This is a genomic window from Leptospira yasudae, from assembly GCF_003545925.1.
Classification (GTDB): Bacteria; Spirochaetota; Leptospiria; order Leptospirales; family Leptospiraceae; genus Leptospira; species Leptospira yasudae.
The window spans coordinates 346,030-403,700 of record NZ_QHCU01000001.1; the positions used below are offsets into that span (position 1 = coordinate 346,030).

Annotated in this window: 51 protein-coding genes, 2 tRNA genes, 2 pseudogenes and 1 riboswitch (2 of these 56 only partly in view); of the genes and pseudogenes, 33 read left to right on the top strand and 22 right to left on the bottom strand. The window is 46.2% G+C overall.

Translation table 11 applies throughout. The features are described from left to right. The 6 genes from DLM76_RS01630 to DLM76_RS21515 form a co-directional block, all read left to right on the top strand. Positions 1-135, top strand: the 3' portion of a protein-coding gene (locus tag DLM76_RS01630) for an LruC domain-containing protein (protein ID WP_118964199.1). 1,152 nt of this gene lie to the left of the window's left edge; only the last 135 of its 1,287 coding nucleotides appear in the window; its start codon lies beyond the left edge, outside the window; the stop codon is at positions 133-135. An 82-nt stretch (positions 136-217) separates the two neighbouring features. Beyond that, positions 218-1,279, top strand: coding sequence for a sensor histidine kinase (locus tag DLM76_RS01635; RefSeq protein ID WP_118964200.1), 1,062 nt, complete (start codon positions 218-220; stop codon positions 1,277-1,279). Beyond that, positions 1,276-1,947, top strand: a complete 672-nt coding sequence (locus DLM76_RS01640; RefSeq protein WP_118956183.1) for a response regulator — start codon at positions 1,276-1,278, stop codon at positions 1,945-1,947. The genes DLM76_RS01635 and DLM76_RS01640 overlap by 4 nt, the downstream gene beginning before the upstream one ends. Before the next feature lie 403 nt (positions 1,948-2,350). After that, a complete protein-coding gene (locus DLM76_RS01645) occupies positions 2,351-5,002 on the top strand; it encodes an XrtN-dependent VIT domain-containing protein (protein WP_118964201.1) in 2,652 nt (883 codons plus the stop codon). Between the two features lie 10 nt (positions 5,003-5,012). Further along, the gene (gene xrtN / locus DLM76_RS01650; RefSeq protein ID WP_118964202.1) at positions 5,013-6,437 is read left to right on the top strand and encodes an exosortase N; all 1,425 of its coding nucleotides are present in this window, start codon (positions 5,013-5,015) and stop codon (positions 6,435-6,437) included. 42 nt (positions 6,438-6,479) lie between these two features. Next, a complete protein-coding gene (locus DLM76_RS21515) occupies positions 6,480-6,803 on the top strand; it encodes a hypothetical protein (protein ID WP_135779479.1) in 324 nt (107 codons plus the stop codon). Between the two features lie 231 nt (positions 6,804-7,034). Here the strand turns inward: DLM76_RS21515 and DLM76_RS01655 are convergent, their stop codons facing one another. From DLM76_RS01655 to DLM76_RS01670, 4 genes are all read right to left on the bottom strand, one after another. Further along, a complete protein-coding gene (locus DLM76_RS01655; RefSeq protein WP_241548161.1) occupies positions 7,035-7,634 on the bottom strand; it encodes a DUF1554 domain-containing protein in 600 nt (199 codons plus the stop codon). 98 nt (positions 7,635-7,732) lie between these two features. Beyond that, positions 7,733-8,533 (bottom strand): fibronectin type III domain-containing protein, encoded by an 801-nt coding sequence (locus tag DLM76_RS01660; RefSeq protein ID WP_425528914.1) that lies wholly within the window; start codon positions 8,531-8,533, stop codon positions 7,733-7,735. 19 nt (positions 8,534-8,552) lie between these two features. After that, positions 8,553-10,166, bottom strand: a complete 1,614-nt coding sequence (locus DLM76_RS01665; RefSeq protein WP_118964204.1) for a hypothetical protein — start codon at positions 10,164-10,166, stop codon at positions 8,553-8,555. After that, entirely contained in the window at positions 10,163-12,445 is a 2,283-nt protein-coding gene (locus DLM76_RS01670) for an adenylate/guanylate cyclase domain-containing protein (protein ID WP_118964205.1), read from the bottom strand. Before DLM76_RS01670 ends, DLM76_RS01665 begins: the two co-directional genes overlap by 4 nt. Positions 12,446-12,592: 147 nt before the next feature. Between DLM76_RS01670 and DLM76_RS01675 the strand changes: the two genes are divergently transcribed. Together DLM76_RS01675 and DLM76_RS01680 are read left to right on the top strand one after the other, a co-directional pair. Beyond that, entirely contained in the window at positions 12,593-13,633 is a 1,041-nt protein-coding gene (locus DLM76_RS01675; protein ID WP_118956468.1) for a mechanosensitive ion channel family protein, read from the top strand. Positions 13,634-13,739: 106 nt separating this feature from the next. Then, positions 13,740-14,594: an LA_0991 family prenyltransferase-like protein gene (locus DLM76_RS01680; RefSeq protein ID WP_118964206.1), complete on the top strand. Its 855-nt coding sequence runs from the start codon at positions 13,740-13,742 to the stop codon at positions 14,592-14,594. On the opposite strand, the gene DLM76_RS01685 is transcribed toward DLM76_RS01680, so the two are convergent. Then, positions 14,584-15,285 (bottom strand): fatty acid desaturase CarF family protein, encoded by a 702-nt coding sequence (locus DLM76_RS01685; protein WP_118964207.1) that lies wholly within the window; start codon positions 15,283-15,285, stop codon positions 14,584-14,586. The genes DLM76_RS01680 and DLM76_RS01685 overlap by 11 nt on opposite strands. Before the next feature lie 45 nt (positions 15,286-15,330). Between DLM76_RS01685 and DLM76_RS01690 the strand changes: the two are divergent. The 3 genes and pseudogenes from DLM76_RS01690 (at position 15,331) to DLM76_RS01700 (ending at position 17,878) form a co-directional block, all read left to right on the top strand. Continuing rightward, positions 15,331-15,838: pseudogene (locus tag DLM76_RS01690) on the top strand (DUF2721 domain-containing protein). Between the two features lie 92 nt (positions 15,839-15,930). Next, the gene (locus DLM76_RS01695; protein ID WP_118964208.1) at positions 15,931-16,737 is read left to right on the top strand and encodes an SDR family oxidoreductase; all 807 of its coding nucleotides are present in this window, start codon (positions 15,931-15,933) and stop codon (positions 16,735-16,737) included. A 193-nt stretch (positions 16,738-16,930) separates the two neighbouring features. Then, positions 16,931-17,878, top strand: coding sequence for a fumarylacetoacetate hydrolase family protein (locus tag DLM76_RS01700; RefSeq protein WP_118964209.1), 948 nt, complete (start codon positions 16,931-16,933; stop codon positions 17,876-17,878). A gap of 357 nt (positions 17,879-18,235) precedes the next feature. Here the strand turns inward: DLM76_RS01700 and thiC are convergent, their stop codons facing one another. Continuing rightward, positions 18,236-19,804 carry a phosphomethylpyrimidine synthase ThiC gene (gene thiC / locus DLM76_RS01705; RefSeq protein ID WP_118964210.1) on the bottom strand — a complete coding sequence of 523 codons (1,569 nt, stop codon included), beginning with the start codon at positions 19,802-19,804 and terminating at the stop codon, positions 18,236-18,238. Positions 19,805-19,930: 126 nt separating this feature from the next. Beyond that, positions 19,931-20,029: riboswitch (TPP riboswitch) on the bottom strand. Between the two features lie 466 nt (positions 20,030-20,495). Between thiC and DLM76_RS01715 the strand changes: the two genes are divergently transcribed. Both DLM76_RS01715 and DLM76_RS01720 read left to right on the top strand, forming a co-directional pair. Continuing rightward, entirely contained in the window at positions 20,496-21,455 is a 960-nt protein-coding gene (locus DLM76_RS01715) for a porin OmpL1 (RefSeq protein WP_118956171.1), read from the top strand. A 149-nt stretch (positions 21,456-21,604) separates the two neighbouring features. Next, positions 21,605-22,576 (top strand): porin OmpL1, encoded by a 972-nt coding sequence (locus DLM76_RS01720; RefSeq protein ID WP_118964211.1) that lies wholly within the window; start codon positions 21,605-21,607, stop codon positions 22,574-22,576. A 204-nt stretch (positions 22,577-22,780) separates the two neighbouring features. Here the strand turns inward: DLM76_RS01720 and DLM76_RS01725 are convergent, their stop codons facing one another. After that, positions 22,781-24,481 (bottom strand): acyl-CoA dehydrogenase family protein, encoded by a 1,701-nt coding sequence (locus DLM76_RS01725; protein ID WP_118964212.1) that lies wholly within the window; start codon positions 24,479-24,481, stop codon positions 22,781-22,783. Positions 24,482-25,356: 875 nt separating this feature from the next. On the opposite strand from DLM76_RS01725, the gene DLM76_RS01740 reads away from it, so the two are divergent. Next, complete coding sequence (locus DLM76_RS01740) at positions 25,357-25,701, top strand: LIC10421/LIC12816 family protein (protein WP_118964215.1); 345 nt, start codon at positions 25,357-25,359, stop codon at positions 25,699-25,701. 317 nt (positions 25,702-26,018) lie between these two features. Here the strand turns inward: DLM76_RS01740 and DLM76_RS01745 are convergent, their stop codons facing one another. Beyond that, entirely contained in the window at positions 26,019-26,684 is a 666-nt protein-coding gene (locus DLM76_RS01745) for a protein-L-isoaspartate O-methyltransferase family protein (protein WP_118956166.1), read from the bottom strand. A gap of 94 nt (positions 26,685-26,778) precedes the next feature. On the opposite strand from DLM76_RS01745, the gene DLM76_RS01750 reads away from it, so the two are divergent. Then, positions 26,779-26,851 (top strand) — tRNA-Phe (locus DLM76_RS01750). 16 nt (positions 26,852-26,867) lie between these two features. On the opposite strand, the gene DLM76_RS01755 is transcribed toward DLM76_RS01750, so the two are convergent. Continuing rightward, positions 26,868-27,110 carry a hypothetical protein gene (locus tag DLM76_RS01755; RefSeq protein WP_000876121.1) on the bottom strand — a complete coding sequence of 81 codons (243 nt, stop codon included), beginning with the start codon at positions 27,108-27,110 and terminating at the stop codon, positions 26,868-26,870. Between the two features lie 109 nt (positions 27,111-27,219). Here DLM76_RS01755 and DLM76_RS01760 point away from each other — a divergent pair, with 109 nt between their 5' ends. Beyond that, positions 27,220-27,645 (top strand): AAA family ATPase, encoded by a 426-nt coding sequence (locus tag DLM76_RS01760; RefSeq protein ID WP_118964216.1) that lies wholly within the window; start codon positions 27,220-27,222, stop codon positions 27,643-27,645. Positions 27,646-27,893: 248 nt separating this feature from the next. Further along, positions 27,894-29,063, top strand: coding sequence for a DUF1577 domain-containing protein (locus DLM76_RS01765; protein ID WP_118956164.1), 1,170 nt, complete (start codon positions 27,894-27,896; stop codon positions 29,061-29,063). A gap of 31 nt (positions 29,064-29,094) precedes the next feature. Here the strand turns inward: DLM76_RS01765 and DLM76_RS01770 are convergent, their stop codons facing one another. The 5 genes from DLM76_RS01770 to DLM76_RS01790 form a co-directional block, all read right to left on the bottom strand. Then, on the bottom strand, positions 29,095-30,360 hold the full coding sequence (locus DLM76_RS01770) for an NHL repeat-containing protein (protein WP_118964217.1): 1,266 nt from the start codon (positions 30,358-30,360) through the stop codon (positions 29,095-29,097). Between the two features lie 9 nt (positions 30,361-30,369). After that, the gene (locus tag DLM76_RS01775) at positions 30,370-31,464 is read right to left on the bottom strand and encodes a helix-turn-helix transcriptional regulator (RefSeq protein WP_167450725.1); all 1,095 of its coding nucleotides are present in this window, start codon (positions 31,462-31,464) and stop codon (positions 30,370-30,372) included. A gap of 242 nt (positions 31,465-31,706) precedes the next feature. After that, a complete protein-coding gene (locus DLM76_RS01780; RefSeq protein WP_118956161.1) occupies positions 31,707-32,144 on the bottom strand; it encodes a hypothetical protein in 438 nt (145 codons plus the stop codon). A 42-nt stretch (positions 32,145-32,186) separates the two neighbouring features. After that, positions 32,187-33,671, bottom strand: coding sequence for a methyl-accepting chemotaxis protein (locus tag DLM76_RS01785; RefSeq protein WP_118956160.1), 1,485 nt, complete (start codon positions 33,669-33,671; stop codon positions 32,187-32,189). A 60-nt stretch (positions 33,672-33,731) separates the two neighbouring features. Then, positions 33,732-34,145 (bottom strand): globin family protein, encoded by a 414-nt coding sequence (locus tag DLM76_RS01790; protein WP_241548162.1) that lies wholly within the window; start codon positions 34,143-34,145, stop codon positions 33,732-33,734. A gap of 322 nt (positions 34,146-34,467) precedes the next feature. Here DLM76_RS01790 and DLM76_RS01795 point away from each other — a divergent pair, with 322 nt between their 5' ends. The 7 genes from DLM76_RS01795 to DLM76_RS01825 all read left to right on the top strand — a co-directional run bounded on the left by DLM76_RS01795 (position 34,468) and on the right by DLM76_RS01825 (position 41,584). Further along, positions 34,468-34,872, top strand: a complete 405-nt coding sequence (locus tag DLM76_RS01795; RefSeq protein ID WP_118964220.1) for an STAS domain-containing protein — start codon at positions 34,468-34,470, stop codon at positions 34,870-34,872. Between the two features lie 248 nt (positions 34,873-35,120). Further along, on the top strand, positions 35,121-36,791 hold the full coding sequence (locus tag DLM76_RS01800; protein WP_429946399.1) for an EAL domain-containing protein: 1,671 nt from the start codon (positions 35,121-35,123) through the stop codon (positions 36,789-36,791). Positions 36,792-36,793: 2 nt separating this feature from the next. Beyond that, positions 36,794-37,252: a hemerythrin domain-containing protein gene (locus DLM76_RS01805; protein ID WP_158586360.1), complete on the top strand. Its 459-nt coding sequence runs from the start codon at positions 36,794-36,796 to the stop codon at positions 37,250-37,252. Between the two features lie 422 nt (positions 37,253-37,674). After that, positions 37,675-39,429, top strand: coding sequence for an NHL repeat-containing protein (locus tag DLM76_RS01810; RefSeq protein ID WP_118964223.1), 1,755 nt, complete (start codon positions 37,675-37,677; stop codon positions 39,427-39,429). Between the two features lie 94 nt (positions 39,430-39,523). Further along, a complete protein-coding gene (gene coaE, locus DLM76_RS01815) occupies positions 39,524-40,147 on the top strand; it encodes a dephospho-CoA kinase (protein ID WP_118964224.1) in 624 nt (207 codons plus the stop codon). Next, the gene (locus DLM76_RS01820) at positions 40,144-40,884 is read left to right on the top strand and encodes an SPOR domain-containing protein (RefSeq protein WP_118956153.1); all 741 of its coding nucleotides are present in this window, start codon (positions 40,144-40,146) and stop codon (positions 40,882-40,884) included. The genes coaE and DLM76_RS01820 overlap by 4 nt, the downstream gene beginning before the upstream one ends. A 52-nt stretch (positions 40,885-40,936) precedes the next feature. Then, positions 40,937-41,584 carry an FFLEELY motif protein gene (locus DLM76_RS01825; protein WP_118956152.1) on the top strand — a complete coding sequence of 216 codons (648 nt, stop codon included), beginning with the start codon at positions 40,937-40,939 and terminating at the stop codon, positions 41,582-41,584. 322 nt (positions 41,585-41,906) lie between these two features. Here the strand turns inward: DLM76_RS01825 and DLM76_RS01830 are convergent, their stop codons facing one another. The 5 genes from DLM76_RS01830 to DLM76_RS01850 form a co-directional block, all read right to left on the bottom strand. After that, a complete protein-coding gene (locus DLM76_RS01830; protein ID WP_118964225.1) occupies positions 41,907-42,935 on the bottom strand; it encodes a hypothetical protein in 1,029 nt (342 codons plus the stop codon). Beyond that, positions 42,904-44,316 (bottom strand): MBOAT family O-acyltransferase, encoded by a 1,413-nt coding sequence (locus DLM76_RS01835; protein ID WP_118964226.1) that lies wholly within the window; start codon positions 44,314-44,316, stop codon positions 42,904-42,906. The genes DLM76_RS01830 and DLM76_RS01835 overlap by 32 nt, the downstream gene beginning before the upstream one ends. A gap of 230 nt (positions 44,317-44,546) precedes the next feature. Continuing rightward, positions 44,547-44,628, bottom strand: a tRNA-Leu gene (locus tag DLM76_RS01840). Between the two features lie 96 nt (positions 44,629-44,724). Further along, complete coding sequence (gene cueR / locus DLM76_RS01845; RefSeq protein WP_118964227.1) at positions 44,725-45,126, bottom strand: Cu(I)-responsive transcriptional regulator; 402 nt, start codon at positions 45,124-45,126, stop codon at positions 44,725-44,727. Positions 45,127-45,151: 25 nt separating this feature from the next. Beyond that, entirely contained in the window at positions 45,152-45,439 is a 288-nt protein-coding gene (locus DLM76_RS01850; protein WP_118956148.1) for a 2Fe-2S iron-sulfur cluster-binding protein, read from the bottom strand. 164 nt (positions 45,440-45,603) lie between these two features. Here DLM76_RS01850 and DLM76_RS01855 point away from each other — a divergent pair, with 164 nt between their 5' ends. Together DLM76_RS01855 and DLM76_RS01860 are read left to right on the top strand one after the other, a co-directional pair. Further along, complete coding sequence (locus tag DLM76_RS01855) at positions 45,604-45,813, top strand: heavy-metal-associated domain-containing protein (RefSeq protein WP_118956147.1); 210 nt, start codon at positions 45,604-45,606, stop codon at positions 45,811-45,813. A 17-nt stretch (positions 45,814-45,830) separates the two neighbouring features. Further along, positions 45,831-46,280, top strand: a complete 450-nt coding sequence (locus DLM76_RS01860) for a hypothetical protein (RefSeq protein WP_118956146.1) — start codon at positions 45,831-45,833, stop codon at positions 46,278-46,280. A 194-nt stretch (positions 46,281-46,474) separates the two neighbouring features. Here the strand turns inward: DLM76_RS01860 and DLM76_RS01865 are convergent, their stop codons facing one another. Both DLM76_RS01865 and DLM76_RS01870 read right to left on the bottom strand, forming a co-directional pair. Next, a complete protein-coding gene (locus tag DLM76_RS01865; RefSeq protein WP_118956145.1) occupies positions 46,475-47,194 on the bottom strand; it encodes an IspD/TarI family cytidylyltransferase in 720 nt (239 codons plus the stop codon). Beyond that, positions 47,172-48,443, bottom strand: a complete 1,272-nt coding sequence (locus tag DLM76_RS01870; protein WP_118964229.1) for a diaminopimelate decarboxylase — start codon at positions 48,441-48,443, stop codon at positions 47,172-47,174. The genes DLM76_RS01865 and DLM76_RS01870 overlap by 23 nt, the downstream gene beginning before the upstream one ends. Before the next feature lie 75 nt (positions 48,444-48,518). On the opposite strand from DLM76_RS01870, the gene DLM76_RS01875 reads away from it, so the two are divergent. The 6 genes from DLM76_RS01875 (at position 48,519) to DLM76_RS01900 (ending at position 57,045) form a co-directional block, all read left to right on the top strand. After that, a complete protein-coding gene (locus DLM76_RS01875; protein WP_118964230.1) occupies positions 48,519-49,595 on the top strand; it encodes a zinc dependent phospholipase C family protein in 1,077 nt (358 codons plus the stop codon). A 6-nt stretch (positions 49,596-49,601) separates the two neighbouring features. Continuing rightward, the gene (locus DLM76_RS01880) at positions 49,602-52,094 is read left to right on the top strand and encodes a penicillin-binding protein 1A (RefSeq protein WP_118964231.1); all 2,493 of its coding nucleotides are present in this window, start codon (positions 49,602-49,604) and stop codon (positions 52,092-52,094) included. Between the two features lie 104 nt (positions 52,095-52,198). Then, positions 52,199-52,609, top strand: coding sequence for a bactofilin family protein (locus DLM76_RS01885; RefSeq protein WP_118956141.1), 411 nt, complete (start codon positions 52,199-52,201; stop codon positions 52,607-52,609). A gap of 53 nt (positions 52,610-52,662) precedes the next feature. After that, complete coding sequence (locus tag DLM76_RS01890) at positions 52,663-53,781, top strand: peptidoglycan DD-metalloendopeptidase family protein (protein WP_118956140.1); 1,119 nt, start codon at positions 52,663-52,665, stop codon at positions 53,779-53,781. A gap of 417 nt (positions 53,782-54,198) precedes the next feature. Continuing rightward, positions 54,199-55,257: an alpha/beta hydrolase gene (locus tag DLM76_RS01895; RefSeq protein WP_425528912.1), complete on the top strand. Its 1,059-nt coding sequence runs from the start codon at positions 54,199-54,201 to the stop codon at positions 55,255-55,257. 408 nt (positions 55,258-55,665) lie between these two features. Continuing rightward, positions 55,666-57,045, top strand: a complete 1,380-nt coding sequence (locus DLM76_RS01900; RefSeq protein ID WP_118956136.1) for a histidine kinase dimerization/phosphoacceptor domain -containing protein — start codon at positions 55,666-55,668, stop codon at positions 57,043-57,045. A gap of 15 nt (positions 57,046-57,060) precedes the next feature. Here DLM76_RS01900 and DLM76_RS22125 read toward each other — a convergent pair. Next, positions 57,061-57,159, bottom strand: a pseudogene (locus tag DLM76_RS22125) (LIC12628 family protein); the annotation flags it as partial. A 114-nt stretch (positions 57,160-57,273) separates the two neighbouring features. On the opposite strand from DLM76_RS22125, the gene DLM76_RS01910 reads away from it, so the two are divergent. Next, a protein-coding gene (locus tag DLM76_RS01910) for a crotonase/enoyl-CoA hydratase family protein (protein ID WP_118964233.1) crosses the window boundary here: on the top strand, positions 57,274-57,671 show its 5' end (the start). The gene runs 430 nt beyond the window's last position; the window shows 398 of its 828 coding nt (coding positions 1-398); its start codon is at positions 57,274-57,276; the stop codon falls past the right edge of the window.

The window sequence follows — 57,671 nt, forward strand, 5'->3', positions numbered from 1 at the left end:
CTCTGGCCGTATGAAAGCACGGATATCCGCAAATCCTATCCTTCTTTCAAACCTTGGTATGAATCCTCAGGAAACACGAACCAAGACTGGTATCTCAGTCCGGTATCTTCCGAGGTTTTCCCCGCTACGAATTGAACTCATTTCCCCGGGATTTTCTTCCCGGGGCCTCTTTTTTTCTTTTCTTTCTCGCGGCGTCATGAGATTGTTTTAAGCTCTTATGCGGGACTTGAAACTGAAGAATCGAAAACTTCCTTCCTCGACTGCAATCTTAGAATCCGGCCTTTCTCCTAAATTCTTCCTCAACCTTTTGAAAGAAATCTCTCCGATCGTCGCGATCGACGACCGTAGAACGATTCTTTTTGCAAACGAATCCTTTCGAAAAGAATTCGCGGGGAGTTCCCGCAACCTAATGGGAAAGAATCTGTTTCGGATCTTCGGTTTAAATCCTGTGGATCAGGAAGAGATGGAAGCCAACATCAATCTTTCCAAACGAGGAAAGGTTCAAAACCAAGAGTTTCGAAAACAAAAAATCTATTACGGTTATTCCGTGTTTCGATTCGGCGAAAGCATCGGGATCATCCTCAAGAACATTACGGAAAACAAACGGTTGGAAAGAAAAATCGCCAACCTTCACACCAAACTTCTTCAGTCGCAGGAAGAAGAAAGGATCCGACTTTCCAGAGAATTGCACGACGGAGTCGGACAAACGATTCTCGCGGCCAAACTCAACTTTCAAGCCTACGGCAGAAATCCGAAGATCTACGAAGCTCAATTCGATACGGGACTTCTTCTGATCGACAAAGCGAGTCAGGAACTCAGGGACATTTATACGAACCTGCATCCTTCCACTCTGCGCGAAATCGGATTGGAAGCGGCGATCCGCTCGCTCAGTTCCGATCTCTTTCCGCCTATGGACGTTCAGGCGGACCTGGATCTGAGTCTAAAACCCGATCTTCAACAAACCGTCGCCAATCAGGTGTTTCGAATCGTGCAGGAAATTTTTCAGAATACGATCAAACATTCGCAAGCGAGAAATATTTATTTAAAGATTCACGTCAAAGGAAGGCAGTTGTTTCTCGATACGAAGGACGACGGAATCGGTTTTCAAGAAAGAAAGGTTAGAGCCAGGTCTTCCGGTTTTGGACTTGAAAATATAAGAAGAAGAGTGGAAGATTTAAACGGTAAATTTAAGATTGATTCTTCGGCCGGAAAAGGAACTAAGTTTATCATTCGGATTCCCTTAGAAAAAAATAAAAATACGAACGCTAAAAAATTATGAAACCTGCAATTACAAAAGTATTCTTAGTCGACGATCACGCCATTCTCCGCGAAGGGCTGAAGATGATTCTGTCCGGACAAACCGGTTTTGAAATTTGCGGCGAGTCCGGAGACGCCGAAAAGGCCTTGGATCAAATCGGCAAGTTGAATCCCGACTTGGTCATCACCGATATTTCGATGCCCGGCTTAAGCGGAATAGATCTCGTAAAGAATCTCCGCAAATATTATCCGAACATACGCACCATCATTCTTTCCCGTCACGACAACAAAGAATACGTTCAAAAATTATTGGAACTCGGAATCAACGGTTACGTTCTCAAAGACGACGCGGGCAACGATCTTCTCAGAGCGATCGAAGCCGTTCACAAAGGCGAAACGTATTTAAGTCCGGGGATCACCGCCCACTTTCTTTCCGGCTTTGTCGGTTCGGGAAAACCGGGAGAAGAAAACCAGGACGCGAAGAAGGCATTCTCCGTTCTTTCGGATCGCGAACGTGAAATTCTGAAACTCGTAGCGGAAGGAAATTCCAACGAATCGATCGGCAAGATCCTGAGAATTTCTCCGGCGACGGTCAAAGTTCACCGCGCAAACATCATGAAAAAACTAGACCTTCACAAGGTTGCGGATTTGGTCATGTATGCGATCCGCGCGGGTTTGATCGAATCGTAACCGCGAAAACGAAACCGTTTCTCATACATTCAAACATTATAATTTTCTCATTCTCCTTTTGAACGGGAGAACGACGAACATTTTCCCTGGATCGGAATTCGCCCGCGCCCAAAACGAAATTTTTCGCGAGAGGTAGTTTTCGGTTCGCAATTCTTGTCGTTTGGGAAACGATCCGAAAACGAAATTCCGCAAAGGAACGCAAGATTCACCTTATAAATCCGATCGTTTCTCGGTAAAAAAAGCGTTCCCAGGCTGACCTTGTTTGTTATAGGAAGGAATAGTTTTCAGAGAGGAAGCTTCGCGACGTCAAGCACCTGAGTGCTTGGAAACGAACACTCAAGCGGGCGAATCTTTCCTATTTTTCGGTATATTCTGAATCCTACTTAGGAAGGAAACAATCGTTATGGCGATCGGCAAAAAAATTCAAGACTACTTTTTGGGCGAATTGAATCTTTTAGGATTCAAAATACACAACAGGATATTGGCGATCTTCGGATTGATCGCTACCATCGTGATTCTGATCGGAATCGCGTACGGAATTATGGAACTCAGCTGGAGAATTCAATACCACCCTTCGGAGTTCGCGAACTTTCTCTTTTTCGGATCTCTTGCGATCGTATTCTTTTCTTTGTTTTCCCTTCTTCTCTACGCATTGTTTCCGGGTTACAAACCGTTTTTGATTTTCACACTGATTCTTTCGGCGATCTGCTTTACCGCCAATTCGTACATCCTCAATCACGAAGTCTTCCCTCCGTTTACGGAAAGAACCGTGTGGGCTCTTTGGATTTCATTTTCTTTGCTGGCCGCTTCGTTGATCCACGAGCGGATTCCTTCGATTGCGTTGTTGTTCTTTCAACCCTTCTTGATCATGGGTGCGTTTATCTCGCTCTCGTTCGCGCTCGTATTGGCGCCCGTGATGGTCTTCAGCTGGGCCTTGGTTTGGATGGCGGGCTTGGGTTTTCTTCCTTACGGACCTTTGTTCGCGATGACTGCATTCGGAAAAGCGGTTCATAAGATTCATTCTTCCTTTCCGAGCGGGAATCAAAAACGAATTTCGGCCGCCTTGATGATCGGTACGACGGTTCTTCTTTTGAGTTACAGCGGTTATTATTTTTTTCAGTGGAAACACGCGGAATATATTCTTACCAAACCCGAAACGATCCAAGGCAATAACCGCATCGACGCGGATTTACCCGAGTGGATCCAAAAAGCGGCGCATCTCCGAGTCAATCACGTGACCGAAATGGTGCTGCAGCCGGATCGAAGATCCGCGATGGGGCTGTTCGCGGCCCAGAGTCAATTCGATCCGCTCGCGTATTTCGCTTCGCAAGGGTTTCTTTCCCTCTTTCGTTCCAACGCAGAACAGAGAATCACCGCCGAAGACGCGGGAAAAATTCTCCATCTTCTATTCGGAAAATCGCATGCGTTTTTGGATCGTCTTTGGCGCGGGACTTCGTTGATTACCACGGACATGGATTCGCACGTTCAGATTCATCCCGAACTCAGAGTGTCTTATACGGAAACGACTCTTTCCATCTATAACGAGAATTCTTCCTCTCATACCTGGATCGGTTTGGGCACTTGGAATTCCTCCCCCGAAGAAGCGATCTATACGATCACCGTTCCTCCGGGAAGCATCTGCACGAAACTTTCCCTTTGGATCGACGGCGAGGAAAGACCGGCGAGGCTGACTTTCAAATCGACGGCGCATAACGCGTATCAGACGATCGTGGGCGCGGAAAGAAGAGATCCTTCCTATGTCGAATGGCTGGACGGAAATCGTCTGCGCCTGCGCGTGTTTCCGGTGACTCCGGAAAATTATAGAATGGTCCGCATCGGAATCGTATCCCCTCTCAAGGCGGACCTCGCTTCCGACGGAAAAGAAATTCTTTCCTATGAAAGAATCAAAATCGAAGGTCCGGTTGCCGATTTTGCGGATCAAAAGGTGAACGTGGATTTGTTTTCAAGCGCGCCGATCGAACTCGACCCGAACGGAATTTCTCTCAAGGAAAAAGTCGTATCGGATTCGCAAGTGCGTCAATGGACCGGAAACTCCGGTTTTCGCGGCTGGTCGTTTTCCTTTCCGGCGACAAAACCGGGTGGAACGATTTCCGCCGGAGGTGTGACATACAACGTTCTTCCTGAACAAACTGCGATCAAAGACTTTCAACCCGATCGGGTTCTTGTCGTATTAAATTCTTCCCTTTCCCGTTCGACTTGGAAGGAAGTCGTTCAAAAAATTTACGACTCCGGAATTCCGGTTACGATCCTTACCAACGAATGGTTTTATACGAAAGACGCGGATAAGGCGATGCGGTATTTGGACGAATGCGAAATTCCCGCCTTCAATCTGTTTCCGCTGCACTTGAACGAAATACCGGAAACTTCTAAGGTTGCCGGAAAAAATCCTCTTTGGGTCGTATCGGGAGAGAATCAATCGATTCCTTTGGGAGAACTCAGAGGCTCTTCCCGATTTGAGGGGATTCAAACCGCCGCAGGCAAACGGAACGAGCCGTATAAGATCGCGATCCTCAACGGAAAACGTTCCGAATACGTCGCGAGCCTAATCGATCTGAATCAAGTCGTGTCGGTCGCGGAAAACGAAGACGAACTCTTTGCGGTTCTCAAGAAGAAACAAATCCGTTTGCCGATCGAAAAAGAAGGAATCGTATCCCTTCCTCACGCAAAACTAACTTTGGAAACGACGAACGGCTCGAACGTAAAACGTCCCGGAAGCGATTTGTTAATCCGAATGGCGATTCAAAGAAGAATTCTAAAACAACTCGGCAAACGATTCTTTGACCGAGACTTGGAAAACGGGGATCTTGTCGATTTAGCAAGGGACGCAATGGTCGTATCTCCCGTTTCCACACTGATCGTATTGGAAACGGAAAACGATTACAATCGTTTCGGAATCAAAGCGGGCAAGTCGGCTCTTGGACAAAGCAAACTCGAAGCGCCCGGCGCCGTTCCCGAACCGGGAGAATGGCTGTTGCTGATCTGCGTCGTCTTCGGTTTGATCGTCTATTTCAAAACGAGAAGACAATTCGCTTAACAAAAACGATATGACCGCGACTTCCGCATTCATCGGTTCAACCGGTCGGCCCGCCTTTTACGTCGGACTTCTCGCTTTCGTATGCGTGATTCCGATGTTCAAGGTCGGTTTCGATTCTCTCGGCGCCCGTTCGATCGCTGAATTGTACCCTGTTTTGTTTCTTCCTTTATTCGTTCGTTTAACGAACGACGAAGAGAACGGTATCGTCTCGCTTGCAATTCGCAGAATATTCAAAAGATGGAAACTGTTTTCGATCGTATCGGAGAAGGTTCTCTGGTTCGTTCCGGGTTCTTCGTTTTTGATCTGCGGAATCCTTTTCCAAAGATCGAGTTTGATTTGGATCGGTTCTTTTTGGAACGCATTGGCCGTTTTGCATACGAGCGGAATCCGTTTCTCTTGGCCCGCACCCTTTTTAATCTTGGCGATTCCTCCGATCACCGGATTCGGTTCCCTTTTTCTGGGATATAAACTTCGATTGATCGTTACAGAGATCTGCGTTCAAGGGATGCGTTGGATCGACGCGGGATCGATCGCGGTGGGAAATCAGATTTTCTTTCACGGAGAATGGTTCGTAGTCGATCGTGTTTGTGAAGGTATGAAGATGGGACTCGCTTCCCTTCTCATCGCCGCCGCGCTCTCGCTCCGTTCCAACCGAATCGGCTTTGTTTTGATCCTTCTGTCCGTTTTCCCGCTTTGGTTTTTTTCCAACTTATTCCGCGTATTCACGCTGGTTTTATTTCAGATTCCCGCTTCTTCTTGGAGGCACGAGTTTATCGGAATCGTTTTGTTTGTCTGCGGAGTATTTATCCCGCTTTCGATCGTATCTTTCGTTTTTCCGAATATTCAAAAATCCGAATCAACTCCCGGCAGCGCCGCCCTTGCCATACGATTCCCTTCCCGAGCGGCGTGGCTGATTCTTCCCTTACTCGCGACGGCCTCGCTGTTCGGAAACCGGATCGCGCCCGTTCCAAAACGCAACTGGCCTTCGCAAATTTCCTCCTTTCGACTCGAATCCGATTCCACTGCCAAAGATCCGAGAATCGCCGTTTATCGGTCGGGAGAGAAGTATCTGATTTTAAAGAGGGATTTGTTCGCGATCGGAACCGGCCACGATCCGAGAATCTGTTTTGAAGCGGTCGGTTTTGCCTTTACGGAACAAACCGGAGACAAGGGTTTGAACCGAGGGCAACTCAAAAGTCCTTCGGGGGCGGCTCCGATTCTTTTTTGGTGGTATTCGGTTACGAAAAACGAAACCTTGGAAGGAGACCGACTCTCGAACATTCGTTCGTTTGCACCGTTTCGATCGGCATCCGATTTTCACTGGAGATGGGAACGGCTTCGGGGAGCCGACGCGATTCAATGGAACTTATACGGACCGGACGAGAAGGAACTCCGCGCGGTCATCGGAGAAATTTCCAAAGAGCCGATAGAATAGCGCACGAACGAAAAATCGTTTTCCTCGGCAAAGAAAACCCGCATGAATCATCGAAACGCATTAGAACATCATTCTTTTCTAAATCAACTTTCGGAACGGATTCTTGAGGAACTGGACCTGAACGTGCTTTTGATTCCGGATGAAACGCAGAAAAACCGGATTCTCCTTTTAGAAAAGGAAACGGGAGCTTACGTCGTTCTCTACAAAAAAGACGTCGAACCGCAAGGCAGACATCTTTGCAAAACGATCCGTTCCGCCGTTCTCAACGAGGATCAAATCCGATCCGTTATGGAATTTGAACGAGAACTGAGGCAAACCCAAGATCTGATCGTTGTCGCTTATCAAAAACCGATCTCTTATTTTTGAGGATGTTTCGATTTGAGGTTGGGATCTCGACGGTCCCAACCGAAACATGCAGGAGTTCCTACAAGTTGGACATTCTAAAAGTGATTGCAAAAAGTATGATTTTCTGATATGGAAAAGTCTCCCGATTCTTCCCGCCACCTCACCCCTCCACCCAAGATCAGGGTGGGGCGCGATTGTTTTACGAAAGAATCGTAGGAGTTCCTACAAGTTTTCAAATTCCAGACAAATCCCTTACTGCCGAACGCACACGAGTCTTCTCGGCGTATTGCATGCGTCTCCGAAAAGGGAACCGATCGAATTTTCATTCGTTACGTTTCCGGCGCCATACATTCCCGTAAAAACACCGGTTCCATTCGACCAGTTATTGCAAATATCACCTCCGCTGGTCGTCCAGTCTTGCGCAAGCCCGGTCCACCATTCCACGGCGCCGCCCGGATCGATATTTGCCGATAAACCCGGCGTTGGAAAAACAACGATCCCCGCCGCGTTCGTGGTAAACACTTTCACCGGCGAACTTGTCGATCCTTTGTAATAGTCCTGATTCGGCAAAAGCACCCAACCGATATTTTGAGCCGGGTTCGTACAATAGGCGGCCGTACACGCCTGGCGCACCGGAGCCACGTTCGACACAATCAAAGCCTTGTAATCGCTCCCCGTTCCCGGCAAAGAAGAAAAATTTGAGTTCTTTTCATTTGCGCACATAGTGTCGGCACCGGTCACGGTTCCGAGCGAACCACCCGAAGGAGTTGTGGTGACGAAAAGAAATTTATAGGAAAGGACCGGATCGGTCGTTCCACCGCCGCTATTCGAATTCAAAAGTGCAAGCAGCAAAACGCCGGAAGTATCTCCTGGGAACGGGACCGAACAACTCATTGTGAAAAAGCAAAGTAGAAAAAAAGAATATACAAATTTCAGAATATTCTTTCGAATCATTCGAACTCCTTTCGGAAGCTGATCTCGATTCTCCCCAAGGAAAGAAACGAATTCGGTTGCAGGTTCGGAGAATTCCATCGTGTAACGCCTTCCGACTTCGATTCTATCAAAACGGTCGTCGATTGAAAAGAACGTTTTTCCAACCACACATTCAGACCGTATGTCAAAAGGGCTAACGCGCCTATGCCGACTTGATTATTTTGATGCGTTTTGTATTCTTTTTTATCCTCGTCCCTTTGCTGAAGAAGATAGAACGTCACCGGAAGAGGAGTCGTCAACGCGGCTAACGCCAAAAAGCCGGGATCGTTTGCGGAGGATTGAGCGAGGGAATTTCCCGCAGTTCTTTCCGCGTTACCCGCAACCGCTAAGGCGCCGAACCATAAAAATATCAAAGAAGCCTTCGTGTATTCTTTTCGTTCCAAAGGAAGAAGTCCCGGAACCCAGACCTTCCACGATGCCACGCCGACGGCGGCCTGTTTTTTTTCGGCCTCATACACGCTCTTAGGACGATCATGTTCGACAAGAAACGCGGACCATTGACTCCAAGAGGACGGCTTTCCGAAACGGTTGAGCGCGGAGATTCTAAACTCGTATTCCCCAGCGGGAATCAAGAATTCCAAGCTGTTCGTAACGACTTTCTCTTCCGCGACTAAGGTATTCGGATCGGAAGGTTTTCGAATCTCCACCTTGTATCCGTTGTTTCCCTTGACCTCGTTCCATTCTATGTAAAACGTATACTTTCTTTCTTCCGAATATGCAGAAACGCTTATAAACAAGCAGATCAGCGCCGGAATCATTCTTGCGATCGATCTCAATCTATTCCCCTTTTTTGCCCGTTGTTTTTGTTTCCGGGGCGGCCAAGTCTTCTCTCAGTACGATTTTAAATTCCGCCTTAGCCTGATTGGATTCGTTGCCTTCCTGAATCAAGGCCCAGGAGAATTTTCCAACGTCCAGAACGCTTAGGTCCGTCAAGCGGAAGGATTCTCCGTTTACGGATCGTTTGAGTATGGATTCTCCGTTTCCTCCGTAAAGATTTAGACTCCATTTTTGTTCTTTGGAATTCGCGTTGTGTTTCCAGCGGAATACGATCGAGTTTTGTCCGGTCATATCCACGGTCCTTCCTTTAATCGGAAATACCAAGGCCGGAAGTACGGATGTTTCCTTTTCGGCTTTCGGTTCGTTTCCGTTTTCCGTTTGTTTGGAAGGAATCGTTTCGTTGGTCGCGGCCGTCGTCGGCGCGGCAGTTTGTATTTCCGGAACTTCCGTCTTTTGAACGGTTTCCGTTTTTTCAACCTGGAACGATCTCGCTTCGGATACGGCTTCGGTTCCCGGTAAGTTCGAGAAGGACTTCACTCTCCAATGATATTTTCCTCCCGATAACGGAATGGAGATCGAAGTTTTAAAAACCGTGAGTTGCCTGAGCCCCGATTTGAAATCGGGCGACTCCGAAATTTCCAAAATATAACCGGTCGCTAAACGGGAAGGTTTCCATCGAAACGATTGCAGCTCGCCGCCTTCCAAGCTCGTGTTCTTCAACGGAAACAACAACGTTACGGGAGGGTTGGGGAGAATGCGAAATTTCCTGACTTCGGAAAGTTTCGTTTTGTCCGCGGAGATGAGCCTCCAATAATAGATTCCTTCGGGAAGATTGGCGTCCGCAAAATCCCCTTTGGATTCCTTTTTGAAAATCAAAGGATGAAAACTTCGGTTTAACGAAACTTCTAATACGACATTGGGAATGGAAGGGACCGGTTTCCATCGGAATAGGATCCTGGCCTCTCCGGTTTCCGGAAAAATCCGATGATTGTCCACGGGTTCGAACAAGGTCCATTCTTCCCGGATCGGCTGCAGCGATTCGTTTCCGACTCTCGCCTTTTCACCTTCTTTGATTTCCTTGGTTTCCTGATTGGAGTCGATCCATTTCAAGGTTCCTTTGGTGAGTTCTACGAGATTGTCACCGCTCGTTCCGTCCCGCGTTACGCGAAACAGACTGGATTTGTCCGTCGACTTCAGAACCGTTTTGCCGGACGTAAGGCTTACCGATCGGGTAGATTGCACTCGAACCGAACCTTCCTCCAATTCCAGAAGTTCCTCTTCTTCCTTAAGATTGATTACGATCATCGATCTCGGATCCAATTCGAATTTGGTTCCCGAGGTCAGAGTGACGACGGCTTCGGACAATTCGTCGGTTCGAACGGAATCGTGATTGAAGATCGGAAAGTTCTGCTCCACATCCTGCCAGATCATACGATCCGAAAATTTTCTCTGCGCGGTTTTGTATTTGAACGTGATGTTTCCTACGGTTTCCTTTCTGCCTTCCCCGAAATCGGCCGCGCCTTCTCTCCAAAAAAGAAAAAGGGAAACGCAAAGCGCGAGAAGGGACAGAACGCCCACTTGGATTTCCTTTCGAAATTTCGAATATAGGTTCATGCCAAGGACCGGGAAGGCGATTCAGGGTCGGGAATTCCGCATAACACGCGTAATTCTTCGAGAGATTTAGGGCAATCCTGATCCTCTTTCCAACCTAACACCGCGTAGATGGACTGCGGTTTTTCCTTTCCGCGGATCCATACGGGAGGAAGTTCCACGAAGTTGAAATGATCCTTTGCCTGTTGATACGTGCTTTCCGAGATGAGAATGTCGGTTCCGAATTCCTTGTTCAAGTATTCTATTCTGGACGCGAGATTGACCGTATCGCCGATCACCGTGAATTCAAGCTTCTTCTCCGAACCGATCTGTCCCACGATCACCGGACCGGAATTGATTCCGCAACCGAAACGGGTAAACGGACGACCTATCTCGTGACCCTTGCTGTTGAACTCGATCAACGCTCTTCGCATTAACAAGGCCGCGTTGATCGCGTTCTTCGGTTCGTGACCGTCGTGAACGAGCGCGCCCCAGTGAGCCATCACCGCGTCTCCGATGAACTTATCCACGATTCCCTGAGTGAGATAAATACATTCCACCATCTCGGTGAAGTATTGATTCAGAAATTCTACGACTTCTTCCGGCTTCATCTTTTCGGACATTCCCGTAAAGTTTCGTAGATCGGAAAAGAAGACCGTAACGTCTCGGTTTTCGCCGCCTAGCTTGAGATCGGAAGATAACGCGCGTTCGGCGATTTCCTTGTTTACGAATTTACCGAAGGTGCTTTTGATCTTTTCGCGTTCCTCGAGTCCGCGCGCCATTCGCAAGAACGAGTTGGTAAGAACCCCCACTTCGTCGTGCGTTGTGGGACGGATATCAACGTGATAATTCCCTTGTTCCACTTTACGCGTCGCACTGAGAAGCTGAATGATCGGAATCGTCAGAGTTCTTGAAAACACGAACACGACGAAGAATGCCACGGATAAAACCGAAATCATGATGAGAAGATTCTGTCTTCTAATCTTGTAAACCGCCTCGAAAGCGAGATCGGCGTCCAACGTGGAAAGAATTCCGAGCCCTCCTACTTCGAGCTGTTGATACGAACCGAGCATTTCCCTTCCTTCAAAATCGAAACGCTGCGAACCGTTATCCGAAGGACTGCGAAGCATATTCTCCACAAGAGGATGTTTTTTATAATCCCGACCGGAGATCGCTTCCTTGTCGTTCGAGTGCGCGATCAGATTTCCGGAAGAATCCACGACGAGCATTTGGAAGAAGTCCGTTTGTCGAACCGCCAAAAAAGAATCCAAAAATTCCGTGGCGGAAAAAACCAAACCCGAAATCTCCGCGCCTTCGGATACGGGAAGAAGAACCGCAACGGCGGGGAAGCCGAACTCGGAAGAAACATTCAATACTTCTAATGTTCCGGACAAACGGGAAGAAGCCTTTTCCAAAGCGCCTTTCAGCGTCTCCGGATCGGGAACTCCCGAAACCGAATTCGTCTTTAAAAATTTCAGATTCCAAAAAAGCGAACTGATTTCGCGGACGGAATCCCCCGGTTTGGATCGAAAGCGAACATACGCGACCGCGTTCGGATTGGCGCGGAAGAATTTTTCCGATTCGGCCGGACGAAAGTCCTGAATCTTACGAGTGGTTTCCTTCAGTTGTCCGCTCAGCTGCAGACCGGTCATTCTTGCGAGAGAAAGATTGTATTCCTGAATGAGAATCTCGCTGTATTTTCTGAAAAAGTACGTCGCCATCGTAATCATCAAACTCATGCTGATCATGATGATCGCGGAAACGATGGAGAGAAGTTTTACCCGGATCGTAAACCGGGAAGGACGGAACGGCTCGTCGTAACCGTGCGGGTGTTGAGGATGCTTTAGAAAATCATAATATTTTGATTCGATCGAGGACGCAAGTCCGTGACCCGTCCAAATCAGACAAGGAGTGTTGTGCGAACGGTTTTTCAGGAATTGAAAGAATTTTTCCGAGGATTCTCCGCTGCCGGAAAGAATCTTATCGCTGTCCGCGGAAGAGATCGTAAAACCTCCGTGTTTCAAATCGCGTACGAGTCTTAAAAAATCGTGGGACTTTTTGAGAGTTTCCGCTTCCTTTCCCGGAAGACAAAAAACGACTTCTCTGATTCCAAGCGCGAGCTTTTCGCCAATCAGACTTCGGATTAATAAATCGGGATCGTCTCCGTCGGAGTGAAGATTCGGTAGTTCTTCCCAACGGATCGTTTTATCCCGTTTCCGTATGAATCGATCAAGCAGCCTGGACATCCGTTCCCTGTTCTCCTTAATTCTGGAGAAGAATGAAGATGTTTTTTCTCCTGTCATCCTAAAATCGAAAATTTAAACAGAAGACATAGTTAAGGCCAAACGATTTGAACGAAAATCGACACAGATCGGACAAAGAAAGCGGTTCTAGATCGCCGAAAGACGATTTGGCCTTGCCGGATGGGGATTTATTCGAAAACTGTTCCCATGGATTGGAACGGAATTCAAACCTGGTTTTCGAAGGAATTCTTTTTGGAATTCGGAAACGCTTTCGGAATTTTTCTCTTCGTATTATTTTTCGGTTATATACTCGGAGACAGAATCGTTCCGAGACTTTCCGCCGTTCTTTTTCAGAATAGAATTCCCAGCTCTCATCCTCTTTTTAAAGCGGGAAGAAGAATCATCCGTTTGCTTTTCTTCCTTCTGGCGACGTTTTTATTCCTAAAGTTTCTCAAACTTCCCACTGGTTCGGGAGAATTCGTCTTTTTAGGATACAAAATTCTTTCGATCGTTCTTTTAACCTTTTCGCTCGTTCGTCTTTTTTCGGCGGTGTTCGAAACGTATTCCGAAAAAACCGACGGTTTGATTTCTTCGGCGTCGATCATCAGCAACGTAGTTCGAATCACGTTATTCGCCATCGGTGTTTTGTTGATCCTGCAATCGCTCGGCATTTCGGTCGCACCGATTCTCGGAGCCCTCGGAGTGGGAGGTCTTGCGGTCGCGCTCGGTTTGCAGCCGACCCTTTCCAATTTATTTTCGGGTCTCAGCATTCTTCTAGGAAAGCAGCTCAAAAAAGGGGATTACGTTCGTCTATCGGGAGAAGGACTCGAAGGTTACGTGCAGGACATCACATGGAGAAGCACGACGATCCGCAGATTCAACAACAGCACGATCGTGGTCCCGAATTCCGTCATGGCCTCATCCGTGTTTACTAACTTCGATCTGCCCACGAAAGAATTTTCGATTCAGATCGAAGCCGGTGTCGCTTATCAATCCGATCTCGAACGAGTGGAAACTCTCGCGGTGGAAATCGGAAACGAAGTATTGAAGAAGTTCTATCAGTCGCCTTCGACCAAGGACGTTTCCTTCGCTTATCAAAAGTTCTCCGAAAGTTCCATCGATTTCAAAGTCGTTCTTCCTTCTCAGGAATTCACGGATCAGTTTCAGATCAAACACGAATACATCAAACTTCTCCATTCCCGTTTTCAAAAAGAAGGAATCGAATTGAGGCTGCAAAACAAGAAATGAAACGAGCGAACGGGAAACGGATAACTTTCTATTCTGTTGTCAACCCGTTTAAAGACCGGTCACTTGGACCGACAAACAATCGAACGCCTTAAAGATACTTGCAAACATGAAAGATTCTTTTTTTAAAGACGCGTTTTATTACTGGAACGTATTGAGCGTCGATATCGTATGCGGAGCGGTCGCTTCGGCTTGGTTTGCATCCTCCCTTCTCCATACGCAAATGAGAACGGCGTTTTGGATTTTATTGCCCGCGTCCGTTTGGGTCATCTACAGCGCGGATCATCTGATCGACGGCTGGAAATTGGGAGAAAACAGCGCGAACGAACGGCACGCATTCCATTACAAAAACAGAATTTTCTTAAGTTGGATCACGATGATCGCGGCTGTTCTGTGTTTTGTCTGCGGGATACTGTTTCTGCGGGAATGGGTCGTAAACGTCGCTTTGATTTTGGGAATCTTCGTGTTTTTGCACGTCGTCTTTTCGTATCTTCAAATTCCCTTCTTTTGGAAAGAATGTTCCGTTTCCGTTCTTTATACCGCCGGAGTTTGGTTCGGTCCGATCCTGCTGACGCAAAAATCCGCGTTTGAAACCTGGACACCCTGCGCCCTTTTCTTTTTAACGGCGCTTTGCAATTCTTTCGTAAATTCTTATATGGAAAAAGAAATCGATCGCAAAGAAAACGTGGAATCGATTCTCAAACAAATTTCTCCCGTCGCTTTAAAAAAGACCGTTTATACGTTAGCCGCAATCGGGGCGACAGGAATTCTTTTCTGGTTTCGGGAAAGTTCGGAGCCGATTCTCCCCGAATGTCTGTATTTGGGTTTGGGGTACGCGATTCCCGCGGGAATTCTGCGGTTTGAGACTTCGTTTCAGAAAAACCGGTTTTACAGACTTTTCGGAGAAGGTTATTTCATCCTGGCCTGTATTCCGGTTTTGATTCGACGGTGGGTTACGGTTTGACCGCGGGAGGAATTCTTAAAATCCAACGAAGAGCTTCGTAAAACTTCGTGGCTTTTAAAATCGGATTCAACCATCCGGTCGTGATGCAGAAATACGTGTCGTGAGGGGCCGTGTGATGAACCTTGTGATGCTCCGGTCCTAAAATCAGTTTATATTTTTGTAATGTCTTGATCAGGGGCAAAGGAGAATCCTGATGCGCCCATTTATGAATCTGATTGGTCGCGAAAATTCCCCACAAAAGAAAAAACCAGAACAGCGCGAGAAGCGAACTGAAAACGCCCGCAGAGTCCCAAAAGAAAACATAATATACTAATATAGGCAGCGAAACGAGACAATTGTTTCCGTTCGTCTCGATAAAATCGTGTCTCGTAATTCCTTTCGGGTCCACGTGATGATCGCGGAACGGAAAGATGAACGCGGGTCCGAGCACGGGAGTATTTTCCGAACCGATGCTGTCCCCCAAAAAGTGGACCAAACCGGAGATAAAATCGGCTCCGAGCCAGGAAAGGAAAATCACGGAAGGCACGGCCCAGATCAAATACGAATGAGCCGCGAAGTTGTTTTGAAAAAGGTTCGCGAGTTTATAGCCTAGATAAACGGAAAGAAAAACGAAAGCGATTACGCTGAGTGTCTCGAAGATTCGATGAACGGTTAAGTCCGGTTTCGGAACGGGAGTAAGTTCGGTATTCATACGATTGCCTGGTGTATTCTTAACACAAATAAGAATTCAGGCGATATTTTTTTCCGCAAAGAAACTCTTGGACCGCAAAAAAAAAATGAAACTTTACAGAGGAACTCGCGATCGGATCTTTCTTGATATGAGCCCCCTTTCCTTCAATACGCCCGGCCTTTTGTTCCCCGCGATTTCTCTTCTGATGCTTGCTTATACGAATCGTTTTTTAGGTCTTGCGAGTCTCGCAAGGCAGCTCATCGGAAAATACCAGGAGAAGCAGAATCCGGATCTTCTTTCCCAAATCCGCAATCTCCGTTTCCGTCTTTCGTTAATCCGTCATACGCAGAGCATGGGAATCCTCAGCTTGCTCGCCTGCACTTCTTGTCTGACCGTCTTGGCGTTCGATCTGCAACAAACCGCTTGGATTCTTTTTGCGTTCGCGCTCCTCTTTCTCGTGGTTTCGCTTTGTATCTGTTTGCTGGAAATCCATCTTTCCGTTCACGCTCTCGATATCGAAATGCACGCTCTGGATGCGATGGATCGCGAACGAACAAATTCCGGCTCGCACTAAAGAATTCTTGAAGCAGGAGAGTTTCTCCGTAATTCTCGCTTTTTAAAAAGAAATCGAAATCCGGAAATCGGTTTCGAAAGCGGGAGTTCAATATGAGCGCAGCGTTTTACAGAGACAAGGTGGTGTGGATCACGGGAGCCTCTTCGGGAATCGGAGAAGAACTCGTAAAGGAAGCGGCCAAACGAGGAGCGAAGATCGTTCTTTCCGCGAGAAGAACCAAGGAATTGGAAAGGGTCAAAAAAGAATGCGGTCTCACCAAAACGAACAGCCTGATTCTTCCTTTAGATTTAGAAGATTATAAAAAACTAAAGAACGTTCCGAAAAAGGCGATCGATCAATTCGGAAGAATCGACGTTCTCATCAACAACGGGGGAATCAGCCAGCGTTCCTTTACGTATGAAACCACGGTGGATACGTATGAAAAACTGATGGACGTGAACTATTTCGGAAACATCGCGTTGTCCCTCGCCGTTCTTCCGATCTTACGCAAACAAAAGAGCGGAGTCATCGCTTCGATTTCGAGCGTCGCCGGACTATTCGGGGTTCCTCTCCGCAGCGGTTACAGCGCGACGAAGGCGGCCCTCACCGGTTTTTACGAGGCCCTCCGCGCGGAAAATGTTCAGGAGAATATTCAAGTTTCCTTAATTTATCCGGGCTTTATCAAGACTCAAATCTCCAACAACGCACTCAAAGGCGACGGAAGCAAACAAGGTAAAATGGATTCCGTGATCGAACAAGGCATTTCTGCGGACGAATGCGCCCGCAAAATTTTGGATGGAATCGCCGCTTCCGAAAAGCGGATCATCATTGCCGGTCCGAGAGAAAAGTTCGCGATCTTTGTTTATCGATTCTTTCCGAATCTTTTTGCAAAGATGATCGCAAAAGCGAAAGTGACATGAATTGCGACCCATAGGGAGCAATTCGCTGAGTTATTGCGACCCATAGGGAGCAATTCGCTGAGTTATTGCGACCCATAGGGAGCAATTCGCTGAGTTATTGCGACCCATAGGGAGCAATTCGCTGAGTTATTGCGACTTATACAAAGACATCCGCTAAGCGATTGGCGATCAAGAGAAGTAAGTTGAGGCTGTTATGGCAAAAAATTATATCCGGTTTCAGAAAAAGAAGAACGTCGATTGGGCTTTGCTCGAGAACGGGAGAATTCTCCCGTTGGGCTGCGGAGACCTATCGACAAAAGACTTTCTCGAATTCTTACGGAAGAAAAAGAAATCGACCAAACTTAAATCGATTTCTTCGGAAGGAATTTCGATTTTATCTCCGATCACGGCTCCTTGTCAGATCCTTTGTCAAGGCGCGAACTATAGGCAGCATCTGATCGAATCGGGGTTGAATCCGGACGACAAGAATTACAACCTCTTCTTTACGAAATCGGACGCTTCTTTGTTTCCACCGATCGGAGACGTTGTGCGCCCTTTGCACGTAAAACTTCTGGATTACGAGATCGAACTCGGTCTTGTTTTTGGAAAAGGATTCGATTCCGATTTGGATCCGAATCCGCAAAACGTAGCCTCGCACGTCGCCGCGTTCTTTATGGCAAACGACGTTTCTGCGAGGGACGTTCAGCTTCCTCAATTGCAATGGTATAAGGGAAAATCCTATCGCACATTTTGTCCGTCCGGTCCGCATCTTACGGTTTTGGAACCGGGCGATTTCGAACGTTTGGATTCTTTGGAACTGACGTTGACCGTAAACGGAGAAGTCCGTCAAAAGGACAGCGCTTCCAATCTCGTTTTCAAACCGATCGAAAGCATCGTAGAACTATCACGTTTTTGTAATATTGCCGCGGGTGACGTTTTGCTAACGGGAACTCCTTCCGGTTGTGCGCTCCGCGCGCCGGGGAAACTCGTGCAGGCTCTGGGCGGGTTTCTTTCCGAAAAAACGAAATGGAAGTTGTTTGTCAAAGGCCAAAGCAAACGAAGCCAATACTTACAACCGGGAGACGTCGTCCGTTCTACGATCCGCACCGTCGACGGCAAGATCGACCTCGGTGAACAGATTTTGAACGTGATCGCCGAGTAAATCGGTGGATCGGGTTCGGCACGTTAGACGAAATGGATCGTTTCCGCTGGAAGCAGCGACCCGTTCCGTCAATCCAATTTCGTTCGACTTTGTTTGTCGGACCAATTGTGACGTTCGGAACGAGTCCTTGTATTTTCTCTAAAACGAAGGAGTTCCTACATTCTCATGGGTAAACGGAGAAATTTCCCGAGCATCAACCCGCAAGCGACACGCACGGCTTGGTCTGAAAGACCGAGCGGGACTCCGCGAGCCGGAAGTGGCGCGGTCCGCGTGTAGGAACTCACACAAAATTCAAACGAAATTCGTTCCGATTCTAACGCGGATGCGGCCAAAACTTTTCCGCAGGAGTTCCCACACTCAAGGAGCGCTGTAGATTTCCGCTCCTTGATCCAAAAACTCTTTGGATTTTTCTTCCAGTCCCACTTGAAGGGCTTCCTTCTCGCCGATTCCTTTTTCCTCCGCGAATTTGCGGAGTTCCTGCGTTAAATTCATCGAACAAAAATGAGGACCGCACATGGAACAAAAGTGCGCCGTTTTCATACGATCCTGCGGAAGGGTTTCATCGTGAAACGACTTTGCCGTTTCCGGATCGAGGGAAAGAGCAAACTGATCTTCCCAGCGAAATTCGAAACGGGCCTTGCTCAAAAGATTATCGCGTTCGATCGCGCCCGGATGTCCCTTTGCCAAATCGGCCGCATGAGCCGCGATCTTATACGCGATCACTCCTTGTTTTACGTCTTCCTTATCGGGAAGTCCGAGATGTTCTTTCGGCGTCACATAACAGAGCATAGCCGTTCCGAACCATCCGATCATCGCGGCTCCTATCGCGGAAGTAATATGATCGTAACCCGGAGCGATGTCCGTGACAAGAGGGCCTAACGTATAAAACGGTGCTTCTTGACAGAGTTTCATCTGAAGATCGACGTTCTCTTTGATGAGATGCATCGGAACGTGACCCGGCCCTTCGATCATTACTTGAACGTCCTCTTCCCAAGCGCGTTTGGTCAATTCACCGAGCGTTTCCAATTCTCCGAATTGCGCTTTGTCGTTTGCGTCCGCGATCGAACCGGGACGCAATCCGTCTCCGAGAGAAAACGAAACTCCGTATTTTTTCATCACCTTGAGAATCTCGTCGAAATGCGTATAAAGAAAATTCTCCTTATGATGTGCGAGACACCATTTTGCGAGAATCGATCCTCCCCTTGATACGATCCCGGTCACGCGGTTGGCGGTAAACGGTATATAACGCAGCAGAACTCCCGCGTGAATCGTAAAGTAGTCCACTCCCTGTTCGGCTTGTTCCTCCAAAGTCTCTAAGAAAACTTGAATATTCAAATTCTCCGCTTTTCCTTTCACCTTTTCCAGAGCCTGATAAATCGGAACCGTTCCGATCGGTACGGGGGAATTTCTCAAGATCCATTCTCTCGTTTCGTGAATGTTCTTTCCCGTGGAAAGATCCATCACCGTGTCCGCTCCCCACTTGACCGCCCAATGAAGTTTTTCGACTTCTTCTTCGATGGAGGAACCGAGCGCGGAATTTCCGATGTTCGCATTAATTTTTACGAGAAAATCCTTTCCGATGATCATCGGCTCGAGTTCGGGATGATTTCGATTGGAAGGAAGAATCGCGCGACCGCTCGCGATCGCAGAACGAACGAACTCGGGATTCATATTCTCCCGAAGCGCCACATAACGCATCTCTTCGGTGACGATCCCTTGTTTCGCATAATACATCTGCGAATGATTCGTATCTCCTCGATCCAAACGTTTTCGAATCCACTCTTGTCTGAGTTTCGCGATTCCGTTTTTATAATCGGAAGGCTGCTTATCGGAAAGCGCGCCTTCCGTATGATACGATTGATATTCGGTCCCGTCGGTTAGACGAATCGTTTTGAGCGGGACTTGAAATGATTGAGCGGGTTCCATACTTTCTCCTGACCGCGGGTTTGGAGATGGAACTGAGGAAGGACGTTAAAAAAACAAGAACCGATTCGCGATTCTTCCTTTGAAATTTCCGAGACGACTCGAAATGAATTGGAACAAAGATAGAATCGTTTGTATGATCCGTTTTCCTACGCAGGCCTTATCCTGATCAGGTTCCGGGGACTCTCTCAGAGGCTATTTTGTTTAGCCCCACCCCCAACGGTTTCAAAAGTAGAATCGCATGACAAGAGTTCGATGACAAGAATAAAAAGAAGCCCTTGTACTAAAATCAAACCCGTTTCTCTTTGAGAAATTCCGACCTATATAGAACGCTAAGAACGGAAGAATTCGAAACTTCCCGATTAGAATCCAGTGAGTGAGAATCACCAAACGACTTTTCCAATGTGAAAATCGGTGTGTTTTTTGTTCCGCGTCTTAAGGGATGTTTTAAAAATTTTCGTCGCTCCAAGAGTGAAAGATTTCATACAAACTCATAACAAATGTTATAAATACGTTAAAATTTTTTTCATTCTACTCCGGAATTTTGGGAACTTTTCAGCCTTTTCTCTAAATCCTGTTTGACACTAATCCATGAACTTCTAAAGTTTCACCCTGTGTCCGGGATTCAGGAAAAGAGAAATAACCTCCGGAAACACAATCAAATCAAAATTGAATCGTGAGTAAGGAGTTATCAATGGTTCGTAACATGAGTAAGGTGTTGCTTGTCCTTGCCGTACTGTTCGCGTCGGCTGCAAGCTTAAGTGCAAAATCATACGCAATTGTAGGATTCGGGTTACAATTAGACCTGGGTCAATTAGGTGGAACAATCACTAAGGACGGTCTCGATGCGGCTACGTATTACGGTCCTGTAAGATCTTCCAACACTTGTACCGTTGGAACGGATGCAGGCTGTGTACAAAATCCATCAAGACCTACCGGAGAAGGTAACTTTGTTGGAGTTGCTCCAAGAAGAGCAATCCCTGCTGAAAACAGATTGATCACTCTCGAAAGAACTACCGGCGGTCTTATCAACGCTACAAGCACTAAGGGAGCTATGGTGGGTGGTAACTTAATGGTAGGTTACGAATCCGATTTCGCGAAATATTTCTTCTGGAGAGTTGCAGCCGAGTACACTCAAAAGATCTCCGGCGGGGTTACCAAAGCGGATATCGCTGGTTACAACATCGTAGACATCACTTGGGGATTCAGCGCAATCGTGATTCCTGCGACTGTGGGTATCAAATTGAACGTAACCGAAGATGCGGCTGTTTATATGGGAGCCGGTTTGAACTACTTCAACGGTGGTTGGTCTTTGAACGGGATGAACAACATCAAAGGCGGATACGACCTCATGACAGCTGCAGGTCTTACTTCTGTAGCAAATCTTTTGAGCGACGGAACCGATCCGGTTACGACTCGCGAACATACAAGATTTAGAGCTTCCGGAATCGCTCCGAACTTCTTAATCGGAACTCAGGCACGCGTTTCCGATAAAGGACACGTATTCTTAGAACTCGAAACGATCATGTCTGCAGCCTACTCCGTAGGTAAGACTCAGTCCGTAGGGGGAGCTTCTAACCTTTCTCCTTACCCTGCTTACCCGATCGTTGTCGGTGGACAGATCTACAGATTCGGATACAAACACGAACTCTAAGATTCTTTCCTAAGAATCGAATTTCCAAAAAGGCTCTCCTTCGAGAGCCTTTTTTTATACCATTCGCTCAAAAAAAGTCCGAAGAACCTTGACAGCAGTCGATTCGAATTTAGCGTCCTAATTCAACCATCCGCTGTAAGGAAGCGTAAATGATCTTGGTTCCACGTCGATTCTTCGTAACGAAGTCATATTGGTTGACTGTCTGCCTGTTCTTCTCCTTCTCCCTTTGCGATCACCTTTCGGCAAAATCTTATTTCGTAACCGGATTGGGTCTTCAATTCGATTTGGGAAATATGGGAGAAGTCATCACCAAAGACGGAATCAATTCGGGACAATACCACACGGTTCAATCTTCCAATGCCTGCGACCCGAACGTTGCGATCTGCAGTCAAAACGGATTCGTAAACGGGGTCGCGCTTCGTAGACTGGTCGTTCCCGAAAACAGATTGATCACGATCGAACGAACCACAGGCGGAGTGTTTCAGGCGGAGAGCGCGCAAGGCGCGATGGTAGGCGGCAATATCATGGCCGGTTTCGAAAAGGACTTCGGAAAATATTTTTTCTGGAGAATTTCCGCAAACTATACGCAAAAGATCGCAGGCGGCGTAACAAAGGCGAGTTTTATCGGATATCGCTTCATCGATGCGAATTGGAACTTTCAATCCGTTGTCGTTCCGGCAACGATCGGAATCAAATTAAACGTCAGCGAAGATGCGGCCGTTTATATGGGAATGGGTTTGAATTATTATACGGGAGGCTGGGGACTTCGAGGAAGAAACGATTCGAAAACCGTCGCAGACACGTTAGACGCTCTTATTGTCAGCGTTCCTCAGCTCGCATTGGTTCGGGATCTTTTGAAGGACGGTCCCGATCCGGCTTCGGTTCGGGAAAACACTCAGTTTCGAATTTCGGGATTTTCCCCGAATTGGCTGATCGGAATCCAAGCCCGAATCACGGACAAGGGTTACGTTTTTTTAGAATTGGAAACGGTCTTCGCGTCCAAGATGGACTCGACTACAAGTCAATCTTTGGGAACCATCCTCAACCTTTCCCCTACTCCGGCCTTTCCGATTCAAGTCGGAGGCCAGACATATCGGGCAGGTTACAAACACGAGCTTTGATAATCGTTTCAAAAAGCAATCTACCGAAGTTCATCGCTTTTTATTGAACCGGCGGATTGCTTTCTGAATTCAAATCTCACTTCATAACTCAGCAACTTCTCTCTACTGACGGAGTTTAGGTCGTTCGATGAGTCGCAATAACTCAGCGAATTGCTCCCTAAACTCAATGCCTCACTCCCTATGGGTCGTTCGACAGGTCGCGTTTCAAGGAGCCATTTCATACGCGTCTTTGTAAGAATAAACCTTTTCGCAAACGCGGTTGAAAAGAGCTTCATCCTCTTCCGGTTTATAGATCATCGCCAAACATTTTTCCATCTGTGCTTTCGTGCTGCTTCTCTTTGAATAAAGTTGAAGCGCAAATTTGGAAAAATCGCGGACCATAAAATCGAAAATCTGACTCAACAGATCGTCTTCCACCTTCTCGATCGCCGCGTTTTCGATCAAAAGCTGACCATAAGCGACTAACGTGAAAAGTTCCCCAAGGATGAGCATAAAATCCAAATCCTTGGATTGTTTGGAATCGGGCGGAGTGTTTTTCAGGAAGTCCTTCAAAACCTCGATCTGTTTTCTGAAAATCTTCACGTTCGGAAGATTCACGCTCGCATACACTTCGTTGTAATCCGGAAAGGTGATCTTTTCAAAACCTTTGGAAGTCGTTCCCTGATTGAAAAGGAAGTCGTCGTTTTGAAAGCCGTCCATCTTAGGAATCTTCGGCAGGGAAGAATTCGGTTCAAAGAAGTAATTGTTCATGAACTTGATGATCAAGGCCATGTTTACGTGCGCCGTTCCTTCCAGCTTAGGAAGACCGCGGATATCTTTCGCCGCCATTTCGAAATACATGTTCTTCTCGAAACCTTTCGCTGCGATCACGTCCCAAAGAAGATTGATGACTTCTTCTCCCTGCATCGTCACCTTCATCTTCACCATCGGATTGAAGAGAAGATAACGTCTATCGGTCGCAGACGCGGATCTCATGTAATCCTTCGCTCTTGCTGCAAACAGTTTCATGGAGAAGAGTCTGCAATACGCGTCCACGAACATCTGTTTGATTTGGGAGAATTCCGTTACGCGACGGTTGAATAATTTTCTCTTAGAAGCGTGATTGAGAGCCTCGTAAAAGGAATGCGTGCAGATTCCGATGGAAGCCCAACCGAGATTGTATTTACAAACCGCGATGGTGCTGAGCGACGCGTCCCAAGCCTCTCTGTCCTTGGACAGAATATCCTTTTCTTCAATCGGATAATCCTTGAGCGCATACTCTCCCACATAACTTTGCGAGTTGACCACGTTCTGAATCAGTTCGTAGTTCTTGTGTCCAGAGTTAACGGCAAAGAAAACGTAATTCCCCGTATCCTTCATCTTACCGAAGGTGGAAACGATCGCGGCCTTGTTCGAATTTCCGATATAGTATTTTCTTCCGTTAGCTACGTAGTTCCCGTTGCCTTTGTTTTCCAAGGACATATCGCTGGAGATCAAATCGGCTCCGTGTTCTTTTTCGGAAAGACCGAACGCGAAAATTTCACCGTCTTGCAGAAGTTTGGCGGTCTTGTGTTTGATCTCTTCGTTCTTGCTGTTCCAGATCGGACCGAGACCCAACATGGAAACCTGCCAAGTATACCAATAACAAAGACCATAAAAGCCCGCGATTTCATTGAAGTCGCAAATCCGAGTCGTATCCCATCTGGAATCGCTCGGTCCGTAACCCGCTGGCGTCATCAAGGTTGCAAAAACCTTTTCCTGTTTTTGAAACTCTAGAAAATCCGCATACCAAGTTTGATTCCGGTCGTCTTCTTTTAACTTGTTCTTCCCTTTCTTTTCGAAAAAGGCGATCGTACGTTTCATAATGTTTCTGGATTTTTCATCCAGATGTTTGTATTCCGTTTTGTTGGGGTTTAATAGATCCATTGATTTATCTCTTCATGATTTTCATTTCGACAAAAAGCGTTTCCGAAAAGAAATACGATGGCCGGAAAGGCTCTAAAGGAGAATCGAATCGGTGGAGGAGAAGTAAATCAGAAATTTCCGTTCGGATTTGATTTCGATAAAGAATTTAAAGAGAAATCGCCGATTTAAGGCAAAATAGAAAAACGCTTTTTTACCGAATCCTGTTTGTTAACGGAAGAAAGGATTGATTCGAAGCACCACGTCGGAAAACGGCAAATTCTTTCTTAAAAACTCGAAAACACAGTCGGCCATCAGCTCTCCGAAACACAAGCGAACGTCGCACAAAATACATGCTTCGTTTCTATCGATCATAATGCCCGGATCCGCAAAAATACGATTCGATTCAAACACATTCCAGTATATTCATATATACTTTTATTCTAATTTTATACATTACGAACCAGTTGCAATCGAATAAGTCGTTCCCCTTTCGCTTCGTGAAACAAAACCAAGCTTCCGCAAATTTTGCGTCGTTTACAGGATCAGATCGCTAAAGCATTCTTACATTCGAATCTCTCAGCAAGGCCAGGATGGAGAAAGAACTTCATTGGAAACACTCGGAAATTCGTCCCCTTCTTTGCATGAACGAAAGAATTCCTCTCAGAAATCGTTTCAAACCGACTTGTACAACGAATCAACGGAAAATTCAAAACCAAGTAGACCTCAAATCTCTACCGCCTTCGGCTTACTCTTCGCATGCAAAGAAACTAAATCAAAGATAAGTAATTCAGGAAAACTACGGTTTTACGGAAAAAACCAGAATCTCTAGCAAAACATATAATTCTTGGATTCGAAAATAACTCTTCACTCAGTCTAAGTTATAGAAAGGTTTTCTTATGTTTGCAAATGCGTTCCGCGTTTTATCATTCTTCTTCTTAGTTTCCCTATTTGTCGTTTCCACTCAAAGTTTTGCCGTTTCGGAAGAAACGGAACAGAGACTGATGGAAAAAGCTTTGATCGAAAGCGCGGTCACTTCGGAGCAAAAAACCGCAGTTGCCAGCTATCTAAGGGCAATGGCTGCACAAAAGGCGACTCGAGCGGAAGAATTGCGGGAACTCTCCAGACGTTCTACCGGTGGAAAGTTTCTTGCGAACAAGGCGCAATCGGATCGTTATCGCAAACAAGCCGAAGTTTTGGAAAGAGAAGCGGAACGGTATCAATTCCTACTTAACAATTTGTAATTCGAATTTCCTCTTTGAACAAAATCTTCAAAGTCCCGACAAGAGAGCGGGATCTCGCTTGACTTCATGCAATTTTTCTGATATAAGACATTCTCCGAAATTCTTTCCCACCTACCCGCATTCCATAGGCAGGCATTGTTTGAAGGGGCGAAATCGAGAAACTCTTGAGCGAACCCGGACAAGCGCTTCACTTCCTACGGTCGCTTTCAACGCTCCATCGCCCCGGATAGACTATATTTCGCTTCGCAACAAACTCTGGGCCCCGCTTCCTATGGGTCGCTCCGCAGAGCCGACAACCGAATCTACGAGACGACCAATCACAACAAAGGAACGAACTTCACTCCGCCCTTCGTTTCGAACGACCAGCGATGTAAATCCCTTCTCGCGAGCATCAAAAACTGTTCTTCGTTTCCCAAAGGAAAAATAAAAATTCCTCCTGGAACCAACGACTGAAAGTAACAACTGTCGACTCCGGGAAGATCGGGAAGAGCGGCGCAAGAGATCATCTTATCAAACTGCAGCCCGGGAGTAAGAATTTTCGGCGCACTTCCGACCAGAAAACGATTCGATTCCGTGCAACGCGGCTTCCAACGTTCCAAATTTTGAATCGCATTTCGATGCAAAGCATCAAAGTATTCCACAGAAAAGAGTTGAGCCCCGAGAAAAATCAGAACCGCGCTTTGATAACCGGAACCCGTGCCGATTTCAAAAATGCGATCCCCTTTCTTCACATCCAAAAGCAAAGTCATCCAAGCCACCATAAAGGGCTGCGAAATCGTTTGATGACAACCGATCTGCAAGGGCTTATCCTCATAAGCCTGTGCAGATTGAGAATTCGGAATAAAACATTCTCGCGGAATCGAACGCATCGCGGAAAGAATCCGTTCGTCTCGGATTCCTCGAGCTGCGATTTGAGAATCGACCATCTTCTTCCTTTCTTCGATTCGAAGAGAAGGGTCGCAGATTTTAAGGGGAGAAGACATTGGAACTCTCCCGGAAACAAATCGATGAGAGCGAGGAGTTTACGATCTTTTTCGTTGACAGTGAGGACTGTTTTTCTATGCTGTCCATGAGTTCGGCCTTGTAGCTCAGTCGGTAGAGCAGAGGACTGAAAATCCTTGTGTCGGGAGTTCGATTCTCTCCGAGGCCAGAACTCACTTCCTTTTCTACTTTGCCGCCTTTCTTTCTTCCCCTAATTTCCAGAGTTCCGAGAAAACGACCTCGTCGATCACCTTACAAAGTTCCGGTTTATACAATTTCTTGACCGGCGGTTTCGGATAGATATGAATTTCGTCCGTGTTGGGAATATAAGTCATCATCTTTTGAATCTGATCTTCGCCTTCCACTTCGTACATCGTGTAAGACATTCCTTTTGAAGGAATAATCTGTTCCGTTTCTAAATATTTCATTCTACTTCGATTCCTCTTTTGCTTCCCCGCTCTTCGACGAGCGAAAGAATTTCCTGCTGGATGTTTCCTATAGGCTAATCAGATTCAACGTATTTGTAAAGTAAAAGAAATGAACGCAGACAAGTCTCTCATTCTGCTCAGAGGACTTCCGGGAGCCGGAAAAAGCGCGCTTGCCCAAGTCTTATCCGAAAACGGCAAATACCCCGTCTTGAGCGTGGACGACTATTTTACCGATCCACAAACGCGGGAATACCGTTTCGATTATAAGGAGAATCACCTCGCTTATAAGAGCTGCGAGGAACGTACGCGAAACGAAGCAAAGAAGGGAACGCCCAAGATTTTTTTGGACAATACGTTTACTCTCGAATGGGAACTGAAACCCTACTTTCAAATCGCCTCCGAATTCGGTTATACGATTTTCGTGGCAACCGTGGAAAACTATCACAATGGAAAGAACATTCATTCCATCGACGACGAATCCTTACGAAAGATGGCATCGAAATACAAGGTTCGTTTACTTCCCGAAAACTCTTAAACAAACGGGACGTTCCGGTCGATTCGGATTCAGGAAAGAATCCGAGTCCGGACGATCTCGGAAATGTTCCGAAGTTTGCGGGAACTCTCTCACTTAAGTAGAAAGATCCTATAACATTGTCCTATCATATTATCAAATCTATAATTTGAAAAGTCCGTTAGGAAATTTTATATTTACCAAATTAGCATTCCATTCTATTCTTTGTTGCTCATATTGTATGAGGAAACGAGGTTCTTGGGGTAAGTTCAATGAATGGAATCAAGTTGAAAAATCGAGAATTAGATGTCATAAGTTCTGCAGAACAAAGGAAGCATATTATAGAAAAACATCTCCTTAAGCAAAGCTTAATTATAAAAGGCGACATCGATAAGGAAACGGTTCTCATACAAAAATACATCGATGATGGAGAAAAAATCATCGTCGAATCCGACAGTGAAAAAGATTTTCCCGAAGTCGGAGAAATTATTCTTTATAGAATTCTCGCGAAGTACGTGCAGATCGAATGTACTTTCTTGAAACGAATCAACCCGAAAATTATCGAACTCAGCATCAATCAAATATCGATCGCGAAATCCAATCGCGCGTTTCCCCGTTACCCCGTCGCGGAAGACTCGGCGCACGTTACCAATATCAATTCTTCCAAAACCGTGATCGACGCGTCGCTCTTCAATATCCCGACTCTTGTGAAAGTCAGCTTTGAAGACTACAAAGCAAAACTTAAGACCGATCAGCTCGGTTTGATCGAGATCGACGTTTTTAAATCCGATCAGGAAGAAAAATTCGGACTCGTTAAAAGATCCAAAAAATACATTCACATTGAAAATACTTCTTTGGAAAAATCATACAACTCAACGAACGAAAATCAAATCGACGTAGAGGATCAGATTCAGGAAGAAATTCCTTCGCTGATGAGAAAGTATAAGGACGAGAAGATCGTTTCGGAAATCATTTATCCGATCATCTATATCAATCATTCAAGACAATCGATTCCGCTCGGCTATATCTGGGTCAGAAGCAAAGACCAACCTCTCGGCAAAGATACGATCGACAAACTCTCCGAGTTCTCCAAAGAGATGGTGGCGCGCATCAAAGAATCCAACACGGTTTTAACCACGGAAAAATTTCCGATCGTGGATATTTCGAACAACGGAATCTGCATCCGCATTACGGATCAACACCTGATCCAAACTTTGCCCAAACATACGGGATTCGTCTTTGACATTTATATCCGCATGCAGGGTTATTTCAAGGTCTTCGGAGCCATTCGCTGGTATTCGTACGACGAAATCGGAAATCTCATCTTAGGAATGGAATTGGTCGGGAAGTCCGCGTTTCCGGGTGAACGGGAAAAATTTCATCGAAACGTGGAGCTTTTGGGTCAGGGAAAATTCACGGGATTAAAAACGCACGCGATCTAAAGTTAGTATAGTATAATATACGAATTCGGTTTTAGAACTTGTTCAAATACGCGGATTGTAAGATCACGTCGCAGATCTTCCCGTTCGCTTTCGGATCGATTTCCACAAACGTATTCGCGTTGTAAGGCATTCCGTAAATTTTTCCGTTCGGAGCCAAAACTCCTCCCGACCAAGCCCCGCCTCCGGGCGCCGTTCCGAAATAGTTTACGGCCAGCGTGTCCGGATCAATCTCCACGAAAGAAGTCGCATTAAACGGAATCCCGTAGATCTTTCCGTTGGGAGCAAGAACGGCGCCGGAATAGGCGTTCGCCGTTCCGGGCGCGGCTCCAAAGAGAAAAAAACCGGGAGCGCTCGGATCGATCTCCGCAAACATGGAATAGTCGTCGACCATCGTATAAATTTTTCCGTTCGGAGCCAAGGCTCCCCCGGCCCATTTGCCGCTGAAAGAAATGAGGAATGATCCGAAAAACGTAGCCGTATTGACATCCGGATCAATTTCGACAAACTGACTCGACCTTGCGGGAATTCCATAGATCTTCCCGTTGGGTCCGAGAACTCCTCCCGCAAACGACGGGCTCGTCGGAACCAAACCGAAAATCGTGCCGGTTCTCGCAACAGGATCGACCACTTTGTAATTAACCGCCGAAGCGGGCATCGGATACAATTTACCGTTAGGCGCCATCGTACCCCCCACATAGGAGTTAAAACCCGGCGCCGTTGTATAATCCGTCATCAGATACGTGGAAGGATTCATGAATGCAAAACTGGATCGAAACGAAGGAATGAATTCCACGTTCCCATCGAAGCCCAATACGGCTCCGGACCAATCATATAAACCACCGGGAGTTCCGACAACGGTCGTAGATAGAGTATCGGGATCCAACTCGATCTTATTGGCTGCCCCATAAGGAATCGCGAGAATCTTTCCGTTCTTCATAAGAATGGCTCCTCGATACGCGTCCGTAATCGCAGCGATTGCTCCGAATGTGTTCGCAACGGGCGGGCCGCTGCTTCCCAGAGCGGCCTGGGCCTGCAGTTCTGCTTGCACCTTCGGCCAGTGGCTCGGTTGAATCACTTCTTCCAAAGAAATCGATGCGCATGCACCCGGAGAGGCGGGGGGTAAATCGTCGCCCGGGGTTTTCGGGGATTCATCGGAACCGTTACATCCAACGTTAATTCCGGATCTACAGGTATAGATCCATAAATTGAGTATGGAGTTGTTGGTCGGGTCCAAAGGCGCTATGCGACAAGCGCCCAGGAAACAGATCCCGAAGAATAAAGGAAGGAATCGATACATTCAATAACTCTAATTGAGTGTATATGAAGGAGAATGTTTTTTGAAGAGATGAGCCTCTCTGAATTTTTTCGGAGACATTCCGGTCTCCCTGAGAAACGCCCTATGAAAAACGGAGTTCGAATTGAATCCCACCGCGTTTCCCACCGAGATCACGGAACGGGTCGGATCGTTGATCAGAATCATCTTCGCTTCCTCAACCCTGAACTGATTGATGTAGTTGTTGAAGTTGATTCCCTTATGATCGTTCAGATAAGAAGACAACTGATGCACCGAGACTCCGAGTTCTTCCGCGACGTTCGGAAGGCGAATGTCCTCGTCGAGGTAGATTCTTTCCTCGTGAATCAGATAGTTCAGCTGTTTGTCGAGCGCATCCATATCTATGTCGCCGAGGATGGACTTTTTCTGGGTGTTCTTCTGCGCTTCTGAAGCGGTGTCGTCGCTTAACAAATCCTGAAAGTAGACGCTTATAAAGTAAAAGTAGATAACGTCGATCGTAGTCACCACTCCGGAAAGAAGTACGAGTGTCTTATTATCCAGAATGATTCCCACGATTTCCAAAAACGCGCACAGGGAAACGGAGACGACCAAACCCGCCAACAGCTTGGACTTTAAACGTTTGAATTCGAAAACGTGATTGGCGACCATGTGATAAACGGCCATGCCGACGTAAACTATTACGAACATATCCGTAAGATAGAGAAACATTCCGAATTCTAATCTGCTCTGCTGATCGTATAAACTCGCGATCGGAATCGACAAAACGATCGGAGGAATCAGGTTCCAATAGTATTTGGAAGGAAGATGACTGTGTTTGGAAAAGACCATGACGGAACAAAGATATACGAGAATTCCCGCGGTTGACAACGCGATCAGATCGACCTGAAACAGGAATCTCTTCATCCAATTGTATGAAATCGCGTTGATCGAATATTCGTCGAAATACTGAAAGATCGCAGTCAGTATCAAAAGCGCGGAAAGAAAATAATCGATCTGCCCTTTCGCTTTTATCAAACGTCCGATTCCGACGATCAATGCAAAGAATGCGCCGAACCGCGCGATCTCAATCAATAAGTCTTCCCTAAGGAACCAATCTATCACATTCAACATAATCTCAACTTCCACACCTGAGTTTCTTCTTTTATAATTCGATTTTCATTTCATGAAGAATTTCTAAATCATATCAATCGTTTTAATCAATATAATATTTCCCTTCACTCCCTTGTTCGATTCAATTGACCAACAAAATATTGCCGGTTTTTTTTCACTTCAAAGATGCCTGACGTATAGAGTGAGGAACCATCGACATATATTCGAGAACGAACTCCAAACTTTACTCCACGATCGCTTTATCCGATCTTCTCGCTAATTGCGTATGAGCCGTTTAAAAGCGGTATAAAAAGCTCTATTTCATTTTGAATCCTTATATACAACAGATCCGTAAGTTCGTTCGAATCCTTGATAAAGTGCAAAGGTCTTTCTAAAATCAAGGAAGGAAGAGACCACATCGTGACGTAAGTGCGTACGCGGTTCTTTAATTCGTTTCGGGCTGGCTTCGTGCAAAACTCGAACTGTTCTTCGCTTAATATTTCCTCCGGAATCTGTTCCATCAGAATCAGATTCGATTCCGTCATCATATGTTCGCTTAGCTTCGCGTTCAATGTCGCCAAAATATCCAAAACCTCGTTCACACGATCCGCGATCGAATCGCTTCTTAAGATCCTTATCAACTCGATGACGAGCCTCTTCAGAGAATCGTTCTGTTTTTTATACGCTTCGGTTGGCATGCTTCTCTCTCACCTTTAATCTTCTTTATATTTGAACCTGTTTTATCTTTGTTTGAATGTTCGATCCTTAGGACCGTTTTCTCTTTGTGTAAGCTTTGCTCGTAGTTCGTCCGTATAACCTTTTAAGGATTTTGAAATCCTAAGACTTTCCTGAACGATTCGAAAAACCTCCGAAACCCCGGATTCCATTTCGATGTTCGTATTTTTGTGCCGTTTGATCGAATGATAGATCTCGTCCGATTTCCGATCAATCTGATCGGTATTGTATTTGATTCTTTCGCGCTTTCGAGTTTGAAGCCCGACGAGATCCACGATTTCTTCGCCCGAAGATTTTAGCTTATTAAGATCGCCGACTATAACTTCGTACAGAGCAAGAGAACGTTCCACGAGAGAATGTCCCGTATTCGCCTCCTGAAAACTTTTTTGAATCAGAGCTTCGATTGTCTTTGCGCTTTTATCCGTTTCCTCCGCCAAAGAACCGATCTCCTTTGCGACCACCGAAAATCCCCTTCCGTAAACGCCCGCCCTCGCAGATTCGATCGCGGCGTTTAATGCGAGTAAGTTGACTCTCTCCGAAATCTGCTTGATAAGCGAAGTGATGAGCTTCATCTCTTTGGAATTGTTTTCGATCTTTGTGACGCTATCGGCAAGTCGACCGATCGTATCCGAACCGCTTTCTATATTCGTCTGCATGGCCGAAACGCCCGTTAGGGAATTTTCGACTGCAGCGCCGACTCGATCGATCATCTCGTCGAGTTGTTTGATTTCCACGTTCAAAGAAGAAACCAAAACGTAATACGAATCGGAACTGCGATCGATCTGGTTGGCCTCATCGCGGATCGAAGTTACGAGGGATCGAACTTTGTCGATCCGATCGTGTTCGCTGTCGACATTCAAATCGAGAAGGGTTGAAGTCCGCGAGATCCAATCCGCGAGATCGGCAACTTCCAACAGTTTTTTTTCGCACGATTCCGTTTTCATTTTCAGATCGATTCCGTGGGTTTGAATCGTTTCCGCCAACGAGAGCAAAACGGGAGTATCTACGAGCCTTTCTTCCGCAAACGGAGAAAGCCGAAAGGAATCCGATTCGATTTGGCGGTTTAGAATTCCGATCTTTCTTGAAAACGCTTTCGAGTCGTAATAGAAAAAGCCGTTCAAAAAAACGAAGAAAAACAGAGTAACCGATCCGAAAAGAAATACCGTCCGCGCCGCGCGCGGCGAAGATGAATCTTCTGAAACCGTCTGACTTCTTATTAAGAATGGAGAGAAATCGAATTCTTCCGGTAGGGAACGAAAGCCGTCGATTTCGATCAGAAATCCTCGGTTTGCGGAATATGCCAATTTTTGAATCCGTTCGACTCGTTTGAATCGTGTGCTTTCAACGGAGGTGTTTCCCGTTTTGAATTGATACAATGTATAACAAAATACAACCGCATAAAGAAAGGTCGCCGCGGCCAAAACGGCGCGCGGGTTCCCCGCAAATCTTCGCATTCTTATGAGAATTTTACCTTTGAATTTCGTTTTCATAGATCAGGACCGGGCGGCTTTTATCGGAAGAATTTCTATCGAAATATTGCTAAACCGACATCAATGTTTGGCGCCTTCTATTGCCGTTTTTGCCACGATCTGATACACCGCGGCCCACAAACCCTTCAACTTCGGCGTGAATTCTTCTCCCAATCCTTGCTGCAACGTAGCCAGAAGCGCCGTCCCTACCACGTTATAATCTTCCGCTTTTACGCCGTATTTAAGATGTCTTTTGCCCATGTCTTCAATGACCGGCACTAAGCTGGAGAGATCGCCCAAACCGGAAACCAAAGTTCTAAGCATCAACATCAGCTTTCTTCCCTGCTCGCCCATATCCCCTTTAAACATCGCTTTATAAGTTGGTTCTAATTCAAAAAGTTTTTTATAAAACAAAGTAGCGACTTCTTCTTTGTTAACGTATACTTTTTCAAAGCTCGACCTTACCATTTCTACTTCATCATTTCCTAATATCATTCTGCTCTCCATTTTCCCGGATTCTATACGAAAAGATGAATATTACCAAGCGGATTTTGGAGTTTTCTCGGTTACGAAACTTTCAACTTAATTCAATCAGAACTGTAAAATAGAAATAATATTGATTTATAATTTGTTATCATATTTGTTTTATTTATCACAGCCCGGAATCATTTTGCTTTTTCTTGTCCGTAATTGAATACGAAAGGATATTTCTTTATAGATCGCCTATAAACACGGTCAAAAACTTGTTTTTCATTTTTTATTGTATTTGTAGATCGCGATAAATAACGTGAACAAAGACGCCTTCCGGAGATAGTTTATGGATACAAAAACCGATACGATCAGTTACAAAACGAATGATATAAAAATCACTGTCGAGAATATTTCTTCCGGAGGAACGTTACCCGGCCCAGCAGCAATGATTCAGCTCCAAGGAGACATCAACATTTTCTCGGCTAAGAAGTTGAAAGACACTTTCAACGAAGCGATCGAAAAGGAAATTTACATTCTTCTAATAGATGTATCCGGGGTCAAAGGAATGGATTCTTCCGGGATAGCGACTTTTATCGGAGCGCAGACGCGTTTGAATAAGATTCCGAACGCAGGACTCGTGCTCCATTCTCTTACTCCTCAGATCGAGAAAATGCTGGAGCTAACAAGGCTCAAAGCTTTGTTTCGCACGGCTCAGGATTTATCCGCGGCAATTCGTTTGTTTTCCGCTTAATAAAATTCCGCCGAATCCTCGAGCCTATGCGGGGATTCGAAACTCTTTTCTATCGTTTTTTCGAGCCGCGAGCCGTTCCCGTCTTAAATCATTCGATTTCGTTTCGCGGCTTCATTATAAAAACGCAATTTACACGGTTCCTAAGGATTTATAAAACCGATCCGCAAATTCTATAATTCCGTTTTTCATCGTTTCATCGCTTTGATACACTCTAGCGGTATAGGCTGGGTAGCAAAGTGACAAACAACGTGCAAGTATCTCCTCTCATTTTAAGAAGAGCCATTAAATTCTGCTCGGACAATTCGAAAGAAGGAATCATTCTATTCTCAAAAAACTGGGAACTACTGTATTCCAATTCGACCTTCGAACATCTGATCCAATCTCCTAACTTCCAAACCATATATGAGGCGCTTATGGCTTATTTTAAAACGACAAAGGCGATCGTATACGAAAAGGAAACGGGTCTGTCCAGTCTCCTTTTGGAATCGGGCGTCATCGATGTAGCCTATTTCAACGATATGACGCTGATGTTGAACTTCATCGTCCATGACTTGGAGGAAATCAATGCGGTGCGGTTTCTTACGGTAAGACAAAATCTTTCCGTGGATACGAAAGAATCCTTTTATCAGGACCGTTTCACGGGGCTTCCTAATAAGAATTATTTTCTTTCCATCTACAGCAACAACCGGATCTACAACAGCAACTCCAAGAAGGAATACTTTCTTTTTCTGATCTCGCTTTCCAATCCGGATTCGATTCTGAACAAAGAGGATAATTTTTATTACGAGTCGATCGCTCTTAAAATCGCGGATCGTCTCAAAAAATACATCTCCAAAGGAGATCAGATCTTCCGGTTAGGTTCGGAACGGTTTCTGATCGCGACTTCGAACATTGAATCCGAATTAGAAGCGGAATGGTTCGCCGAATGCATCATACTCTTGTTTTCGTTCCCATTCACGTATCGAGAACGCGAATTTCATTTAAACGCGAACGTCGGTTACGCCCAGTTCGACCAACAGGTTAATACTGACTTAAATTCTCTCCGAATTTTGGAAGAGGCAGTTCAACAATCCGCGCTTATCGGCCCGAATTCCTTTTATCATTACGACCGCAACACGATCGAACAAAACGCGACACGAGCGAAGATAGAACTCGATCTGAGAAAGGTATTAAACCGAAACGAACTCGAACTTGCCTATCAACCGATCCTGGATCTAAGACAGGATTCGATTCTTTCCATGGAAGTTCTTCTGCGCTGGAATCATCCGGAAAAAGGAAAGCTGCTGCCCGCGAGCTTTATATCGATCGCGGAAAGTTCCAGCTTTATCAAAACGATCGGAGAATGGCTGATCTGGGATACTCTTAAATCCTACAGCACTTCCATCCTGAAGGACAATCAGATCTGTATTTCGCTTAACATTTCCGCTAAACAACTGAACGACAAACAGATCTTCAACGTCCTCAAGGAATCCACCGATTTTTACGGTATTTCTCCCGATTCCATCATTCTGGAAATCATCGAGGATTCGTTCGATTCGAACCTCGTCAAAGTCAACAAGGTCATCACGCTTCTAAAGGATTTCGGTTATCGTTTTGCGATCGACGATTTCGGCAAAGGTTATTCGTCCCTTGGAAGGCTCCAAACCCTTCCCGTGGATTACATCAAGTTGGACAAAGTCTTTCTCTTCAATTACTTCAAATCGTCGAGCAAGACGATCATTTCCTCTCTGATCAGCCTGATTCAAGCGATGGACAAAGCGATCATCGTGGAAGGAGTGGAGAATCCGAGTCAACACGAACTGTTAAAGGAACTGAACTGCAACTACGCACAAGGATATTTTTATTCTTATCCTTTGGAGTCTTCCAAAGTGGACGAATACGTTAAATCGAAATTCAACCAAAAAACAGCGAGGAGTTGAACGTGGAACTAATCGGAAAACTCAAAAAACAACACTTAATCGTGAACGAATACGCGCACCAGATCGAATCGGAAATCGATAAGGCAAACCCGAATATAGGTCATCTCGTCGAATTGCTTTCCATCTTTTCGGCCTCCCTTCTCTTTCATCTGAACGTGGAAGACATGGAACTCTATCTCAAGATGGAAAGTTATACGCATAACTCGCCTACTTTGGTTTCCCTTTTCGAACAATACCAAAAGACGATGTTCGGTTTAAAGGACACGCTTTTGGATTATGCGAGCAAATATTCCGATCCGCTGACGATCGAAATGAACTTCTCAGTCTTCCGGGAAGAAACGGAAACGATCCTCAAACTTCTTCGGAGCAGAATCGAACGGGAAGAATCGGAATTCTATCCTTTGATCGAGGAGATTCTCAGAAAACTCGCGAACGAACCCAAGGCGGTTCCGCGAGAATAGAAGCGGAACGATACCGCCAATGGACTAAGAAATATCGTATGAAGATCGGAATCGACGACCCGATTCCGAAGTTTTGATATCGGGAACGCAGATTCGCTACAGTGAATACGGATTTATAATTCCTTTCAATCGAATATAAATACGGACTATCCATTTCCAAACAGCCGGGCATTAAATATTAATTATTTATAATATTTTTAAATTTAATTTAATAAAGTACTTGAAAATTTAATCCGACATCGATCGGAATGAGCGAAGAATACGGGTTTGTTCCGTTTTTTAATTTTTATTCGTAAAAGGTAAAAAGGAATCAACGGACGTTTTTCCGGATTCAAACAGGATGTTGGAGGAATGATCGACGCCGACGCGGAAATTTCAAACGGAAATTTTGAACCCGATTTTTCGGCCGAGATAAAAAAAATATGAGAAACAAATTCAAATCCTATAAAGTATTGATCGCGATCGTTTTATCGACATTGAATTGTCTCGGAGACAGACATTCTTCCAGTCTATCGGTCTTTAATATTCCCGGATTTGTGGCTTCCGCAGGCATCGACCCCACTCCCGCAACGATCAGCGGAGACGTGACAGGTTTAGCGGGAACTGGATTGATTCTTTCGAACAACGACGCGGATTCGGTTACGATCGACGCCAACGGAAACTTCAGTTTTCCGGAAAAAGTCGGGAGCGGCAGTACTTATAACATTACGGTTCGGCAAAATCCGACTTCTCCTCCACAGATCTGTTCCGTCAGTAACGGTTCCGGTATCGTTTCCTCTTCGAACGTCTCGAACGTTTCCGTTTCCTGCGGACCGGCGATGTATTTCGTGGGCGGAACGGTAGCGGGACTTTCCGGAAACCTAATATTACAAAACAATGGTGGAGATTCCACGACGATTTCGGCGAACGGAAGTTTTAAGATGACGACTCCGGTCGCCGACGCTTCTTCGTTTAACGTTTCGATTACGGGCCAGCCTTCCGGTCAAACCTGTTACATCGCGCTTCCTTCCGGAACGATCGCAACCGCGGATGCGACGAGCGTTCTCATCAATTGCGTGAACGGAACCTCGCTCGGAACTTTGGTCAACGGCAACAGTTTGGTTTCTTCTTTGCCTCTCGCTCCTTATGTGGAAAATCCGGCGACGGGAAGCGGCGATTGGTTTATGGGCGATCCCGGAGCCGATCCGGATACAATCGCCGACGGTTACGGATTCGCAATGTCTTCCACACCGACGGCATCGTTTGCGAACATGTATCATATCACCACGGACGGCATCCATCTTTACGCGGGAGATTATACGACCGCAAGTCCGACGACCGGAACCGTGAGAAAAATCAACATCGCTTCAAGAACCGCCGTTTCTCTTCCGATTACCATCGATAGACCGAGAGGAATTACGACCGACGGAATCTTTCTCTACATCGCGAGCCAAAGTCATTTTATCGTGAAATACAACCTGATCACGAACGCGTATTCCACGATCGCCGGCGTAAGCGGAAGCAGCGGAAGCACAGACGGAGTCGGAACTGCGGCGCGTTTCAACGCTCCGAGAGGAATCGCGACCGACGGAACCTATCTCTACGTGGCGGACACGGGAAATCATAAGATCCGCAGGATAAGAATCTCGGATAACACGGTCACTACGATCGCGGGAAGCGGAACTGCGGGAACCCAAGACGGTTTGGGAACCGCGGCAAAGTTCAATCAACCGGCTCATTTGATCTACGATTCCAACGCGCTCTACGTGACCGATACGAACTCGAACAATATTAAGAAAATCGATCTTACTACGAGTCCCGTGACGGTTACGACGATCGCGGGAGATCCCGCGGGAACCTCCGGAAACTTGGTTCATACAACCGGAACTTCCGCCCGATTGACCAAACCGGTCGCGATTTCTTTGGACGCGAACAACTTCTACGTCGTGGACGGAACTACGCTCATCAAAAAAATCTCACGAACCGCACCGCACGCGGTCAGTGATCTATTGGGTTGTTCTCCGATTCCTCCGACGAGCGGAACCACCAGGTCGGGTGGACCGGACGGAGGAACGATCGGAACCTGTCAGGCAAACGAAGGAAGCTTCTTTACGCCGAGGGGAATCGTAACCAACGGTCGGAGCCTCTTCGTAGTCGAAATGCATCCATACATGCGGTTGGTTCGAAAGATCGACTGAAATTCCCAATTCCTCTCCGAAAAGGGACTTTCGAAAGGAAGTCCCTTTTCTCTTTTTTGCTTGTACTTTTGTCCGACGTCTCTATTCTCAACGAATGCAGAGCGTGCAGCCCGGTAAGAAAGCCTTTTTGGTCGGAATTACCGGAATGATCGGAGGCGGGAAAAGCACCGCGGCGAAGATCTTGGAAGAATTGGGCGGCTTCGGAATCAGCGCCGATCGTTTAGCAAAACGTTATACGGAACCGGATTCCCCCATTCTCACCGAACTGACGGAACTCCTAGGAAAGGACATTCTCGATTCGGAAGGAAGGCCGGATCGGAAAAAAATTTCCGACATCGTGTTTCGCGACGCCGACAAACTCGCGGGACTCAATCGACTGATTCATCCGAGGGTTCGCAAGGACTTCCAAAATATTTTGGAGACCACCGCTCAAGGGAGAATGGTGATTTGGGAAGTTCCCCTTCTTTTCGAAACGGACGCCCACACACTCTGCGACGCGACCGTGACCGTGGATTCCGACCCGGAAGAATCGATCGTAAGAACGGTTTCCAGAGATGGGACCACGAAAGAGGACGTTTTGGCGAGAATCAAAAACCAACTTCCTCTTACGGAAAAGCTGAAAAGAGCCGATTATATCATTAGAAACAGAGGGGACTTGGAATCGCTCAGAGAGGAATGTAAAACTCTCTACTCCGTTCTGTTGGGAAGAATGTCATGAAAGAAAAAATTTTTTACGTAATCAATCTGGACAATAAGAGAATTCTAATTCTCTCCACGTTTTTAATCGGACTTCTCTTTTCGTTTTTTTTCCTGGGAGTTTCCGTGGGTAAAAAACGCGCGGGCGGCTCCGCGGAAGAAACTCTGACGTTAAACGACATCAAAAATCAGGAAGTTCAAAGTTCGATTCCGTATTCCGAACCGGGTCAAATTCCGAGCGGAGGAAACAACACGGTCGCATCGGCTGAAATTCCGGCGGCGAGCGTGAATTCTCCGTCTAACGCAAACACGCAGGAATCCGTTACGTTCAAAAATATTCCTCCCGCAACCGAAGTCGTGGAATTTAAAAAATCGGGGACGGCTCCTTCTTCCGCGGAAAAGGAAAACAAAAACGCGCCTGAAACTCTTTCCGTAAAAGAACCGGAAGGTTCCAAGGATTCCAAAAAATCCAAACGAAACGAAGAAAAAAAATCGAAACGAATTTCCAAATCTTCCTCAGACGAAGAAACGGAAGGATTTACACTTCAAGTAGCCGCGTTTAAGGAAAAAGAAAAGGCCGACGAATTAAAAAAATCAATTTCCGGCAAAGAGAAAAATACGAAAGCAACCGTCAAAAGATCAAGAAACGGATATTATACGGTACGATTCGGATCCGCTTCGTCTAAAAAAGAAGCAGAAAGTCTTGCAAAGTTATTACCTGCGAAATTGAGATCCGGAGTCATAGTAGTCAAGGATTGATTTTTATATTGACCTCCGTTGTGGAGCCGACGAAATCTGTTTCTGAATACGAATGGATCAACAGGTGTTAGAGCTAACGCGTAAAGCAGTTGTACGCGCGACGATCGAGAGGCTTCGCACAACGTATTCGGATCTTCTCATCATCAAGGGATACGACGGCATTCCCGATTTTTTCGAATTCAATCTTTATTCTCCCGCGAACAAAGAAGAACGCGACAACGCTTTAGAGAATCTTTATGAAAAGCTGAAGACGGTCGCGGGTAAATCCATGACCGACAACATTCATCAGATCATTCTGCTGAATCGCCTAACGGATTCTTTGGATTACGATACGGCAAAGATCGTGATCGAAAACAATCTGATGGAAGACGGAGTGATTTCCAGAGACAATCTTTACGCTGCGATGGGCGAAACCGATCGTTTCGAGGAAAGAAAGACGCAAATTCAGATGGTCGGAAATACGTTGAAATTCTTCTTTTCCCTTTCCAAACTTCCGATGATCAAACTCGTAATGGCTCCGATCAAGGTCGCAGCTTCGATGGTGGGCGCAACTTCGCTTGTCGAAACGATGGAGGCGGGTTATGAGTTATCGAGCAAAATCAAAGATCTCAATCCGTTTATCGAGGCGTTTCTCGATCGTGAAACCCGCCTTATATCAAAACTCGAACTGGGAAATCCGGTCAGCGAGTTGTTGAACTGATTCCCCGATAAAAAAGTGTAGGAACTATTACAAACCAAGAGGGTTTCGGCCGCATCCGCGCGCTGGAATCGAATCGTAAAAATTTGAATTTTGTGTGAGTTCCTACGCCCGGACCGCGCCACTTCCGGCTCGCGGAGTCCCGCTCGGTCTTTCAGACCAAGCCGTGCGTGTCGCTTGCGGAGTTGTGAGTCGGGAAATTTCTCCGTTTGAGCAAGAAAATGTGGGAACTCCAGCATTCATTGAGTTTCAGAAAAGATTTGCTCTGGGTATAAAAATGTGTAGGAACTCATACATCTCGCGGTTTTGCGAAACGATTCCGTAGTTAAAACAGGAATTTCTTTTGCATTTCCGTTCGGAACACGGCCGTATATTCGGCTTTTCCTAAAAGATTGAAGTGAGAAGCGTCAAAAAACAATTCCGGTCTCGTTTCAAAACGGTCCGGGTTCAAGCGGAGATAAACCGCATTCGATTGTTCCGCGATTCTTTTGAGTTCGTTTCGAACGATTTCATATCTCCGATCGTCTTCTTGACTAAAAAAATAATTCGGAGTTTCCAGAAGAACGGTTTTGACCCCGTGCGTGCGGGTCAACTTTAGAATTTCATAAAGTTCTTGAATGAGTTTCGGATCGAGCTTCGGAGCCAAACCTTCGTATTGTTTTTTCCATTCCCCAATCCGGATATCTTGTTCCGCGACCTGTCCCTTCTTTGGATCTCCGTTTGCGCCCTCTTGCGTTCGTTTTTTCGTTTCGGTCGTCGATTCGGCGTTCAGTTTCCAAACGAAAACGGAGGACAAATACTTATCATACAATTTCGAAAGAATAAAATGAGAAAAAGAATTCAGAGAATACGAATGAGAAATACGAAAGGTCCAGTATTCAACCGGAGATTCTTGCGGAACCTTTTGATCCAGAAAGTCCACGAACAAACCTTTGTGATAATATCCTTTTACGGATTTATACGCGGAATCGGGATAACGATCCGGATTGAAAGCGAATTTATCGGTTTCTAATACAAGCAAGGAAGGAAGTTGCGCGCGGTTCTTTTTCAGATATTCGCTTACGATTTCTTTTCTGAGAGTCAGGTTTGCGCCGGGCACGTTGAGAAGAACGACCGGCTTACCGGTTTCTTTTGCAAGAACTTCCGGGTCCAAATCCCAAAGGATATGACTCGAACCGACGATAAGCGTGTTTGCCGGTTTGAAATTTTTAGACATCGAAAACATCTTGTCATATTGCCCGAACAAAAGCACGTACCAAACACGATCGAACAAAACGACGGAGAAAAGAAGAACGAGAGCCAAACCCGCATAACGCAGAATTTTAGAACTGGAAGTAGATGAAGCTGGATCCATAGAACACTCCTCCCGTAAAAATCAACGTGATGAAAATTCCGGCTACGGCCCAATCTCCGTATTTCTTCCAGCCTTCTTTCGTTCTTTCCCAAAAAGGAAACAGACCTTCCAAAAGTAAAAAGACTACGATCGCAAAAACTCCGGCTTTTTTCTGAAACTCCACGATCAGATCGAGTCCTTCTCCGTTTGTGAAATCGAAAATTCTTTGGAGAATCAAATGGGCCGTTGATACCGAATTCGCTCGGAAATAAACCCAGCTTAAAAGAACGAGATGGAACGTGACGATCACTCCGATCCAGCGGAACCAAAATCCTTTCGGAGTTTTTTCGGTGATATACCGCTTCCAAAGCACTTCGGACGCGAGATAAATTCCGTTCAACACTCCCCAGATAACGAACGTCCAATTCGCTCCGTGCCAAATCCCGGAAAGAGCGAAGACGATTAATAAATTTCGAATATGACGAAATGTTGATACTCTGTTTCCACCGAGCGGAATATATACGTAGTCTCGAAACCAGGAAGACAAAGAAATGTGCCAGCGTCCCCAAAATTCGGATACGCTCGAAGAGAAATAAGGACGATCGAAGTTTCGCATCAGATCGATTCCCAAAATTTTCGCGGTCCCGATCGCTATGTTGGAATAACCGGCAAAATCGCAATAAATCTGAAACGCGAAAAAATACGTTGCGACCAAAAGGTCCGCGCCCGATTTTCCGGCCGGATCGTTGTACATCGCATCGACGAAAACCGAAAGTCGATCCGCGACCATCAGCTTCATTAGAAATCCATAAACTATGTATTTCAATCCGTCTTCGACATTCTGAAACAGGAGCTTGTGTTCCTGATGAAACTGAGTCATCAAATGGTGCGCTCTTTCGATCGGCCCGGCGACCAACTGAGGAAAGAACATCACGTAAACCCAATAATACCCGAGATGCCTTTCGGCCTTGATCTTCCCTTGATATACTTCTACGATATAACCCATGGACTGAAACGTATGAAAGGAAAGTCCGATAGGAAGTATGATCTGCAAAGGCGATACGGGAAGATCGGTTCCGATCAGAAATCGATAGAGATAACCGGTATTCTCCAGAGCGAAGTTGAAGTATTTAAAGAAGATGAGAATCCCTATGTTCGAAGAAAGACTCAAGATGAGATACGTTCTTCGTTTCGGCCCTGCCGCATTTTCGATCCAGATCGCGAGGTAGTAATCCAGTACGATTGTAAACGCAAGAATCAATATGTAGGCCGGAATAAAGGCCATATAAAAGTAGCAGCTTGCGACCAGCAGAAGAATCCACCGGAAACGAAACGGAAGAAGAAAGTAAAGAACCGCGACGATCGGATAAAATACGAGAAAGTGAATCGAGTTGAATAACATTTAAGATCGTTCTCTTACAGACCGCTCGTTCGATAAAAACCGACGAAAGTAAAATCAGATTTTGGGAATCGCGGGTTTTGTAAAGTCAAAAGCGGCAGAGAGAAAACGGCGGGCTGTCAAGAGGAATGCGGATTTCTTGTCGGAAGAGTTACGGAAATCTACGGTTAGTTCTAAGGATTTGTTTGCGATTTTCTATCCGCAGGAGTTCCCACAGTGAAAAAGAAAAGCGTTGCGAGTAGAGGGACTCGAACCCCCACACATTACTGCACCAGAACCTAAATCTGGCGTGTCTACCAATTCCACCATACTCGCGTGGTCTTTCCAATGTTTGCGAGTGTACGTGCGAGTCAAGCGTAAAGAATCAAAACGCCGTGGGAAAAGAGTTTCCCCGGCAGCGATCGGACGTCGTTATTCCGCTTCTTCCTCGTTCGAAAGCGTCTTTAAAATCGGACAACTCGGACGATGATCTCCTTGGCAATGATGCGCGAGATGTTTGAGCGTGGCCGCCATTTCCTGGAGTTCGTTGATCTTATTCTCCAACGTTTTCAGATGCGTGAGCGCGAGCTTTTTTACATCGGCGCTCTCACGGCTCTTGTTTCTCCAAAGACCAACGAGTTTTTGAATTTCGGAAAGCCCGAATCCCATACTTCGCGCGCGTTTCACGAATTTCAAAATATGAACGTCATCGGAAGAATACGTTCTATAACCGGAATCCTTTCTTCTCGCCTTCGGAATCAAACCGATCGATTCGTAATGACGAATCTGTTTCGCGCTGACTCCCGATTCTTTGGAAACGTTTCCGATGTTCATAGCTCTTCACCGTTCTCTTTCTTTTTTAGTTAGACTGTGTATCGATTCTGCGAAGAGAAAGATCCGATTTCGGAACGGATCTGCAAGCCAAAATATATCCCTTTTCTTTTTCTTCCTCGGTGAGGGCAAAACGATTGTGGGATAAATGTTCCACTTCTCCCTTTAAAAGAAGGATCTTGCACGCGCCGCATCGACCGGAACGGCAAGAATACGAAAGATCGATTTTCGATCGTAAGGAAGAATCCAAAACATTCTCCCCTTCCAAAACATCAGCGCTGCGATTCCAATCCGGAAAATAAATTTTATACGTCATAACGCCGATTGTAAAGCTTCCCCTAATGGGAAGGTCAAGGAGACGATCGCAAAAAAAATTAATGCGAAAAGAAAAAAATCGAAATCGGCTATTGACCTTACCTTCGTGGGAAGGTTTAAGCTGAGTTCCAAGATCGGTTTTCAAAACCGTTCAAGGAGAATCTTATGGTGGAATTTCAAGTGGAGAATATGACCTGTGGAAGTTGCGCAAACGTGATTTCCAAAGCGATCAAAACGATCGATCCGAACGTTCAAGTGAGCGTGGACGTCGCAAGTCAAACCGTTCGCGTCGACAGCGGGCGCTCGGAAAAGGAACTCGCAAATCTAATCGAAGAATGCGGTTACCCCGTTTCCAAAAGCACCGTCGTTCAATAAAAGAGGAGAATCAATCGATGAAACATTCACAACCGAATTCTAAAAGCCTGGCCGTTTTCCAAAAAACGGCCTTCCCGAAAGCGGAGATCGCGAAACTGGCGCTTTCCATTTTTCTTATATTCGCAAGTTATGGTTTACTGGCGCACGGGGAACACGAAGCCGGACCGAACGGAGGAACGATTCGGATGCCGGGCGGCTTTCATACCGAGCTCGTTCTTTTAAAGGAAGGTCTGAAAGTTTATCTTTTGGATATCGAATTCAAAAACCCTTCCACAAAGAACGGCAAACTTCAGGCCAAAATCGTCGAAGGAAAATCCGAACAAAAACTGGAATGTCAGGCGCATCCGGATCATTTTTTCTGTCCGGTTTCCAAGATTCCCGCTTCGGGTAAAATCGTCCTGAAGGCGACTCGGGAGAAAATGGAGGGAATCGACGCGGTCTACGATCTGCCGATTTCCAAAAAATGAAATCAATGAATTCGTTTCCGTATTTCAAAATGAAATACGGAAACGTTCTTGAATGAACGACTAGAGTAAAATCAGAGAAATTCTGATCGAATCATAAATCCAAAAAAGACGAAAAGAACGATTCCAAGCGGAATCAGTAAAAAAGAAAAACCCACATATTAGATCGAAACAGAGAAGGAATCCGCTTTCATCGGTCAAGGTTCGGATTCGACCAACTTCTCGAACAAACCCGAGTATAACTCCGCGAGTTCCAAATCTTCTTTGCGGGTGATTTTTAAATTGAAAGGATGCGATTCGACGATGGCCGATTTTTTTCCGCCGCTCAACGCCCAGGAACAAAGATCGGTCGGCGTAGAATCGGAAGACAGGGACAACAATTCTTTCAACACGTCGCCTCGAATTCCTTGGGGGGTTTTCATAAACCAGATATGTTCCCGATCCAAAAAGGAAGCGGTTCGTCCATTCAATTCTTCTAATACGGTTTCGGAGGTTCTGGAAGCGAGGGTCGCGATTCCGTTCTTACGAACGCTGTCGCATAACAAATCCAATTCTTTCGAAAGAACGAACGGACGGGCCGCGTCGTGAACCAAAACGATGTCCTCGCTTTGAATTTCAAGCGCGGCCAATCCACGCAGCATGGAGGCATGTCTGGTTTCCCCGCCTTCCACGATCAGATCGTTGTCTCGAAGATGCGGCCCGCAGAGTAATTCGGTTTTCGGAATGGATTCTATATGGGAAACCAATACGATTCGTTTTTGTTTTCCCCAGGTTTGAAATTTTTTCAACGTGTGAACCAGAATGGGTTCGCTGGCAAATTCCAAAAATTGTTTCGGAATCTCCGAACCCATTCTCGTGCCGGTTCCTCCGGCTAAGATCAGAACGTAGATTTTCTCAGAGAGAAACAGAGACTTCATTCTGAAAGATTTGTTCTAAGTTTTGGCGTTTACGGATCAGTTGAAAACTTCCGTCGAGTCCCACAAGAACCTCCGCCGTTTCGGGAAACGAATTGTAGTTCTTCGTGGACATGGAAGAACAATACGCCCCCGCTCCTTCCATTACAACATAATCTCCTAATGCGGCTTCTCCCGTGGTTCTTGTGATCGGTCCGCCGCCTTCGGCTTGTGTGAATAAGTCGCCGCTTTCGCAGCAGTGCCCTACGTAAACGTAGTCCGCCGTTTTTCCGGAATGAGTTCCTTCCCGAGGAACGACGACTAACGGATGTCTTGCGGCATACAAAGAAGGCCTCGTGTTCACGTCCATTCCGGCGTCGATCTTGACGAACGTATAACCGCCGTTCGATCCCGTAGTCACCACGTCGTCCACGGTGGTTACGATCGCTCCGTTGTTGACCATCATAAAGGAACCCGGCTCGATCTCCATGTGAAGTTGGGTTCCGTGTTTCTTCGCGAATTCCTGAAAGAGTTCCACAACGGGCTGGCCGATCGTCTGGAAGTCGGTCGTTTTTTCGTCTTCCATTCTCCCCACTTTGAAACCTCCGCCGAGATTCAAAATTCTACACTCGGGGAACTGTGCCGCGATGTCCAAAGAAACCTGAGCGACCACTTTCCAAACCGCCGGATCGCTTCCCGATCCGATATGAGTATGAACCTTAAAAATCTTGAGGTCGTATCGTTTTGCGATCTCTTTTACTTTATTTATATCTTCGTGCCAAACCCCGAAGGAAGAAGTCTTCCCTCCGACGTCCGTCTTTTTCGTTTGTCCCGAACCGAGTCCCGGATTAAAACGAACGCTGACTTCTTTGCCTGGAAATATTTTTCCGAACGCTTCCAACTGACGGAGAGAACAAGCGTTGAAGACCATTCCCTTTTCGACCAATTCCTTCAGATTTTTTGCAAGCTCTTGCGAAGTGAGCATGATCTGTTCGGGTTTGAATCCGTAGTGGATCGCCCGCATCGCTTCGTATTCGGAACTCGCGTCGATTTGAATTCCTTTTCGTCTCATGATTTCAAGAATGGTTCGATTCGGATTCGCCTTCATCGCGTAGCGCACGGTCAAGCCGAACGCGTTCGGAAACGCAAGAGCGGTGTCGCAACTTTTTTCGATTCTTTCCCGGGAATAAACAAAAACCGGGGTTCCGAATTGTTGTGCGATCGATCGCACTTGGGATTCAGTCAAAAATTTTAATTTTTCTATTGATTGCATAGTGAAACGGGCATTTCTAAATGGTTTTAGAACAGGCTCCGTCAGAGTCCCGTTTTTTTAAAGGCATTTTCATTTATGGCTGGCAAAATCACTCATCTCGAAGTCCTTTCTCAGGTTTGCAAACATCTGGATCACGGAACCGCCGAGCAAAGAAAAATCGCCGGTCTCATGCGCGCCGAATCCAACCGCAAGTTCGCAAACATCGGAGCGATCGCTCCGGATATATTTTATTTTTATCATATTCTTTCTCCGCGCAAAACGAAAAAGGCGACCGTGTGGGGAGACATGAGTCATCACAACAACGTCGCCGAACTCGTCTTGAGTTTTCTCGATCTGATTCTGCAAACCGAAGAAGGAATTCACAGGGACCGTTACATCGCGTTCACCCTCGGTTACATCTGTCACTGCGCGGTGGACATCGTCACGCACCCGTACATCTTTTATATCTCCGGCGACTTTTACAACAAGGACAAGAAGATCAGCAGCCTAGCGCAATACAATCACATGAGAGTGGAGAACGCTCTCGATTCCTGGCTGCTCGATTACAGATGGGGAATGACTCCGAAGGAATACGACTTCGTTCATCACGTCGACGCGATCTTCAAGTCGGACAAAAAAACCTGGAAGATGGACCCGATGCTCTGGCACTTCTGGCTCAGAGGACTCAAGGAAACCTTCTCGCAAGAATTCAAAAAACATTATATAGGTTCCGAGGATAAAATCATCCCGGGAGATTTGTTAAACGAATCCTTTCTCGGTTATCTGGAATTCCACCGCGTTCTGGATTCGAGAAGCAAATGGATGCGGGGGGCGTTGAAGCTTCTCGACAACATCACGTTTCACAAAGTGCGTTCTTCCGTGTTGATGCTTCCTCTCAAGGAACATATCGACAAAAGAATCATGAACGAAGAACACAAGAAGTGGAACTACCCCGCCGATCCTTCGATCGTACGGGAGGATTCTTTCGTGGAACTCATCAACCGTTCCGCGCAGAACGGAAAAGACGCTCTTACGCACGCTTGGAATTATCTGGAAAACAAAATGTCCCGCACGGCGTTCTTAAAGGAATACCAGGGATACAATTTGGACACGGGACTCCGCTTTCAAGGGGTCGACACGATGAAGGAATTTTCGCCAATAGAAGAAGTTTAATCGAATATGAAACACGAACCAGTCAGTTATCTTTCCCGTTTTTTTGTGATCCACTTCCGCGACAGGATTCTTCAGAGAATTCTGGATTCGGAAAATCCTCTGAAACAACTCGTCAAGGTATGCGCGGGACTTTTGTTTTTGAACGGATTTCTTTTCGTATTCTCCATCAAAGATTTATGGAGAGTCCCCGATTCGAACCTATACGAAAAGCCTTCCGTCTTATACGGATTAAACGATAAAAACGAATACGAACCGATCGCCGAATTCTATCGATTCTCCCGCGTCGTTTTGAACATCAAGGACCTTCCTCCCGAAGAGGACGGCAAACCGAACAAGTTGATCCGCAGTTTCGTTTCCACCGAGGACAACAATTTTTATTCCCACTGGGGACTCGATCTGCGGGGAATCTTCCGCGCGTTTATGGTCAACCTTCTCGCGGGAAGAATCAGGGAAGGAGCCTCGACGATCACGCAGCAGGTCGCGCGTCTTAAATTCCTCAACACGGAACGATCCTTTCTAAGAAAGGCGAGAGAGGCTTGGCTCGCACTTCTTCTCGAAGCGGTGTTCGACAAAGACACGCTCATGGAAATCTATCTCAACGAAATTCCCCTCGGTCACGGAACGATCGGGGTAGGAGCGGCCGCGAGATTCTATTTCCGCAAGGACGTAAAGGAACTGACTTGGGGAGAATCGGCGCTTCTCGCAAGTTTGACAACGAGACCCACGGAATTTTCCCCTTTGGTCAATCCGAATTCTTCCAGCGCGAAAGTGCGGGTCGTATTTAAGAAGTTCGTGGAAAACGGAATCTTGGACGTAAAAACCGCTGAAAAAGAATACGACGCGTTTTCCGAATATTACATTACTCTAAACCGTTCTCCGAACGACTCCGCGTTTTCCGATCGTCTCAACCGCTTCCCGTATTTCACCGAATATGTTCGTAAGAATTTAACGCGTTATATCCCGAAGACAACGTTGTACAGCGGCGGCCTCAAGATTTATTCCACGCTCAACATTCAACATCAAACCCAAGCCGAAAAGGCTTTGTATGCGGGTTTGAAAAATCAAACGAAAGAATCCAATCAAAGAACGTTCACGAAGATCGACGCATTCGACGACGCGTACGGAGAAATCTACGATATGCTCGCGATGATCCACGACGTTCCCGAATTCAAATTTAAGATCTCCAGATCGGTGCGGACGTTCAGCCGCGCTTGGCAGGAAGACCTGCGCGACGAACTCAGCGCACTCAATCTTTTGAGCGGAACGGAATCGCTGGGCGAAGCGATCGAATGGAGTTACCGCAGCCAACAAACGGAAGACTTTCTTCTCCCCGTGGAAGGAGCTTTGATCTCGATCCGTCCCGATAGCGGTTATATCACCGCGATGGTGGGCGGTTCCGGATTTCGATCGGACAATCAGCAGATCCGAGCGTTTCAAGCGTATCGACAACCAGGCTCCGCGTTCAAACCGCTCGTCTATGCGGCGGCGATGGAATACTACAACCAACATCCCGATCCGAAAAAGAACGTAACGGCCGCTTCCCTCTTTTCGGATTCTCCGCTTCAATACGTATTAGAAGACGGTGATGAATGGAACCCTTCCAATTACACGGGAGAATATTCAGGATTTATAAAGTTGCGGGAAGCCTTGGAACTTTCCCGAAACAGCGTCGCGGTGCGCGTTCTCGAACACACGGGCATCAGCAACTTAATGCCGAATCTGGAAAAAATTCTCCAGATAGAAAACAGATCCATACCGAGAAACTATTCGATCTCGCTCGGAACCTTCGAAGTGTCTCCGTACGAACTTGCAAGAGCGTACGCGGTACTCGCGTCGGGAGGGAAACAAGTCTTCCCGTTGAGCGTTCTTTATGTGGAAGACGGTTCCGGCAACGTCATCAAAGACTTTCGAGAAGAAGCAAGCAAACAAGAGAAGAAGCAGATTCTTTCTCCGGAGATCTGTTTCATTCTTACATCGATGATGGAAGACGTGATCAAAAAAGGAACGGGAACCGGAGCTTCCTCTTATGGGCTCAGCCGACCCGCAGCGGGTAAAACCGGAACGACGAATAACTTTCGGGACGCTTGGTTCGCCGGTTATACGGCCGATCTCGTGAGCGTTGTTTGGCTCGGTTACGATACGGGAACTCTCTCCATGGGCCGGGGAATGTCGGGCGGGGTCGTTGCGGCTCCGATCTGGGGAAGATTTATGTCCAACGCGCTTTCCCGCGAGAAGTCCAAGCCATTTCACTTCGGAGAAACGGGCGTAGTGCGCAAAACCATTTGCTCTATCTCGGGAAAACTTCCGGGGTCTCATTGCAATCAAACGGAAGAAGAATACTTCACCAAGGATACGGTTCCTAAAGAAGTTTGCGACGATCACAGAGGAGCGGGTTTTATTCCCGAACCGGAACCGGAACATCATTCTTCCCATCAAACCAAAGTTAAAAAGAAGCAGAAAACCAATATTTTCCAGGGCGATGATGATTTGATTCGGTAATTCCGAACAAAAATACTTGTCGTTTTGGGATTGAATACACAAATAGATTTACGGCGTGTCCCGAAGAGCAAGGGGCAGGTTTGGATTGCTAGCAGGAGTTTTAGATGGCCATCGGCAAGGAAAATAATAACAGCGTAATCGGTCCCGGGTCCATTTTTGAAGGGAAATTTTATATCGCGGGTTCTCTCCGCATCGACGGAAAATTCGAAGGGGAGATCAAAACAGACGACACTCTCTACATCGGGGAAACCGGTAAAGTAAGAACCAATATCGCCGCTCGCGAAGTGACCGTTTCCGGAACTATGATCGGAAACATCAAAGCCGAGAACGAAGTTCGTCTGGAAGAAACCGGAAGACTTTTAGGAGACATCATCGCCCCTGCCCTCCACTTAGCCAAAGGCGTGGTAGCAAAAGGTAACATAACGATCACCGGCGGCCAAAAGAAAGACGTAAAGAAAATCGTGGAAGAGTCTTTCGGCGGAACCCGCACTTTGGACAACGGAAAGGACGAATAAGTCCTTTTTCTTTACTATAGGAAAGGCTCGAATCGAGCCGATAATCTTCCTGTATGATCTTCAAAAAGCCCAGACAACTGAATGCGGGGAAGGAACTCCTTAGAACGGACAACTTCACCCTGATCTATCTGGGCGCTTTTCATTTTCATTATTCCTTTTATTTCAGAGGCAATCTTTATCACGGAAATCTCGACTTCCGAAGAAAAAGGTTTCGTCTCATTCCCATCTTCGCATCGGCCGCTCTCTTTATCGCTTTCTTAGGATTCGGAATGAATCCGAGCAACGCGATGATCGATTCTTCCGGAAAAGAAATTACGGAGAACGATTCCGAGGATCTTAAAGCGAAATCCGGTGATGAAAAGTTTCTCGAAGAATCGGAAAAGGCTAAACTTACGATTCTGATGGCGAAGGAACTCAAGAACCCTTCGGAAAAAAAGAAACAGCTCAAAGTAACGACTTACCGCGTAAAACGAAACGAGACGTTAGCCGAAATTGCGACTCGGTTCAAGGTTTCCATGGAATCGATCGCGGGTTCTTCGAACATCAAAATCGACGACACTTTGTATCCGGGTCAAATATTAAGTATTCCTAATAAACAAGGTCTCCTCTACAAGATGAAAACCGGAGACACGGTCGCGAAAGTGGCCAGTCTCTACAAGGTCAACTTGGACGAGATCATGCTAGAAAACAAACTGGACGATCTCGACATTCTTAGACCGGGACAAAAAGTATTCTTACCCGGAGCGGTCATTCCCGATCCCGCTCCGAAATGGGTGATTCCGGTCGCTTCTCGAATCGTGACTTCCAACTTCGGATTCAGAACCTTCCCGAGAAGAAAGTTTCACGAAGGTCTGGACCTAAAGGCGTTCTACGAACCGATCGCGGCGGCAAGAAACGGAAAAGTCATTTACGCAGGATGGATGGGCGGTTACGGAAACGTAGTCGTCATCGAACACACGGACGACTTCAAAACGTTATACGCTCATAACTCGAAACTGTTCGTGCAGCGCGGGGATTACGTATTAGCTGGAAAGAAGATCGCAAGATCCGGTTCCACGGGATATTCGTTCGGGCCTCACCTTCACTTTGAAGTCATCAAAAACGGTCAACCGGTCAATCCTTCGAAATATCTAAAAGGTCTGACGTTCCGCAAGGGCGGCCCGACTCACTGAGCTTCGATCCGAATTCCTTTGTTCTAACAAGAAAGTAGGAACTCCGGGTGTCTCTCGCAAACTCATTCGAGCAAATGGATTCGTTTTTCCAAGAAATGTAGGAACTGCTACTTTAACAAGAGTTCCCGCGTAATTCGGCGCCTTTCCAATTCAGAATCAAAGAAATCGTTCGTTTTAGAAACGTGTGGGAACTACCACGAAAAAGCCTTCTGCGATGGAGTTCCCACGAAAACCGATTTCTTCCTCTGTAGGAGTTCCTACACTTCTCACTGCAAAACATCCCTTAAACCGGAGAAAAATCGTTTTCAAATTGTAAGAGTTCCCACACATCTTTCCGGAAAATTCTCATTCACAACCCGAGAATTTGATTTCCATTCTCCCTACTTTTTCGAAAGATTCTCCCAAATGAAGAATTTGATTTCCTTGTCCGCAATTCTACTTTTATTTTTCAGCCTTGGCTGCAAAACCCCTTCCCTCGAAGAATTACTCGATCAACGTCTGATCAAAAATTACGATCAAACCGAAACGCTCAACTTATACTACGCGACGCTGCGCGCGCAAAACTCGGGCGCTCAAAATTCCTGCAGCGATTCTTACTTTTTAACGACAGGAAATCAGGAACTCAAAACCGGATATTGTATCGTAAACGTTCCCGCCAATCACGAGGTAGGGGCTCTTCCCGCCGGACTCGGAAGTCGGGAGAACTACTTTCAGTTTCTCGGCCATAAACCCTTTGAAACCCGCGACGCACTCATCGAAGATCTCAAAAAAGATCCGTTCGACGAAGTTCTTGTCTTCGTTCACGGATTCAACGTAAAATTCGAAGAAGCGATTCTGCGCGGAGGACAAATCCGATACGACCTGAAATTCCCCGGAAAAATCGTGATCTTTACCTGGCCCGCAGGCAGCGAAGCCGGTTTGATCAACCAGGTTCTGCTCAAAGGAACCTACGAAAAAAATCTCTCCTCCGCGAGAAGTTCCCGGGACGAATTTAAGAATTTTCTAAAGTCCCTGCAAAAGCTCGGTAAGAAGGTTCATCTCATCGTACATTCGATGGGACATCAGGTCGTTCTTCCCGCGTTAGCCGAAATCGGAAAAGAATCGAAACAACCCGCCGTCCAGGAATTGATTCTGAATGCACCCGATTTCGATTCGGGAGAATTCAGACTTCTTTCGGATTCGCTCTTAAAGGCCGCAAAACGCACGACGCTTTATTGTTCGCCCGGTGACAGCGCGCTGCAAGCGTCCGCATCGGTCAATCAAGGAGGGCGCCTCGGTTCCTGCGTGATCCTGCCGGGGATCGACGTGGTCAACGTGAACCCGGTGGATTCTTCCCTGATTTCACTCGGTCATGGATATTATTCTTCCAAACCGCTCTTAACGGACATCTATCAGATTCTTCTCGGAGTCAAAGCGGAGAAGCGATTGTTTATCCGTAAATCCGCCGGAAACGAGAACTACGTTTTGCGGAATTGAAAAACGATTTCCCAACCCAATTCTTCGCCAAACAGACGTTATCTGAAATTCATCCGTACTTAAGGAATGGAAAAAATGAAAATCAGCAAAAACGAAATCGGCCGATTGTTCTAATCTTTGAAAGAGAATCGGAAACGAAAAGGGGCCGGTTTGAAGTCCGAACGCGGAAATACTCAGGGAATAAATTTAAAATCCGATCAGGATTCTCCCTAAAAAATGAGTCTAAATGAAAGGCTTGTAACAGGATCGAAATCGTTTCGCTCCCTTTTTTTTCTTTTCCGGCTAGGGGCTCGGAGAAAACTGGGAAGAGCGTTTGGAATTCCCACGATGGGAAAACATAATTTTACCATAACTTTTTCCGTCTTTTGACAAATATCTTGTTGAATTCGGGGTTATTTTTAGTAACTAATGAATATGCTTCAGAAACCCAAAATTTTGGTCGTTGAGGACGAGATCATCGTTGCAGTCAACCTAGGCCAAAAGCTCAAAAAGTTGGGTTACGAACTGGTTGGTATCACTTCTTCGGGTGAAGAGGCGATCCAAAAAGCGGAGGAGAATCACCCCGACCTGGTATTGATGGACATCAACATCGAAGGCAACCTGGACGGGATCGAAACCGCCGAAGTTCTCCGAAACCGCTTTCACACCCCCGTTATTTATCTTACCGCTTACGCCGACGAAAACACCTTAGACAGAGCTAAAAAAACACAACCCCTCGGATACATCGTAAAACCTTTCGAGTCGGATCAGCTTCGCTCCTCCATAGAAGTAGCACTTTATAAAAACGAAATCGAACAACGCTCCAAACAAACCGAGGAAAAACTCAAAGGCGCGTTAGACCAACTCGGTGCGGGAATTGTCACGACCGACGAAAACGGATCTCTTCTTTTTATGAATCCTGCGGCGGAAAAACTCATCGGCTGCAAATACGAAGATTATCTCGGTAAACCGATTCAAGATATTCTCTTTTTCAAAAACAGAACGGGTGACGCAGTCGGAAACTTAGTGGAAGAAGTTTTGAAATCCAGACTTCCGAAAGAAAACGGAAATCTTCTTCTCGTTTCCAAAAACGGGAACAGTCAGGAAGTGCAGCTCCAAAGTTCACCGATCTTAGGAACCGAGGAAAAACTCACGGGCACGTTCAACATTCTCCGGACCAAAGAACAACATACGACCGCCGGAGAAAAAGACACCTACCTCAAAGAAATTCATCATAGAATCAAAAACAATCTTACGATCATCTCCTCCATCTTCAGCCTACGTTCGGGCCAAGCCAACGGAGAATCCAACGACGTTCTCCGTGAAAGTCAGAATCGTCTGCGCGCCGTCGCGCTTCTTCATGAAATCTTATACGAAAGCAAGGATCTCTCTTCGATCAGTTTCGAGTTGTATGTGAAAAAACTCACCGACGCTCTTTTCGAAATCTATCATGTGGATCGGGATAAGGTTCGACTCGAACTGAACATTCGCGAAGGAAAAGTAAAAGCGGAAATCGGAATGAATCTCGCTTTGATCATCAACGAACTCATAACGAATTCTTTAAAACACGGGTTGGCCGATTCTTTATCCGGATTGATTCGGATTCATTTTACGAGAGAAAACGAAATGCTGACCTTGGAAGTTTCCGACAGCGGCTCGGGCCTTCCGGAAGAATCCATCCGAAATCGGAACCCAAGTTCCCTCGGCCTATCACTTGTGGAATCTTTGGCGAAACAAATCGGCGGCAAAGTCGATCTTTTGAATCGGGAAGGCGCTTGTGTTAAGCTGCATTTCCCTGTTTCCGCTTAAAAACGCGGGAACTCCCCACCGTTTTTTCTCCGCAGACGCATCCACGTCCTCTAAAAGCCTCTTCCATTCTTCCTTTGGATGTTGATGGCGAATCTTTTCCCAGCTGATAATCATCCCAAAACCCTCTCCAAGATAATGAGAATCATTCTCATAATTTAAAAACTGTCCAGCATTTCTTAGGCTCAGGAATGACTTGTAAGAATTTTTTTCCCTCCGAAACTGGCCGGGATGAAAACCCATTTTGAATTTTTTGAAATCGTCGCAAGACCCGAAGACAAAACCGCCATTCTTTATTTGAACCGCCCCGACAAGAGAAACGCTATGAACTGGCCTTTCTGGAGGGATTTACCGGACGCCGTTGAGGAAATCAATGCGAACTCCGACATTCACGCGTTCGTCATCGCGGCACGTGGAAAATCCTTTTCCACCGGTCTCGATTTGGATTCTTTCATCCAACAATTCGGCAACGTGATTCAAGCTCCTCTCGGCGGAGACCGCAGAAAATTCTTCGACCTCATCTTGAAAATGCAGAAAGGAATCAACGCAGTGTATGATTCGCCCAAACCTTCGATCGCCGCGGTTCAAAAACATTGCATCGGCGGAGGACTCGATCTTATCTCCGCTTG

Bases quoted from the DNA above. Each gene is read 5' to 3' on its own strand.
- DLM76_RS01725 (WP_118964212.1), bottom strand. From the start codon at position 24,481: ATGGATCTATTAAACCCCAACAAAACGGAATACAAACATCTGGATGAA.
- DLM76_RS01820 (WP_118956153.1), top strand. From the start codon at position 40,144: ATGAAAGAAAAAATTTTTTACGTAATCAATCTGGACAATAAGAGAATT.
- DLM76_RS01745 (WP_118956166.1), bottom strand. From the start codon at position 26,684: ATGTCTTCTCCCCTTAAAATCTGCGACCCTTCTCTTCGAATCGAAGAA.
- DLM76_RS01880 (WP_118964231.1), top strand. From the start codon at position 49,602: ATGAAACACGAACCAGTCAGTTATCTTTCCCGTTTTTTTGTGATCCAC.
- DLM76_RS01870 (WP_118964229.1), bottom strand. From the start codon at position 48,443: ATGCAATCAATAGAAAAATTAAAATTTTTGACTGAATCCCAAGTGCGA.
- DLM76_RS01830 (WP_118964225.1), bottom strand. From the start codon at position 42,935: ATGGATCCAGCTTCATCTACTTCCAGTTCTAAAATTCTGCGTTATGCG.
- DLM76_RS01885 (WP_118956141.1), top strand. From the start codon at position 52,199: ATGGCCATCGGCAAGGAAAATAATAACAGCGTAATCGGTCCCGGGTCC.
- DLM76_RS01785 (WP_118956160.1), bottom strand. From the start codon at position 33,671: ATGAAAACGAAATTCAAAGGTAAAATTCTCATAAGAATGCGAAGATTT.
- DLM76_RS01635 (WP_118964200.1), top strand. From the start codon at position 218: ATGCGGGACTTGAAACTGAAGAATCGAAAACTTCCTTCCTCGACTGCA.
- DLM76_RS21515 (WP_135779479.1), top strand. From the start codon at position 6,480: ATGAATCATCGAAACGCATTAGAACATCATTCTTTTCTAAATCAACTT.
- DLM76_RS01770 (WP_118964217.1), bottom strand. From the start codon at position 30,360: ATGTATCGATTCCTTCCTTTATTCTTCGGGATCTGTTTCCTGGGCGCT.
- DLM76_RS01760 (WP_118964216.1), top strand. From the start codon at position 27,220: ATGAACGCAGACAAGTCTCTCATTCTGCTCAGAGGACTTCCGGGAGCC.
- DLM76_RS01865 (WP_118956145.1), bottom strand. From the start codon at position 47,194: ATGAAGTCTCTGTTTCTCTCTGAGAAAATCTACGTTCTGATCTTAGCC.
- DLM76_RS01900 (WP_118956136.1), top strand. From the start codon at position 55,666: ATGAATATGCTTCAGAAACCCAAAATTTTGGTCGTTGAGGACGAGATC.
- cueR (WP_118964227.1), bottom strand. From the start codon at position 45,126: ATGAACATCGGAAACGTTTCCAAAGAATCGGGAGTCAGCGCGAAACAG.
- DLM76_RS01670 (WP_118964205.1), bottom strand. From the start codon at position 12,445: ATGACAGGAGAAAAAACATCTTCATTCTTCTCCAGAATTAAGGAGAAC.
- DLM76_RS01810 (WP_118964223.1), top strand. From the start codon at position 37,675: ATGAGAAACAAATTCAAATCCTATAAAGTATTGATCGCGATCGTTTTA.
- DLM76_RS01825 (WP_118956152.1), top strand. From the start codon at position 40,937: ATGGATCAACAGGTGTTAGAGCTAACGCGTAAAGCAGTTGTACGCGCG.
- DLM76_RS01875 (WP_118964230.1), top strand. From the start codon at position 48,519: ATGGCTGGCAAAATCACTCATCTCGAAGTCCTTTCTCAGGTTTGCAAA.
- DLM76_RS01720 (WP_118964211.1), top strand. From the start codon at position 21,605: ATGATCTTGGTTCCACGTCGATTCTTCGTAACGAAGTCATATTGGTTG.
- coaE (WP_118964224.1), top strand. From the start codon at position 39,524: ATGCAGAGCGTGCAGCCCGGTAAGAAAGCCTTTTTGGTCGGAATTACC.
- DLM76_RS01850 (WP_118956148.1), bottom strand. From the start codon at position 45,439: ATGACGTATAAAATTTATTTTCCGGATTGGAATCGCAGCGCTGATGTT.
- DLM76_RS01640 (WP_118956183.1), top strand. From the start codon at position 1,276: ATGAAACCTGCAATTACAAAAGTATTCTTAGTCGACGATCACGCCATT.
- xrtN (WP_118964202.1), top strand. From the start codon at position 5,013: ATGACCGCGACTTCCGCATTCATCGGTTCAACCGGTCGGCCCGCCTTT.
- DLM76_RS01790 (WP_241548162.1), bottom strand. From the start codon at position 34,145: ATGATATTAGGAAATGATGAAGTAGAAATGGTAAGGTCGAGCTTTGAA.
- DLM76_RS01695 (WP_118964208.1), top strand. From the start codon at position 15,931: ATGAGCGCAGCGTTTTACAGAGACAAGGTGGTGTGGATCACGGGAGCC.
- DLM76_RS01765 (WP_118956164.1), top strand. From the start codon at position 27,894: ATGAATGGAATCAAGTTGAAAAATCGAGAATTAGATGTCATAAGTTCT.
- DLM76_RS01890 (WP_118956140.1), top strand. From the start codon at position 52,663: ATGATCTTCAAAAAGCCCAGACAACTGAATGCGGGGAAGGAACTCCTT.
- DLM76_RS01740 (WP_118964215.1), top strand. From the start codon at position 25,357: ATGTTTGCAAATGCGTTCCGCGTTTTATCATTCTTCTTCTTAGTTTCC.
- DLM76_RS01675 (WP_118956468.1), top strand. From the start codon at position 12,593: ATGGATTGGAACGGAATTCAAACCTGGTTTTCGAAGGAATTCTTTTTG.
- DLM76_RS01795 (WP_118964220.1), top strand. From the start codon at position 34,468: ATGGATACAAAAACCGATACGATCAGTTACAAAACGAATGATATAAAA.
- DLM76_RS01685 (WP_118964207.1), bottom strand. From the start codon at position 15,285: ATGAATACCGAACTTACTCCCGTTCCGAAACCGGACTTAACCGTTCAT.
- DLM76_RS01855 (WP_118956147.1), top strand. From the start codon at position 45,604: ATGGTGGAATTTCAAGTGGAGAATATGACCTGTGGAAGTTGCGCAAAC.
- DLM76_RS01715 (WP_118956171.1), top strand. From the start codon at position 20,496: ATGGTTCGTAACATGAGTAAGGTGTTGCTTGTCCTTGCCGTACTGTTC.
- DLM76_RS01835 (WP_118964226.1), bottom strand. From the start codon at position 44,316: ATGTTATTCAACTCGATTCACTTTCTCGTATTTTATCCGATCGTCGCG.
- thiC (WP_118964210.1), bottom strand. From the start codon at position 19,804: ATGGAACCCGCTCAATCATTTCAAGTCCCGCTCAAAACGATTCGTCTA.
- DLM76_RS01680 (WP_118964206.1), top strand. From the start codon at position 13,740: ATGAAAGATTCTTTTTTTAAAGACGCGTTTTATTACTGGAACGTATTG.
- DLM76_RS01665 (WP_118964204.1), bottom strand. From the start codon at position 10,166: ATGAACCTATATTCGAAATTTCGAAAGGAAATCCAAGTGGGCGTTCTG.
- DLM76_RS01755 (WP_000876121.1), bottom strand. From the start codon at position 27,110: ATGAAATATTTAGAAACGGAACAGATTATTCCTTCAAAAGGAATGTCT.
- DLM76_RS01700 (WP_118964209.1), top strand. From the start codon at position 16,931: ATGGCAAAAAATTATATCCGGTTTCAGAAAAAGAAGAACGTCGATTGG.
- DLM76_RS01660 (WP_425528914.1), bottom strand. From the start codon at position 8,533: ATGATTCCGGCGCTGATCTGCTTGTTTATAAGCGTTTCTGCATATTCG.
- DLM76_RS01780 (WP_118956161.1), bottom strand. From the start codon at position 32,144: ATGCCAACCGAAGCGTATAAAAAACAGAACGATTCTCTGAAGAGGCTC.
- DLM76_RS01645 (WP_118964201.1), top strand. From the start codon at position 2,351: ATGGCGATCGGCAAAAAAATTCAAGACTACTTTTTGGGCGAATTGAAT.
- DLM76_RS01860 (WP_118956146.1), top strand. From the start codon at position 45,831: ATGAAACATTCACAACCGAATTCTAAAAGCCTGGCCGTTTTCCAAAAA.